A 54,706-nucleotide genomic window follows, 5' to 3' on the forward strand; every position below is an offset into this window, starting at 1 on the left:
TACGGGCGGGGCGTTCGGGTTTCAAGCGGCGCTACTGGCGGTAGCGCGACAGGAAGCGGGCGAAACGGTCCAGGGCATCCTCGAGCTGGTCGGCCCAGGGCAGGGTGACGATGCGCACGTGGTCGGGCTCCGGCCAGTTGAAGGCGGTGCCCTGCACCAGCAGGATCTTCTCCTGCAGCAGCAGGTCGAGCACCAGCTGCTGGTCGTCTTGGATGTTGAACACCTTGGGGTCGAGCCGCGGGAAGGCGTAGAGCGCCCCCTTCGGCTTGATGCAGCTGACGCCGGGGATGGCGTTGAGCTTGTCGAAGGTGATGTCGCGCTGGGCCAGCAGGCGCCCGCCGGGCAGGATCAGGTCGTTGATCGACTGGTAGCCGCCCAGGGCGGTCTGGATGGCGTGCTGGGCCGGTACGTTGGCGCACAGGCGCATCGAGGCGAGCATGGTCAGCCCCTGGATGAAGTCGGCGGCACGCTGCTTGGCGATATGCCCGGAGAGGATCATCCAGCCGGAGCGGAAGCCGGCGCAGCGGTAGCTCTTGGAGAGCCCGTTCATGGTCACCACCAGCTGGTCCTCGCCGGCCAGCGCCCCGGTGGAGACGTGCTCGACCCCGTCGTAGAGGATCTTGTCGTAGATCTCGTCGGAGAACACCACCAGGTCATGCTCCCGGGCGATCTCCAGCAGCTCGCGCACCACGGCCGGCGGATAGACGGCGCCGGTGGGGTTGTTGGGGTTGATGATCACGATGGCCCGGGTGTGGGCAGTCACCTTGGCGCGGATGTCGTCCAGGTCCGGCGCCCAGTCGGCCTGCTCGTCGCACAGGTAGTGGACGGCGTGGCCGCCGGAAAGGTTGGCGGCGGCGGTCCACAGCGGGTAGTCCGGCGCAGGGATCAGCACCTCGTCGCCGTCGTTGAGCAGCGCCTGCATGGCCATCACGATCAGCTCGGAGACGCCGTTGCCGATGTAGATGTCCTCGATGCCGACGCCGGGAATCTCCTTGCGCTGGCACTCCTGCATGATCGCCTTGCGCGCCGAGTAGAGCCCCTTGGAATCGCAGTAGCCCTGGGCGGTGGGCAGGTTGCGCATCACGTCCTGGAGGATCTCCTCCGGCGCCTCGAAGCCGAACGGAGCGGGGTTGCCGATGTTCAGCTTGAGGATGCGCTGGCCTTCCTCTTCCAGGCGCTTGGCGTGGTCGAGCACCGGGCCTCGGATGTCATAGCAGACGTTGTGCAGCTTGTGCGATTTCCGGATCGGGGTGGTGTCCATGTCGGTCGGTGTCCAGTGTCCAGGGCGGCGGGCGAAAACGGATTATGCGGTGTGGCCGGCGTCGGCGTCATCCTCGCCAGGGGCGGGGGCGTCCACGGGCTCGGGCGGGATGTCCGCCGGGGTCTCCAGGGTCAGGCGGCCGAGCTTGCCGTCGCGCAGCTCGTGCAGCAGCACCTCGGCACCGCGGTGCAGGTCGACCTCGCCGCCGGGTCGCAGGCCGCCGCGCCGGGCGGCGATCTCGGCCAGTATCGCATGACCGTCGAAGCCGGCCACGGCCAGCAGATCGATCCGCGCCGGACCATCGGCCTCGACCCGCGCCGCCTCGGGGTTGGGGGTGTAGGCTGGCAGCGCCTTGAGCTTGTAGCGTGCGGTGAGGGCCTCGGGATAGCGGCGCGCCAGCTCGGCGGCGGTGACCACCGCCACGTCGACATAGTCGATGGCGGTGTCGCGGATGGCGCCGCTGGCGGCCAGGCGGTAGGCGCTGGCCTGGTCCTCGATCTTCGGCCACAGCACCCCGGGGGTGTCGATCAGCGCCACTCGCCCGCCGATGCGCACCTTCTGCTGGCGCTTGGTCACCGCCGGCTCGTTGCCGGTCCTGGCGATCGCCTTGCCGGCCAGGCCGTTGATCAGCGTCGACTTGCCGACGTTGGGAATGCCCATGACCATCACCCGCACGTCGCGGTCCGCGCGTACCTGGCCGGCCAGCTCATGGCACAGCTTGGGGATGCGCTTGAGCTCCCGGGCGTTGGTGGTGGTCACCGCCAGGGCGCGCATGTCCGCCTGGGCGTCGAAGTGGGCCACCCACTCCCGGGTGCGCTCGGGGTCGGCCAGGTCGGCCCGGGAGAGGATCTTCAGCACCGGCTTGTGACGGGTCAGCTCGGCCAGCATCGGGTTGGCACTGGAGTAGGGGAGGCGGGCGTCGAGCACCTCGATCACCACGTCGATCTCCGGCAGAGCCTCGAGGATCTGGCGGCGCGCCTTGTTCATGTGTCCCGGGAACCAGCCGAGCATGGGGGCCTCTCTTGGTCAGCCAATGAAACGGCCGCCCATCTTAGCAGATGGGCGGCCGTGACAGGATGGCGGGCTCGGCTACTCGCCGGAGTGGAAGGTCAGGGCCACCGAGTTGATGCAGTAGCGCAGCCCGGTGGTGTCGGGCGGGCCGTCCGGGAACACATGGCCGAGGTGGGCATCGCAGCGGGCGCAGGTCACTTCGGTGCGCTGCATGCCGTGGGAACCGTCGGCGCGCTCCTCCACGCAGTGCTGGCCCAGCGGGCGATCGAAGCTCGGCCAGCCGCAGCCGGCTTCGAACTTGTGCTCGTTCTCGAACAGCGGCGCGTGGCAGCAGACGCAGTGGTAGATGCCATGCTCCTCATGCACCCGGTAGTGGCCGCTGAAGGGAGGCTCGGTGCCGCGCTCCCGGGTCACGCGGAACTGCTCGGGCGTCAGCTGCTCACGCCATTCGGCCTCGCTCTTCTCGATCTTGCTGCGCATGGCGTCTCTCCTCGTCGGGGTTTCGAAAGTCTCGCTTCATTTTGACACCGCGTGCGCGATGTTTTTCCATGACTTTCGCCCGGGCCGTCACGCGGGGTCAACGGGCCTCGGGGGGCGCTTGACAGCCTTCAGGGCGCTCAGTAACATACGCGCCACCTCGACGAGGCGAGACATTGCGTCCCATTCGTCTAGTGGTCCAGGACACCGCCCTTTCACGGCGGGAACAGGGGTTCGAACCCCCTATGGGACGCCACTCGACTCATCAAGGTGCCGGAGTGCAAGAAAGTGCGGGAATAGCTCAGTGGTAGAGCACAACCTTGCCAAGGTTGGGGTCGCGAGTTCGAATCTCGTTTCCCGCTCCATCTACCGTAGGGTAGGCGGAACAAGCTTCAAAGTTTATTGCGTCCCATTCGTCTAGTGGTCCAGGACACCGCCCTTTCACGGCGGGAACAGGGGTTCGAACCCCCTATGGGACGCCACTTTCCGGCACGATCGCCAGGCGATCGACAGCAGTGCGTGACCTGCGGGAATAGCTCAGTGGTAGAGCACAACCTTGCCAAGGTTGGGGTCGCGAGTTCGAATCTCGTTTCCCGCTCCATCTACCGTAGGGTAGGCGGAACAAGCTTCAAAGCTTATTGCGTCCCATTCGTCTAGTGGTCCAGGACACCGCCCTTTCACGGCGGGAACAGGGGTTCGAACCCCCTATGGGACGCCATTTCGCTCGCACCAGCGGTACTCGACAAGCGGGAATAGCTCAGTGGTAGAGCACAACCTTGCCAAGGTTGGGGTCGCGAGTTCGAATCTCGTTTCCCGCTCCATCGTCGAATCCTCATCTTTTTCTTCTGATGCTTGCCCCCGCGCGGGCGTTTTAGCGTGCCTGTCCGCCAGGAACGCGCTGCCGGCGGCTTGAAGTTGCCGGGTAGCGTCCCAATATCGATATGCCTTTGCGGCATGCCCGCTCTCGAACCTCGAACCGACCAAGGATTGCCAATGGCCGAACCGGCTCTGTCCATCCGTGGCCTGACCAAGGTCTACGGCAATGGCTTCCAGGCCCTCAAGGGCATCGACCTCGACGTCGCCGAGGGCGACTTCTTCGCCCTGCTGGGCCCCAACGGGGCCGGCAAGTCGACCACCCTGGGGGTGGTCTGTTCGCTGGTGCAGAAGAGCGCCGGCAAGGTATCGATCTTCGGCATCGACATCGACACCGACTTCGCCCGCGCCAAGTACCACCTGGGCGTGGTGCCCCAGGAGTTCAACTTCAACCAGTTCGAGAAGGTCATCGATATCGTGCTGGCCCAGGCCGGCTACTACGGCATGCCGCGGCGCGAGGCGCTGCCCCGGGCCGAGGAGCTGCTGCGCGATCTGGGCCTGTGGGACAAGCGCAACGGCAGCGCGCGGATGCTCTCCGGCGGCATGAAGCGCCGGCTGATGATCGCCCGGGCGCTGATGCACCGCCCCCGGCTGCTGATCCTCGACGAGCCCACCGCGGGCGTCGACATCGAGCTGCGCCGCAGCATGTGGGAGTACATGCGCCGCATCAACCGCGAGGAGGGCACCACCATCATCCTCACTACCCACTACCTGGAGGAGGCGGAGAGCCTCTGCCGCAACGTGGCGATCATCAACCACGGCGAGATCATCCGGAACACCAGCGTGCGCGACCTGCTCGCCGAACTGGATACCGAGACCTTCCTGCTCGACCTGGCCCACCCGGTCGAGGCCGCCCCCGACGTCGAGGGCTTCGAGGTCAGCCGGGTGGAGTCGGCCCAGCTGGCGCTGGTGGTGCATCGCGGCCAGCGCATCAACGACGCCTTCCGCTCCCTGAGCGAGCAGGGCATCGAGGTGGTCTCCATGCGCAACCGTGCCAATCGCCTCGAGGAGATGTTCGTCACCATGGTGGAGCAGGGCAATGATGCCCGCGACAAGGCCGCCGCCGACGCGGAGGCCCGCTCATGAACGCCATGCAGACGGCCATCGCCCTCTGGACCCTGGTGGTCAAGGAGATCAAGCGCTTCACCCGGATCTGGCCGCAGACCCTGCTGCCGCCGTCGATCACCATGACCATGTACTTCATCATCTTCGGCAGCCTGATCGGCTCGCGGATCGGCGAGATGGATGGCTTCAGCTACATGGACTTCATCGTCCCCGGGCTGATCATGATGGCGGTGATCACCAACAGCTACTCCAACGTGGCCTCCTCCTTCTTCTCCAACAAGTTCCAGCGCTCCATCGAGGAGATGATGGTCTCGCCGATGCCCAACTGGGTGATCCTGCTCGGCTTCGTGCTGGGCGGCATGGCCCGCGGCCTGGGGGTCGGCCTGATCGTCACCCTGGTCTCGCTGTTCTTCACCCGGATCAGCGTGGCCCATCCGCTGCTCACGGTCGGCGTGGTGGTCCTCACCTCGGCGCTGTTCTCCATCGGCGGCTTCATCAATGCCCTGCTGGGCAAGAAGTTCGATGACATCTCCATCGTGCCGACCTTCATCCTCACGCCGCTGACCTATCTGGGCGGGGTCTTCTACTCCATCTCGCTGCTGCCGGCGGTCTGGCAGGGCGTGTCGATGCTCAACCCCATCCTCTACATGGTCAACGTGTTCCGCTACGGCTTCCTCGGCGTCTCCGACATTCCGGTGGGCTGGGCGCTGGCCGCCATCGTCGCCTTCATCGCCGTGCTGTTCGGCGTCGCCCTCTGGATGCTGGAGCATGGCAAGGGGATCCGCTCATGAGCCACCCTCGTCCCGACACCCTCGAGCATGCGCCCCTGGGGCGCGAGTCCGCCTATCCGGAGCGCTACGACGCCACGCTGCTCTATCCCATCCCGCGTGCCGCCAACCGGGCGCCGCTGGGCATCGAAGAGGGCGCGTTGCCCTTCGTCGGCGAGGACGAGTGGCACGCCTTCGAGGCGAGCTGGCTCAATGCCCGGGGCAAGCCGATGGTGGCCGTGGCGCGCTTCCGCCTGCCGGCGGACTCGCCGAACCTGATCGAGTCCAAGTCCTGGAAGCTCTACCTCAACGGCTTCAACCAGACCCGCTTCGCGGGCCGCGAAGCGGTCATCGAGACCCTGGAGTGCGACCTGGCCGCGGCGGCCGGCGCGCCGGTCGCGGTCGAGCTCTTCGAGGTCGACGACGAGGTGCTGATGCCGCGACGGCTGCCCGGCGACTGCCTGGACGAGCTGGATATCGAGATCGACCGCTACACCCCCGGCGCCGAGCTGCTGGCAGTGGGGGAGGAGGTCGTCGAGGAGACGCTACACTCGCACCTGCTCAAGTCCAACTGCCCGGTCACCGGCCAGCCCGACTGGGGCAGCGTGCTGATCCGCTACCGGGGGCCGCGGATCGACCGCGAGGGCCTGCTGCGCTACCTGATCGGCTATCGCCAGCACCAGGATTTCCACGAGCACTGCGTGGAGCACATCTTCATGGACCTGATGGCTCGCTGCCGGCCCGAGCGGCTGCTGGTGCTGGCGCGCTACGTGCGCCGCGGCGGGCTGGACATCAGCCCCTGGCGTGCCACCCCGGGCGAGCGCCCGCCCGAGCCGCTTCGCCTGGCCAGGCAGTAGCGGCCGCCACGACAGGCGGGCGGCCAGCTGGTAAAGTGCCGAGAAGAATTCTCGTCTGACCGCCGCCAAGGGAGGCACTCAATGGACGCGCTGACGCTGCTGCATGAACGCAGCTCCATGGGCAAGCTGATGGGGCCGCCGCCCGGTCCCGAGCAGCTCGAGGCGATCTATCGGGCGGCGCTGCGGGCCCCGGACCACAAGGAGCTGCGGCCCTGGCGCTTCATCGAGTTCTCGGGCGAGGGGCTCTCCCGCCTCGGCGAGCTGTTCGCCGAGGCGGAGTACCGCGAGGACCCCCATGTCGGCGATGCCGCCCTGGATGCCGCCCGCAAGAAGCCGCTGCGCGCGCCCATGGTGATCGCCGTGATTGCCAGGGTGACGCCGGACGTGCCCAAGGTGCCCCGGATCGAGCAGGTGATCTCCGCCGGCTGCGCCGCCCACGGCATCCTGCTGGCGGCCCATGCGCTGGGGCTCGGCGCCATGTGGCGCAGCGGCAAGTACGCCTTCGACCCCACCGTTCGCAAGGGCCTGGGACTGGAGGACGACGACGAGGTGGTCGCCTTCATCTACCTGGGGCAGCTGGGCGGGCGCCACAAGCCGATCGCCGAGCATCGCCAGGAGGACTTCGTGGAACGCTGGGCCTGAACCGGCACCGGACCACCGAGATCATCGGGTCACCAAGGAGAACCGCCATGCGCGAGATCGGTATCCCCCATCCACGGCTTCCGCTGCCGGCGCCGGGCCAGGACGATGACCCGGCGCGCTTCCTGGCCTGGCTGGGCGAGGCCATACCCCTGGTCGAGCACCTGGGCATCCGTCGCATGACCCGCGACGACCGTGAACTGACCTGGGAGCTGGAGCTCACCCCTAGCCTCAACGACAAGGGCACCGGCTTCGGCGGCGCCCTGACGGCCCAGGCCACCCTGCTGGGCTGGTGCTGGACGACCCTCTGGCTGCGCCGCCACAGCCTGGCTCGCGACGTGGTCGTGGCCGAGGCCAGCCAGCGCTTCCTGGCGCCGGTCACCGGCGACTACCGCATGGTCTGCTTCCCCGAGCGGGAGGAGGGCCCGGTCAGCCTGGCGGAGCAGCTGGCCGCCCGCGGCCGCGGCCGCATCGCCCTGGTGCAGCAGCTCCGGTGCGGCGACACCCTGTGTCTCGAGGCGCGTGGCGACTACGCCGTGCTCGGCGGCAGCTGAGCGGAAAACGGCTTGCAATCGAAGACTTATGTCGATAACATACGCGCCGTTCTTGAGCGAAAGGCCACGTGCCTCGAGCCCATGAACCACAATGCGGAGGGGTGTCCGAGTGGTCGAAGGAGCACGCCTGGAAAGTGTGTAAGTCGAAAGGCTTCGAGGGTTCGAATCCCTCCCCCTCCGCCACGAATATCGAAGAAGCCGCTGATTTCAGCGGCTTCTTCTGTTTCTGGGCGATCAATTGCCGGTCGGCCCGGGGGCCTACTCCTCTTCCCGTCGCCGATCACCTCGCCCGCCGTCCGATGTAGTATGCTGTTAGTTAGTTCCTAACAGACTGTTTTGAAAAGATTGCCGAGCTTCGTTGTTGGGCGTGGCGCGGCGAGCTCGGCATCGGGGGAGAAGGCATCCGCAATGACGCTTTTTGTCGCAATGCTGGTCGGTGTTGTCCTCGGTGCCCTGGTCCTGATGCGGTTTCTGGACCGGCATGCGGACCGCGTGGAGTGGCGGAGGCTTGCGGCGCTCCAGCCCGGCGTGGCGAAGCGCTTCGAGCCCGAGATGATCGCCAACCTGCCCGAGCCGGCGCGCCGATATTTCGGCTATACGATTCGTCCGGGCACGCCGGTTCTGCCGGTGGCCGAGATCGACATGCGCGGCCAGTTCAGTCTCGGCACCAAGCAGCAACCTGACTACCGGCCGATGGAGGCGCGCCAGATCCTGGCCGCTCCGGATGGCTTCGTATGGGCCATGCGCACGCGTGGCGGGATGCCCTTATCGGGATCGGACTCCGGTGGATGGACACGATTCCGGATCTTCGGGCTGATCCCGGTCGCAAGGCTCGGCGGCGATCCCGATCACACCCGCTCGGCCTTCGGGCGCTACGTGGCAGAGTCGCTCTTCTGGACACCCGCAGCACTGTTGCCAGGGCCGGGCGTCACCTGGCAACCCGTGTCCGAGAATACGGCCCGCGTCACCGTCCGGCAGGGTGCGCTGGAACAGGCGGTGGATGTCACCGTCGATGCCGCGGGGCGGCCCGTCGAGGTCTCCTTCCAGCGCTGGAGCAACGCCAACCCCGACAAGGTGCATCGGCTGCAGCCCTTCGGCGGATACCTGTCCGATTTTCGCGAGGTGGGCGGCTACCGCCTGCCGTTCCGGGTCGAGGCGGGCAACATGTTCGGGAGCGAGGATTATTTTCCGTTCTTCCTCGTGGATGTCACCGATATCCGGTTTCCGAGGGTGCCGCCATGACGGCCCTGATCCTCGCCGATCGGTGCATCGAGATTCTCCCGACGTGCCTCGACCCGCTGTATCGCGGCCCGGGGGTGGCCTACTCCTCGTCGGGGGCGAGTTGGTCCGGCAGGTTCTCGTCGCTGCCTGCCAGGCTCATGGTGGCCTTGGGCGGGTCGAAGTCGTGGCACTCGCCGATTACCTCGCCCGTGGTCGAGATGACGATGCTTCGCTTCTCGGCAAAGCAGTAGTGGTAGCGCTGGATCTCGCCCCAGGTCACCAGGGTGCCGCCGCTCTCCTGCCTGTGCTCGCGGGCCTTCTGGCAGGCGGCTTCCAGGCGCTCCTCCCAGGGCAGGCGCCAGAAGTCGATGGGAAACGGCAGCCGGCGAAAGCGCTCGGTGAAGGCCATGGCGAAGATCGGTGTGCCTGGGGCGCGCACATAGTCGGTGTCGGCGAACAGCCAGTGGCGGAAGGCGGCGCGATCCTCGGCGAGGCGCTCGGCCACGGCGGTGATGCCGGGGCGGTAGTCGGCCTCGGCAATGCCCACGCAGCGACAGAGCGCCACGGCGAAGCCGAACTCGCCATGGAGCGGGTCGCGATGCTGGTGCTCCAGCCCCAGGTAGCGGCCATCGCGCGCTCGCCGATAGTGCTCCCGGGTATCGTCGTCGGGGGCGTCGTAGCCCAGGTCGCGGAGGACCTCGTCGGGGGTGAGGTGGGCGGTGCGCAGGCGCAGTTCCTGAATCAGGTTCATGGCGATCACCTCCCTGCCGGCGGGGTGGCAGATGCCGCCCTGTGCCGACGTGGAGCTTCGTGGCCGGGGAGAGCGGCCAGGATGGCGTCGTTGCGCAGCTCCGGGCGCACGATGTCGTCGCGGTCGAGCAGGGCGGTCGGGCCGGGATATCGTGACGCCGGGGCGTGGCTGCCGGCGTCGGCGGCCCGGGCGGGAGGGCGAGGGGTGTCGATCGGGTAGGTCATGGTCGTCTCCAATTCCCCTGATGAGGCTCGCGCCCATGGGCTCGCGAGCGTGGTTCGGCCAGCGCCGACCCAGGGGAGTGGAGTCGCACGCCGCTTTAGCTGCACTTCTATCCCGCCCGCAAGTTGGTGCTTAAATCGGCGGTGGCCCGAGGGCCGAACAGCATGAAGCCCGCTTTGCATGCGCTGAAGCGGGCCTCTGACGGTCGCTTTAGCGGCATTTGTAGAGCGCCCGCAAGCTGGAATTCAAATCGGCGCTGCATTGACGTTAGCCGCGCGACGCGGCGGTTGTCAATCCTGCCACCGGCATCGACCGGCCTGGGCGCGGCGAGCCGATCGGGGTAAGCTGCCTCCATGCCGAAGGAGAGGCATGCCATTCACAGACCGGGAGACACCCCATGCCGTTACGTTCCCTGCTGGCCGCCGCCGTGCTGGCCCTGCCGCTCACCGCCATGGCCGATACGCCCAACATCGTGCCGGGGATGTGGGAGTTCACCAGCACCACCTCGGTGACCGGCGAGGTGCCGATTCCCGACCAGACCGAGACCCACCAGGAGTGCATCGCCCAAGGCGACCTGGATGACGCCGACTTCCAGTTCCTCGAGGTCGAGGAGGGCTGCGAGCTGCTCGAGCACAACGTCTCCGCCGACGGCGTCGACTACCGCATGGTCTGCTACGCCGAGGGCGGCGAGGCGAACATCGATGGCCGCATGGACTTCCTCGGCGAGCGCGTCGAGGGCAACGTCGACGTCACGGTCCAGTCGCCCATGGGCGAGATGCTGATGAACACCGTGGTCGAGGGTGCGCGCATCGGCGACTGCTGAACCACGCCGGCATCGCGACACGAACAGGGCCACCCCATGGGGTGGCCCTGTTTGCGTGGGCATCGTGGTCACCGACCAGGCGTGCTGGCCTCCATCTCCTCCTCCAGGCGTCGCTTGACCTCGCCGGGCGAGCCGGTGTGGCGCGCCAGCAGGTCGTAGGCCACCGGCACCACGAACAGCGTGAACAGGGTGGCGGCGGCGACCCCGGAGAGGATCACCGTGCCGATCACCATGCGCGACTCGGCGCCGGCCCCGGTGGAGACGATCAGCGGGATGGAGCCGGCCATGGTGGTCACCGCGGTCATCAGGATCGGCCGCAGGCGGGTGACCGCGGCATCCACCAGGGCATCGCGGAAGGCCAGACCCTCGTCGCGCAGCTGGTTGGCGAACTCCACGATCAGGATGCCGTTCTTGGCCGCCAGGCCGATCAGCATGACGAGCCCCACCTGGCTGTAGATGTTCAGTGACTGGCCGGTGACGAACAGCCCCAGCATGGCCCCGCTCATGGCCAGCGGCACGGTGAGCATGATCACGAAGGGGTGCACGAAGCTCTCGAACTGCGCCGCCAGCACCAGGAACACCACCAGGGCGCCGAGGATCAGCAGGAAGGTGGTGGCGCCGCTCGCCTGCTGGAAGTCCCGGGAGGCGCCGCTGACGTCGGTCTGGGCCTGGGGGGGCAGCACCTCGGCGGCGGCGGCCTCCAGGTACTCCAGCGCCTCGCCCAGCGAGTAGCCGTCGGCCAGGTTGGCCTCGAGGGTGATCGAGCGGATGCGGTTGAAGCGGTTGAGGGTGCTGGCGCCGGCGAAGTCGGTGAGGGTCACCAGGCTGGCGAGGGGGATCAGCTCGCCGGTGCGCGCGGAGCGTACCTGGATGTTGTCCAGCGCGCGCGGGCTCGCCTGGCTGGCGCGGTCGCCCTCGACGATGACGTCGTACTCCTGGCCGTTGTCCAGGTAGCGGGTGACGTTGCGCCCGCCGAGCAGCACCTCCAGGGTGCGGCCGATCTCGGTGACGGTGACCCCGAGCGAGGCGGCCCGCTCGTAGTCGATGTCCACCCGCAGCTGGGGCTGGGTCTCCCGGTAGTTGCTGTCCAGGCCGATCAGCCGCGGGTTGTCCTCGCGGATGTGGGCCATCAGGGTGTCGCGCCACTCGGCGAGCTCCTCGTAGGTGCCGCCGCCCAGCACGAACTCCACCGGCTTGCTGATGCGCTGGCCGAAGCCCTGGCGCATCACCGGGAAGGCCTGCACCCCGGGCAGGCCGGCCAGCTCGCGGCGCACGTCATCCATGATCGCCCAGGCGTCGCGGCGCTGCCCCCAGTCGGCCAGGCCGATGATCCCGAAGCCGTTGTTGAAGTTCTCGATGTTGCCGAAGCCGCGGGGCGCGCGGATCACCACCCGCTCCATGTCGCCGCTCTCCACCATGGGCTGCAGGCGCGCCTCGATCTCGTCCATGTAGTCCATGATGTAGTCGAAGGTGGCCCCCTCCGGGCCGTTGACCAGGATGATGAAGCTGCCGCGGTCCTCCTGGGGGGTGTACTCGCTGGGCAGCAGGTCGGCCAGCCATACGGTGGCGGCGATCAGCGCCACGAACACCGCCAGCACCGCCAGCCGCGCCTTGAGCACCCAGCCCAGCAGGGTGCGGTAGATGTGCTGGGAGAGCTCCAGCAGCCACTGCACGGCCCGGGCGACACGGCTGTCATCCTGGGCCGGCTTGAGGATCTTGGACGCCATCATCGGCGTCAGCGACAGGGCCAGCACGCTGGAGATGGCCACCGCGGCGGCCATGGTCAGGGCGAACTCCGAGAACAGCCGGCCGACGTTGCCCTGCAGGAAGGCCAGCGGCACGAACACCGCCACCAGTACCAGGGTGGTGGCGATCACCGCGAAGGCGATCTGGCGGGTGCCGCGGAAGGCCGCCACCAGCGGCGTCTCGCCGTAGTCATGCATGCGCCGGTGGATGTTCTCCAGCACCACGATGGCGTCATCGACGATCAGCCCGATGGCCAGCACCAGCGCCAGCAGGGTCAGCAGGTTGATCGAGAAGCCCATCAGGGCCAGGGCCATGAAGGCGCCGATGATCGCCACCGGCACCGTGACCGCCGGGATCAGGGTGGTGCGCACGTTGCCGAGGAACATGAAGATCACCACCACCACCAGGCCCATGGCGATGAACAGCGTCAGCACCACCTGCTGGATGGCGCCGGAGACGAACACCGAGGCGTCGTAGTTGAGGCGCAGCTCCATGCCCTCCGGCAGGCTGCCCTGGACACGCTCGAGCTCCGCCTGGACGCCCCGGGAGACCTCCAGCACGTTGGCGGTGGACTGCTTGAGGATCCCCAGGCCCACCATGGGCACGCCGTTGGCGCGAAACACCGAGCGGTCCTCCACCGAGCCGATCTCGACCCGGGCCACGTCGCCCAGCCGCACCAGGTAACCGTCGCTGCCCTGGGTGAGGGCCAGGCGCGAGAAGTCGTCGGGTTCGTTGAAGCTGCGCGGCAGGCGCACGATGAACTGCCGGTCGCGGGACTGGAGCGATCCGGCCGGCAGTTCGACGTTCTCGGCGCGCAGGGCGCCCTCCACGTCGCTCACGGTGAGGTTGCGTGCGGCCAGGGCGTTGCGGTCGATCCACACCCGCATGGCGTACTCGCGCCCGCCGCCGATGCGCACTCGGGCCACCCCGGGCTGCACCGAGAAGCCGTCGACCAGGAAGCGGTCGGCGTAGTCGGTGAGCTCCGGGATGGTGTAGCCGTCGCCGGTCAGCGAGAGCCACAGGATGACCTCCTCGCTGGAGTCGGCCTTCTGCACCTCGGGCGGGTCGGCCTCGTCGGGCAGGTTGCGCAACGCCCCGGAGATGCGGTCGCGGATGTCATTGGCGGCGGCATCGATGTCCATGTCCAGGCGGAACTCGATGTTGATCCGCGAGCGGCCGTCCTCGCTGGAGGAGGTGATCAGCTCGATGCCCTCGACCCCGGCGATGCGATCCTCCAGGGTCTGGGTGATGCGGGTCTCCACCACGCTGGCCGAGGCGCCGGGATAGCGGGTGTCGATGCTCACTACCGGCGGGTCGATGGCGGGATACTCCTGCAGCGGCAGCCGCTGCAGGGCCAGCAGGCCGAAGGCGACGATCAGCAGCGCCAGCACCGTGGCCAGGACCGGCCGCTGGACGGAGAGGTCGGAGAGACGCATCAGCCTCGCTCCTCGCGGCCGGCGGCGAGGATCTCGCTCACCGAGGTGGTCTCATCGGCGATGCCCAGCAGCTGCACCTGGTCACCCTCGCGAACGCGCTGTACGCCGTGGGCCACCAGCAGCTCGCCGGCCGCGAGCCCCTCGACGATCTCCGCCTGGCCGGTGCGGCGCTCGCCGACCTTGACCTCGCGGCGCTCCACGCGGTTGTCATCGCCCTCGTCGATCACCAGCACGTACTGGCGGTCGCCGCTGGGGATCAGCACGCTCTCCGGCACCACCACGGCCTCCCGGGGGCTGCGCTGGACGACGACCTCCATGAGCATGCCGGGGCGCAGGCGCAGTTCGGGGTTCTCGAGCTCGGCCCGCACCGTCACGCTGCGGCTGACCGGGTCGACGCGACTGCCGACACTCTCCACCACCCCGTCGAAACGCTCGTCGGGAAAGGCCACGCTGTGTGCCGTGAGCGGCAGGCCGGGAGCGAGGATCGCCAGGAACACCTCCGGCACGCTGAAGTCGAGCTTCATCACGTCGACCTTGTCCAGGGTCACCAGCTCGGTGCCGGGAGTGACCAGGCTGCCCACGCTGATGTTGCGGAAGCCCACCACGCCATCGAAGGGGGCGCGCACCCGGTAGTTGGTGAGCCGTGCCTCGAGCCCCTGGATCTCCGCCTCCACCTGGCGCAGCCGCGCCCGGGCATCCTCCACGTCGGCGCGCGGTGCCAGGTTGCGGCTCTGCAGCTGGGCGAGGCGCTCGACGGTGGCGCGCCGCTCGTCACGCAGTGCCTGGGCCACGCGCAGCTGGGCCTGCTGCTCGGCATCCTGCAGGCGCACCAGCAGCTCGCCGGCCTCCACCACCTGGCCGTCACGGAAGTTCACCTCGACCACGGTGTCGGTGACGGTGGCGGAGAGGGTGACGCTCTCGTCGGCGCGCAGGGTCCCCAGCGCCTCCAGCGGATCGGACCAGGGCTCCTGCAGCACCCGGGCGCCGATCACCGGGTTGGATTCCTGGGCGGCGAGCGGCAGGGGCAGCAGCAAGGCCAGCACAAGCAGCGCCGGCAGCAGCCGGCTCGGCAGGAAGCGATGGAGGGACGATGAGGGGGTCATGGGGGCTCTTTGTTGGATGGCATGAGGCGGGTCGCGAGCGTCGGGGCCCATCAGCCGCAAGGGCATCCTGCCGGCAGCGGATCATTAACAGGCTAGCCATGATCGTCGCACAAACTGTGACAACAATTCACAAACGCTCGGATCAACCCTTTATAGTGTACAAGGTTTGTACATTGGTTCAATTCGCGTCCAGCTAATGGCGGCCTCAAGGTCGGGCCCATCAACAGGGCATCGTCGGCCTGATAGAATGCGCGTCCTTCGAGACGGCGGGCAGGAGAGCGGGCATGACCTTCGATACGGTGATCATCGGCGCGGGTGCCGCCGGCCTGATGTGCGCGCTGACGGCGGGCTACGCCGGGCGTCGCGTGCTGGTGATCGACCATGCCAACAAGCCCGGGAAGAAGATCCTGATGTCCGGTGGCGGACGCTGCAACTTCACCAACCTGGCCTCGACGCCGGCCAACTTCTACAGCGCCAATCCGCACTTCTGCATCTCGGCGCTGAAGCGCTACCGCCCGGAGCACTTCGTCGAGCTGGTGGAGCGTCACGGGGTCGACTACGTGGAGAAGGCGCCGGGCCAGCTGTTCTGCGCCGACTCCGCCAGGGAGATCGTCCGGGTACTGCTCACCGAGTGCGAGTGGGCCGGGGTGGAGCTGCGCCTCAGGACCGCCGTGGAGAGCATCGAGCGCCACGGCGAGGGCATGCGGCTTATGACCTCGGCGGGCAGCATCGACTGCGGCGCGGTGGTGGTGGCCACCGGCGGGCTCTCCATTCCCACCATGGGCGCCACCGGCTTCGGCTACGATATTGCCCGTCAGTTCGGGCTCGCCGTCACCGAGACCCGCCCGGCACTGGTGCCCTTCACCCTGACCTCGCAGTGGAAGGCGCGGGCCGAGTCGCTCGCCGGGGTATCCTGCGAGGTGGCCGTTCACTCCCTGGGGGCCGGTGAGCCCCGGGGCCACTACCGCGAGCCGCTGCTCTTCACCCACCGCGGCCTCTCGGGCCCGGCGATGCTGCAGATCTCCAGCTACTGGGAGCCCGGCGACGAGCTGGCCATCGACCTGCTGCCGGGCGTGGACGCCTTCGAGGCGCTGTGCACCGCGCGACGGGAGACGCCCAGGCGCCAGCTCTCCAGCTGGCTGGCCGAGCGGCTGCCCCGGCGCCTGGCCCAGGCGCTGGTGGAGTGGCACGGCGCCGACGGCGTGCTGGCCGAGCGCAGCAATGCCGAGCTGGCCGCCTGGGCGGCCCATCTCGGCGACTGGCGGATCAAGCCGGCCGGCACCGAGGGGTGGCGCACCGCCGAGGTGACCCTGGGCGGCGTCGATACCCGGGCGGTGTCGTCGAAGACCTTCGCGGTGGAGGGGCTGCCCCAGCTGCGCTTCATCGGCGAGGTGCTTGACGTCACCGGCGAGCTGGGCGGGCATAACTTCCAGTGGGCCTGGGCCAGCGGGGTGGCCTGCGGCAACGCCCTCTGAGGCCCTCGCCGGGCCCCAGGTCAAGTGCTATGCCAGGCGCTGGGCGATCTCCTCCCACAGCGCCCGGTAGGCTCGGGCCGCGGGGGTGGCGGGGGCGAAGTGGCGCAGCGGGGCGCGCTCCAGGCCCATGCGCTCCACCACGCTGGCGCCGGGGATGGCCGTGGAGAGGCGCAGCGGCCAGCGCTCCGGCAGCGCGGCGATGGTCTCGCGGTGCAGGGTGCGGCGGCGGTCGGCCAGGGTCACGAAGGGCCATACCTGGCAGGGGATGTCGCGTTCGTCGAGGAAGTCGCGCAGCTGCTCCAGGGTGCGTACCGAGAGCACCGTGGGGACGATGGGCACCAGCAGGGCATCGACGCTGGCGAAGACGCTCTCGGAGAGGGTCGAGAGGCTGGGCGGGCAGTCGAGGAGGACCAGGTCGTAGTCGTCGCGGACCGGCTTGAGGATGCGGCGCAGCTGGTTGTCACGCCGGTCCGCCAGCAGGTGGTCGAGCTCCCGGGAGGCCAGCGCGGCGGGCAGCAGGTCGAGGCCCTCGATCTCGGTGGCCCGGATCACCTTGTCGAAGGCGGCCTTGCCCTTCACCAGCCGGGCGACGCCGCCACGCACCTTGGGCTTGGCGCGCAGGTAGAAGGTGGTGGCGGCCTGGGGGTCGAGATCCCAGAGCAGTACCCGCCACCCCGCGGCGGCCGCCTCGGCCGCCAGGTTCACCGCCGAGGCGGTCTTGCCGACCCCGCCCTTGATGCTGTAGAGCGCCAGCATGCGCATGGCGTGCCTCCCTTCTCCCCGGTGTGCGCCTTGCCGTGTCGCATCGCGCCGTCAATGCGTCGCCCTGCGGCGACGCCGTACCATACCAGTTCGGCCCGCTCACTCGATGACAGTTTCATGACGGTCGCGGCGTTGCTGTTCCGGGGTCTATTCTCCTGGCAGGGAGTGCTCGCTCGCCCAGCCTGCTCCGGAGATGCCCATGACCCTGATCGCCGTTCACCACGATCCCGGCGCCGACGAGACGGCGCTGCGCGACCGCGTCGTCGACGAGGCCCTGCGCCAGGCCAAGATCCACGGCTGGGAGGCGGTGCGCCTCACCGAGGTGGCCGCCCGCCTGGCGCTGCCCATGTCGCCGGTGCTGGCCGAGTTCCGCGACCTCGACGCGGTGGCCAACGCCTGGTTCGCCCGGGGCCTGGAGGCGATGCTCGCCGACAAGCCCGACGGCTTCGCCCACTGGCCCGAGGCGCAGCGCCTCGAGCACTGCCTGCTGGCCTGGTGTGATGCCCTGGCGGTCCATCGTCGCGTCACGGTCGAGATGCTGCATACCAAGGCCCATCTGCCCCACCTGCACACCTGGGTGCCGATGGTGTTCGACCTGTCGCGGATCGTGCAGTGGTGGCGCGAGGCGGCGCGTCTGCCGGCGCCCTACGGCACCCGGCGCGCCCAGGTCGAGGAGCTGGCGCTGACCGGTCTCTTCCTGGCGACCCTGGCGGTCTGGGCCCGAGACACGAGCGAGGGCCAGGGGCGTACCCGACGCTTCCTCGAGAAGCGCCTGGCCCACGGCGCCCGCTGGATGAACCGGGTGCCCGGCGGGCCGGGCGGTGACCGGGGCCACGAGGCGTCGCTTCAGAGATAGCGGCCGCCCGAGGCGATGGCGACGGTCAAAAGCCCCAGGATCAGGTTCAGGCCGATCAGCCGGCGGATCTGGCCGAGTTGGCGGCCGCCCTCGGGCCAGTCGGCCTCGCCCACGGCGCGCCTCAGGCGGCGATAGGGGGCAAACCAGACGTGCAGGTAGATCGCCATCATCGCAAGGCCCAGCAGCAGCATCAGATGGATGTGCCAGCGGGCACCGGCCATGCCGCCGAAGACCGCGAAGAGCATCCACAGCCCGGTGACCAGCAGCACCGCGACGGACGCCCACACCCACGGGAAGAAACGTTCGAAGACACCGCTCCACAGCGTCAGCCGCTGCGGGGGTTCCAGCAGCCCGGCGGCCACCGGCCGCAGGATCATCCAGGCGAAGAACATGCCGCCGACCCAGAGGACGGAAGCGATCACGTGCAGGGTGATGGCGAGGGACATGGGAGGTTCCTTGCGAGGGTGGGGGAGGGCGTCAGCGCAGCAGGCGCCTTGCACGGCGCAGCAGCAGGCCGCCGGCCACCAGCCGCCTGGCTACCCGCAGCAGCGAGTTCGGGTGGCGGGCACTCCTCAGCAGCAGCACCCCGCCCAGCGCGTAGAGCGGCGCCTTGAAGCGCCTGAGAGTGTGCCAGCCGTCGTCGATGGGGCGGCCGGCCTCCCGGAAGCGGCTGGCCTCGACCAGGATATCCACGCGCTGCTGCTCGATCCGGGCCTCCAGGCGGGCCTTCTGCACGGCACGGGGCCGCAGGGCCTCGTCGCGGCGGGCGGGCAGTCGGGCGCTCATGGCCGCTCTCCGCGGCGCGTCGCCTCGCGGTCGTGCTCCACCAGGTCCCGGTCGGTGGCCAGGTGCTTGAGGGTACTGGCGAGCAGGGTGCGCCGGCGGGCCAGCTGCATCACCCGCAGGGCGAGCCCCGCCCCGCCGCCCAGCAGCAGTGCGGCGCTGACCGCGATGGCGGTGAGGCGGTAGCTGTCCCAGAAGGCGACGATGATCAGGGTGGTGAGGACGCCGATCCCCAGCAGCAGCAGGATCAGGCTGAGCCCGGCCAGCAGCAGCAGCCCGATCAGCCGGGCGCGTTCCTCCTCGAGCTCGAGCACGGCGAGACGCAGGCGCGTCTCGCCGGTGGCGAGCAGGCTGGCGAGCAGGCGTTTGGCCGCCTCGAACAGCCGTTGTGCCGGTCCCTGGCCTTCCGACATCAGCGACGCCCGATCAGCATGCCGACGACGACCCCCACGGCGGCACCGATGCCGATGCTGGTCCAGGGGTTGTCGTGGACGTAGCGGTCGCAGGCATCGACCTGGTGTTCGACGGAGTCGCGGGCCTCGCCATAGAGGCGCTCGCCGCGGGATTCCAGGCGGTCGCGGGTCTCCTTGAGGCGCTTCTCGGCGCGGTCGCGCAGCTCCTTGATGTTGCTGCGGGAATCGTCCGCGGTGGCGTTGACCAGCTCCTCGATGGTCTGGGTCAGGTGGTGCAGGTCTTCCTTGAGCTGCTGGGTGGATTCGTGGGTATGCGGGGCACGGTTTGCCATCGGGGTCTTCCTCTGACGGTGAATGACAGCCTCAGCATAGCAGCCGGGGCCACCCTTGGCAGCGGGGACACCGACCCGCTGCCGGGGAGGTGATCGCGGACAGGGGTCAGCGGGTCATGCTGCCGCTGGAGAACAGCGGGTTGAGGCTGAAGCCGAGGCTCAGGCGGTGGTTGCGGTGGTCGTAGTCGACCATGCTCTCGCCGTATCCGTAGTAGTACTGCACGTGGGCGCGGATATTGCTGTCGAAGATCGGCCAGGAGTAGTCGAGCTGGGTGCCCATGTTGCCGGCGCTGGGGTTGCCGCGCCACAGCAGGCTCAGCTCGTTGTCGCCGAAGCGCCGGGCCAGGGTGACGTCGCCGTAGCCCATGTAGCGCTCGATGTCGGGGTTGTCGTCCTCGCTCTCCGACTCCGGGATCCGCCAGTGGGGCGCCAGGCTGAAGGCCCAGTCGCCGCGCTGGAAGATGCTCTCCAGGTAGACACGGTTCCAGCTGCGCGACAGCGGGGCCGAGCGGCCGTTGGAGAGGTGGTTGACCGCCAGGCGGTTGCGGATGTTGGTCCAGCCGAGCACGCGCCAGGCGTTGTCGAAGTTGAGGAAGATCTCCGGTTCGTAGTTGGTCTCGCGGAAGGGCGAGGAGGAGTCGCTGTTGTAGGCCTGCCACCAGCTGCGCTGGGTGTAGGCGAAGTAGAGGTCGCCGGTATCGCCGAACAGCCCCTCGGCCAGGTTGACCTTGGCGCTGAACTGGAACTTCACCTCGACGTCGTCGGGTCCGTATTCCGTGGAGATGTCCCGGAAGGCCTCCCGGTTGGGCGTGCTCGTGTAGCTGGCCGGGAAGAGATAGTTGCGCCGGTAGGTGGTGATGGCGAAGGGGTTGCGGTCGGACTCCCGCTCCAGCTGGCGGCGCTCCACGGCCTCGAGGGCGGCGACCTCGTCCGGGGGAATCTCGGCCGAGCCGGCCTGTGCCTGCTCCTCGGGCAGGGTGTCGAGCTGGCGCTGCAGCGATTCGAGCTCCGCGTTGAGGGCCTGCATGCGCGCCTCCAGGGCCGCTCGCTCGGCCGAGGCCGACTCGTCGGCCAGCGCCGTGGCGCCGTGGCTCAGCAGGGCCAGGGCGGCCCCGGCGAGGGCGAAGGTTCGAATCGACGAGGTCATGGCGGTGTCCCGGGGAATGCATGGATGGAGACCGCCGTTCTACCACGCCGGTGGGGCAAGTCAACTCCCGTTGACGATACTGCCATGCCGCAATTGCCTTGCCGGCGCGGGACGCCGAGAATCGGCAGAGTGGACAAGGGTTCCCAGGAGATCGAGGACGCCAGTGAAGAGCATGTCGAAGGCGATGGCGGCGGAACGTCGGGCGGCGGGCGCGGTGAGGGTGAGGGTGGCCCCGGGGCTGCTGGTTATGCTGATGCTGATGGTGGTGCTGGTCGGCACCGCCTGGGCTCAGGCGGAGCTGCCCGAGCGTTCGGCGGCGGAGGAGCGGCTCGCCGACCTCCAGCCGGAGGAGGGTGAGAGCCCCGGGCGTGACCAGCAGCGCGACATCGAGGCCCTGGAAGCCACCCTGGCGGGCCTGGACGAGCTGGACCGGGTCGAGGAACGCCTGGAGGCGCTGGAGGCACGCGTCGAGCAGGCGCCTGCGGAGCTGCTGCGCCTGGAGCGGGAACTGCTGGCCGAGGAGGAGGCGGCCATGGAGCTGTCGGCCACCGACCTGGATGACCTGCCGCTGGACGAGCTCGAGCAGCGCCAGCAGGAGTCGGTGATCGAGCTGCAGCGCCTCCAGGATCGCCTGGCCGAGGTCAATGCCCAGCTGCTCTCCGCCCAGACCCTGCCCGAGCGGGCCCAGCAGTCCATCGCCGACGCGATGCAGGCCGTGGAGCGCTCCCGTCGCCAGCTGGACGAGCTGGACGGCAGCGGGCTCGCCGAGGATGCCCCGCGGCTCTGGCAGCGTCGCGTCGAGCGGCGCCTGGCCGAGGTGACCCTGCTGTTTCACCAGCGGGAGCTGGGCACCAACACCCGCCTGCGCGAGCTGGACCAGCAGCGTCGCGACCTGATGACCCAGCAGATCGCCCGCCAGGAGTCGGAGCTCTCGCTGCTGCAGAACGTCATCGAGCGCAAGCGCCGCGTGGCCTCGGAGCAGGCCATCGCCGATGCCGCCCGGGACGACCCGCTGCTCGAGGCGGGCCACCCGGTCCTCGAGCGCGCCCAGCAGATCAACCGCGACCTCAGCCTGGAGCTGCTGCGGACCAACGACCGCAGCAACGCCCTGGTGCGCGAAAGCCTCACGGTGCGCAGCCAGCTCGACCATGTCCGCCAGCTGCAACGCAGCCTCAACGAGCAGATCGAAGCGATCCGCGGCAGCATCCTGCTGTCGCGGATCCTGCGCGAGCAGCGTCGCTCGCTGCCCCAGGTGGCCCCACGTCGGGACCTTCAGGACGAGATCGCCGACCTGCGCCTGCGCCAGTTCGACCTGGTGCGCCAGCGCGACCAGCTGCGCCAGGGCGAACGCCTGGCCAACCAACGCCTGGAGGAGGCCGGCGTCGAGGTGAGCGAGGCGCTGGTCGACTCCCTGCAGCGCCTCTACCAGTCCCGCCGCGAGCTGGTGGACCGCCTGGAGCAGACCTACGGCAACCTGCTTAGCTCGGCTATCGAACTGCAGCTCAACCAGCAGCAGCTGCTCGAGACCTCGCGGGAGCTGCGCGCCACCATCGACGAGCAGCTCTTCTGGGTCGCCAACACCCGCCCGCTGGACCTGGCCTGGATGCGCCAGCTGCCCGCCAACCTGGTGCTCGAGTGGCAGGAGGGCGAGTGGCGGCAGGTGCTGCCGGTGCACTGGCGCCCGCCCACGGCCGGTGCCCTGGTCGGGGTGCCCCTGCTGCTGGCGGCGGCCGCGCTGGTATGGTCCCGGCGACGCATCAAGGCGCGCCTGGCGGAGCTGCATGAGCAGATCGGCCGGCTGCGCAGCGATACCCAGCTGCACACGCCGAAGGCGGTGCTGTTCAACGCCCTGCTGGCGCTGCCCGGGCCCCTGGCCCTGGCGGCCATCGGCAGCGCCCTGCTGGCCGGCGGCGAGGGCATCGCCCATGGTCTGGGGCTGGCCGCCCTGCAGCTCTCGCTGGCCTGGGCGGTGGTCGCCTGGGGGCGTCGCCTGCTGGTGTCGGACGGCGTGGCCACCAAGCACTTCTACTGGCCGGCGGGCTACGCCGCCCGGCTGCGCTGGCTGCTCGGCTGGCTGGGGCTGGCCCTGGTGCCGGTGCTGCTGATCGCCACCCTGGCACGGGACACCGACTTCGGCCTCAACCACCGTCCGGTCGCCCTGGGGCTGCTGGTGTCGGGGCTGCTGACCATGAGCTTCCTGCTCGCCCGGCTGATCCTGGCCCATGCCCCCTTCTTCGGGGTGAAGCTGTTGCGGCTGGTGCTGGGGCTGGCCATGGCCGCGGTGCCGCTGGTGCTGATCGGCCTGATCGTCGCCGGCTACGAGTACACGGCGCTGAGCCTGGTGGGGCGCTTCGCGATCACCCTCTACCTGCTGGGGCTGTGGATCCTGGTGGAGGCCGCCGTGGTGCGGGGCCTGGCGGTGGCGGCACGCCGCCTGGCCTTCAAGCGGGCACTGGCGCGGCGCCGGGCCCACGCCCAGGAGGGGGCCGACGGGGGGCTGGAAGTGGTCGAGGAGCCGCCGCTGGACATGGAGAAGATCAACCAGCAGTCGCTGCGCCTCTCCAAGCTGATCCTGCTGATCGGCTTCGTGTTCCTGCTCTACCTGGTGTGGGCCGACCTGCTGACGGTGCTGGGCTACCTGGAGCAGGTGGCGATCTGGGAGACCGACGAGGTGGAGGGCGCCGACCTGGTGGGTGGCACCCTGTCGGTGGCCGACATCTTCACCGCGCTGCTGATCGTCGGGCTGACGCTGATGATGGCGCGCAACCTGCCGGGCCTGCTGGAGGTGATGGTGCTGTCGCGCCTGGAGCTGAAGCAGGGCAGTGCCTACGCCATCACCTCGCTGCTCTCCTACACCATCGTCGGTACCGGCCTGGTCGCCTCGCTGGGCACCCTCGGCGTCTCCTGGGACAAGCTGCAGTGGCTGGTGGCCGCGCTGGGCGTGGGCCTGGGCTTCGGCCTGCAGGCGATCTTCGCCAACTTCGTCTCGGGGCTGATCATCCTCTTCGAGCGGCCGGTGCGCATCGGCGATACGGTGACGCTGGGCAACCTCACCGGCACGGTAAGCAAGATCCGCATCCGCGCCACCACGGTGACCGACTTCGATCGCAAGGAGATCATCATCCCCAACCAGACCTTCATCACCGACCAGCTGATCAACTGGTCGCTGTCGGACACCGTCACCCGGGTGGTTCTCAGCTATCGCGTCGCCTACGGCTCCGACCAGGTTCTGGTCCACCGGCTGCTCTACCAGGCTGCTAACGAGAACGAGCGGGTGCTGGCCGACCCCGAGCCCCAGGTGTTCTTCATGGCCTATGGCGAGAGCACGCTCGACTTCGAGCTGAGGGTTTTCGTCAACTCGCTGGGGGATCGCCTCTTTGCCACCGACGAACTCAACTGTCGGGTCGGCGAGCTTTTCGCCGAACATGGCATCAGTATCGCCTTCAACCAGTTGGAGGTCTGGCTCAAGCGTCCGGGCGAGTCCCGCAAGGTGTTGGAGACCGGTGATCCGGGCAGGGTGCGCCATCATCCGCCACCGGGCAGTCACGGTGACCCTGGCGACTTCGATCTGGATGGCGATGCGGGGGACGCCGGCGACGGACGCTGAGTCCCGTCAGGCGGGTGACGGCTCGCGCACGGCATGGAGCAGGAACTCGCGGTTGCCGTCGCCGCCGAGCAGCGGGCTCTCCTGCCAGTGGCGGATGGCGAGGCCCACCGCGGCGCAGCCGTCGCGGACCCTCGCTTCCACTTCCCGGTAGCGCGCGGGGTCGGTTACCAGGCCGCGGTCGTTGACGCCGCCCGGGCCCACCTCGAACTGCGGCTTCACCAGGCTGGCAAGCTCGCCGCCGGGGGGCAGCAGGGCGGCGATCTCCGGCAGGATCAGCGTCTGGGAGATGAAGGAGACGTCCATCACCGCCAGGTCGGGGCCCGAGGCGCCCTGGGTGGCCAGGGCATCCCGCAGGCGGGGATCGGCCGCCATGGCCCGGGCGTTGAGCCCCTCCAGGCAGGTCACCCGGGGATCGTCGCGAAGCCCCGTGTCCAGCTGGTCGTGGCCCACCTCCACGCCGATCACGTGGCGCGCCCCGTGGGCCAGGGCACAGTCGGTGAAGCCGCCGGTGGACTGGCCCACGTCGAGCACCAGTCGGCCCGTCAGGTCGAGCCCCAGGGCCGCGATCAGCGCCTCCAGCTTCAGCCCCGCGCGGGAGACATAGCGCTCCTCGGGGTCCTCCTCGACGATCAGCCGCGTATCGTCGGCGAGCTTCTCGCCGGGCTTGGTCAGAAGCCGGCCGCCCTCGGCGAGGGAGACCCGCCCATGACGAATCAGCCGCTGGGCGCGGGTACGCGAACGGGCCAGGCCCTGGATGACGAGAAGCTGGTCGAGACGCTGCATGGTGGCTCCGGGCGGGGAAGGGCGCCCCATTATAGACGTCGTCGCGCTGGCGACGCAGCGCTGGCGTCCGGGCACCGTCATGAGATACTGACATATCATTAGCCGGATAACAGAAGGAGCGACGGTGGACAGGAGTGCCGGAGTGGCGCTGGCGCGGTCGCTGGCCATCGGGGCGCTGGGCGGGGCGGTCTTCCAGCTGCTGGGGCTGCCCCTGGCCTGGATGCTGGGTCCCCTGGTGGCCAATCTGGTGGCCTCGGCCCGGGGCCTGAACGTGCGGGTTCCCGAGGGGCTGCGCGAGGCGTTGCTGGGGGTGCTGGGCCTGGTGCTGGGCAGCCAGGTCACCCCGGAGCTGGCCGCTCGGGTGGTCGACTGGCCGCTCTCCATGGCGCTGCTGCTGGCCGGAGTGGCGGCCTCTACCGCCGTGGCGGCGGCCTGGTATCGGCGCTGCGGCTTCGATTCGGTGAGCGCCTGGTTCGCCTCGGCGCCGGGGGCCATGACGGCGATGATCCTGATGGGGGAGAAGTGCGGCGGCGACCCCCAGCGCATCGCCATCGCCCAGTCGCTGCGGATCCTGCTGGTGGTGCTGTGGCTGCCGCCGCTGTTCTGGCTATGGGAGGGGGCGCCCAGCCCCGCGGCCGAGGCGGCTGCGCCGGTTGCCCATCTGTGGATGCTGCTGGCGCTGCCGCTGCTGATGCCCCTGGGGCGCCGGCTGCGGCTGCCGACGCCGTCGCTGCTGGCGCCGCTGCTGTTCGCCGCGCTGCTCTCCGGCTTCGACATCGCCAGCCTGGAACTCTCCGAGTGGGGTATGAACCTGATGCTGTGGGGGCTTGGCTCCGCCATCGGCTCGCGCTTCCGGGGGCTCTCCCGGGCCCGCTTCGGGCGCTACCTGGCAGAGGCCGCGGTGGCGACCCTGCTGGCCCTGGTGGTACTTGCGCTCTTCGCCGAGCTGATCCACCGCCTGTTAGGGGTGCCCCGAGACGTAGCGCTGCTGGCGCTGGCGCCGGGGGGCATCGGCGAGATGGCGATCCTCGCCGTGGCCCTGGAGATCGACCCGGTGTTCGTCGCCTTCCACCATCTGCTGCGCATGATCGCGCTGATGCTGGTTGCCCCCTTCTGGGCGCGCTGGCTTCAGCGGAGAGTGGCCGATGGCTGATATCCTGTTGGGTAGGGACATTTACCCGGATGTGACATGAAACGCCCGCCGGGCCCAGAAGGGAAACTGAGAAGGGAAAACGGGGATGCTGGAGCAGGCACTGGTACAGATGCTGTTGTTGTTGGGCGCCACGGTGGCCGTCGTACTGGTCTTCCAGCGCTTCAGGGTTCCACCGAGCCTGGGCTATCTGCTGGTGGGGGTGCTGCTGGGCTCCCATACCGCCGGGCCGGTGGTGGCCGACGAGAATATCCGGGTGATCGCCGAGTTCGGCATCGTCTTTCTGCTCTTCACCATCGGGCTCAGTTTCTCGATGCCCCAGATCTATGCGCTGCGCCACACCATCCTCGGCCTGGGCACGTCCCAGGTGGCGCTGACCACGGCGGTGGTGGGGGGGCTGGCCTGGGCCCTGGGCCTGCCCGGCCCGGCGGCCTTCGTGGTGGGGGCGGTGTTCGCCCAGTCCTCCACCACCATCATCACCAAGCAGCTGATGGAGCAGGGGGAGAGCCAGACCCGCCACGGGCGGTTGGGCACCACCATGTCGGTGTTTCAGGACATCACCGCGGTTCCCTTCGTGGTGGTGATCCCGGTGCTGGGAGTGGCGGCGGCCCAGGAGGTGGCTGGGGCGCTTGGATTGGCGCTGGCCAAGGCGCTGCTTGCCTTCGTGATCGTGCTGGTCTCGGGGCGGTTGCTGCTGCGCCCGCTCTTCCATCTGGTGGCGGAGCGCCGCTCCGCCGAGCTGTTCACCCTGACGGTGCTCTTCGTGTCGCTGGTGGCGGCCTGGACCACCAAGACGTTGGGGCTCTCCATGGCCTTCGGCGCCTTCCTGGCCGGCATGGTACTGGGCGACACCGAGTTTCGCCATCAGGTGGAGTCGACCATTCGCCCCTTCAGGGATGTGCTGCTGGGGCTCTTCTTCGTCAGCATCGGCATGCTGGTGGAGCCAGCGCTGCTGCCCGAGATCTGGTGGGAGGCACTGCTGGGCGCCGCGGCGCTGCTGGGCATCAAGCTGGCCCTGGTGACCCTGGTCGTGCGCATCTCCGGCGTGGAGCTGCAGACGGCGTTCCGTACCGGCCTGCTGCTGGCGGTTGGCGGCGAGTTCGGCTTCGCCCTGCTGGCCATCGGCCTGGAGGGCGGCGTGATCGGCAGCTATCCCGCCCAGGTCGTGCTCACCTCGGTGCTCTTCTCGATGATCCTGGCGCCCTTCCTGATCCGCTACAACCAGCCGCTGGCGGCCTGGCTGTTCGGGCGGATCAAGCGGCTGCCGGACCAGACGGCCCCGACCCCCCAGGGACTCGAGGAGCAGGGCCATGTGGTGATCTGCGGCTTCGGGCGCACCGGCCAGACGGTGGCACGCTTCCTGGAGAGCGAGGGGGTGGACTATGTGGCCCTGGATATGGACCCCTCGATCGTGCGTGAGGCCCGCCTGGCGGGGCAGCCGGTCTACTTCGGCGACTCCTCGGATGCCTCCATGCTGGAGAACGTGGGGCTGGAAAGAGCCAGGCTGCTGATCATCAGCCACGACGATCGCCCGGCCGCGCTCAAGACCCTGCGCCATGCGGTTCAGCTGAAGCCGGGCATCCCCGCCGTGGTCCGCAGCCGGGACGAGGGTTCCGTGGCCGAGCTGGTTGCCGCCGGGGCCAGCGAGGTGATCCCCGAGACCCTGGAGGCGAGCATGATTCTGACGTCCCATGCGCTGCAGGCGCTGGGGGTGCCGCTGTATCGAGTGACCCGGCACTTGCAGGAGCAGCGCACCGGTCATTACCAGATGTTGCGCGAGCTGTTTCGGGGTAGCCTGGACAGCATTCAGGATCCGCGCCCGACAGGGGAGCAGGAGCGGCTGCACTCGGTGGTGCTGAGCGAGGGAAGTCCGGTCATCGGCCAGCGCCTGGCGCAGCTGAACACGGAGGGCGACCAGGTGTCGGTGACGGCGCTGGTGCGCGACGAGCAGCGCCAGCGCTACCCAGCGGCGGATACCGAGGTGCAGGCCGATGATGTCCTGGTGCTGCTCGGCACCCAGGATAATCTCGAAAGGGTGGAGCGCCGGCTCACGGGAGCCGGGCGTCCCACCACCGAGGACTAGTCTGTCAGCGGGTGCTCGCGGCTGAGCGCCTTGATGTGCTCGCTGAGCCCCACTGCCTGGGTCACGTCGAGCTCCAGGGCGATACCGGTGTTGAGGCTCTCGTCCAGCTCGCCGGCGTCGCTGACGGCCTGGAGTACCTCGCTGGAGCGGCGCGCCTCCACCAGGATCAGGATCACGCTGCGCGCGGCCATGAACTCCAGGCCGAAGAAGGTCAGGTGGGGCTTGAGCCCCTGGCCCTGGGCGTTGTTGATGATGGTGGCGCCGGTGGCACCGGCATCACGGGCAGCGTCCAGTACCCTTTCCGTCTTGTCCTGGTCCACGAAGACCATCAGCAGCTTGAAGTCCATGACCATCTCCCTGTGGGGCAGGCGTCGTGTCTGGCTCTCGGCCCGCTGGTTCGCTTTCCGTCCATTCTGACAGAGTACAACCGGCAAGTCCTGACCGCCGTCAAGTCGTGACGCCAGGTCCCTCGTCGGCCTGCAGGTCGGTGGGCGGGACGCGGTCGGCGCCCCAGCTGCGGTGGACATGGCCGATCACCCGGTCGAGCTCCGCCTGGGTGATCTCGGCCAGCTCGCCACGCTCCAGCGGGTCGTAGTGGAAGATGTAGAGGCGTGAGGCGAACTGCTCGAAGGGCAGCGAGGCCTCGCCGAAGCGCTCGCCGTGGCCGGCGGTGCTCACCTTGATCCCGTCGCCCCAGTCCTGGCCGCTGTCGTTGTTGGGGTTGAAGAAGTAGACCCGCATGACGTCGGAGGGGTCCAGGGAGACCCGCAGCACGGTGATGGCGTGCCAGCCGATGAAGCGCGCGGCGCTGTCGGTGACGGCGATGCCCGCCGGCTGGGGGTGGATCAGCGGCTGGTTGCCATTGTAGTAGGGGTGGTAGCTGGCGTAGAAGTGGCGCAGGAAGGTATCCAGCTCATGGAGCTGGCCGCTGGCCACGTCGACGTTGATGCGAAAGCCGCGCCCCGACCACCAGCCGTGGAACTCCGGGTTGACCCAGCGGTGGGGGTCCCCCTCGCGGCCGATGCAGCGCCGCCCCATCTCGGCGTAGATGCGGTCCAGGTGGGGCACCACGATCAGCGACACCGGGTCGAGGTCCATGGGCAGGGTCTGGGCCACCCCCGAGAGGCTGGCCATGGAGGAGATCGGCTGGCCCTCGAAGTGCATGATGATCTCGTCGTCACGGGCCGCCCAGGCCACCATCTGCAGCAGATAGTCCGGGTCGTTGTAGGCCCACATGGAGAGCGCCCGGGCCGACTGGCAGGTGGGGTTGTTGCCCTGGCCCACGCCCAGCGGCTGGCCGAGCATGCACAGCACTCCCTCCAGCAGCCGGGCGCGCGGCGAGACCGCCTCGCCGAAGGCCAGGTTCAGCCGCGCCTGGGACCACTCGGAGAGCGTCAGCCCCAGCTGGCGCCACATGGCCGGCGCCACCGGGGGCTGGTAGAGGATGCCGCGCTCGAGCATCAGCGCCAGGCCGTAGACGGCCTGGGGGGTGGCCGGATGCACCCCGCCGCGGATCAGCGCCGAGACCAGCTCGCGGTAGCAGAGCAGGCAGTCGCGGCCGGTGGAGGAGAGGCCCAGCGCCTCGGCCAGCAGGTGGTCGCCGTGGTCGAGCAGGTGGCGCAGCAGCACCGGGTGATAGGGCGAGACCAGGCCGGTGTCGTGCATCGCCCGGGCGAAGCCGGTCGCCTCGCCCTGCAGGGCGGCGGCGTCCATGCTGGAGAGCCGCTCGCGGTAGGGCTCGATGCCGGGGTCCTCGCGACAGGCCCGGGTCGGGCCGAACAGCGAACTGACCAGGCGGTCGGCCCCCTGGCCGCTGGCCCCCAGGTCGATCTCCGGGTTGGCCTGGCAGATGGCGATCTGGGTGATCATCGCCTTGACCGGCTCCACCTGGATGGGACGCTGCTGAAGGATGCGCCAGATCTCGTCGATCAGGCGGTCGATGATGTGCTCGTAGCCGATGCGCTCGGCCAGGTGGCGGAACAGGTGACGGGGGATCTGCGCCAGGCGCCCCTGGGTCTCCCTCTCGGCCTCGCTGGGCGCGCCGAACAGCAGCCACAGGTTGATCGCCATCACCTGGGTCAGGTAGTGGTGCGACTGCTCGGCGGAGACCATGGGGTGCAGGTACTCCCCCTTGGCCACGGCCAGCAGCCGCAGTTCGCTCAGTGCCTCGATCACTACGGTATTGGGGTCGGGGCTCTTGAGCGCATGGGTGGTCAGCGAGGGCACCAGGTACTGGGGGGTCTCCCAGTCTGAGCCGAGGAACACCCCGGCCTCCTCGAAGGCCCGGGCACGTTCCTCGACGGCGGCGGCGCCGCCCTCCTGAAGGAGCACCCGGCGGGCGGTGTCCAGGACGCGGGGGAGCTTGCCGGGCTTGGCGAACTCCCGCGCGCTCGCCAGCAGGGCGATCGCCTCGTCCAGTTTCTGGCAGAGGCCGGCGAGCTTGTCGCTGGCCTCGGGCGTTGCACGGGTGTCTTGCGTCTGTCGGTGCGTGGTCACGCCGACTCCTTGTCGTCAGGCTGTCATTTTTCCATGACGCCTGTATCAGACATAGAAATCAAGCTCTTCCATATGCTTGAGCAGTTCCTTCATGCGCGCCGCCTCGTCGCCCTTGAAGTAGACCAGGCCCCAGTGGGTACCGAAGGCGGTACGCTTGGTGACGGTCTCCTCCATCGGCGGGGTCAGCTCGTGGGACTCGAAGTAGGGGTCGTCCTCGACCTCCTCGGGAATCTCCAGCTTGCTGACCACGCGGCGGCGCGGATAGACCCCGAAGCAGCCGGCGAAGCCGTCGGCATCGACGATTTCCTTGGGGAAGAAGGCGGCGACCTCCTCCGGGGTGCTCTTGGGGTCGAAGACCAGCATGGAGGCCTGGTAGGCGTTGAAGCCGTAGACCCGCTCCAGCAGCTCGAACACCTTGAAGCCCGGCGGCCGATAGGCCACCTCGCCGAAGTACATCTCGCCGTCGCTGGTGACGAAGTACTCGGGGTGGATCAGGCCGAACTCGATGTCGAAGGCCTTGATCAGCTTCTCGATCTGGGCGGTGATCTGCGGGCGGTAACTCTCGAGTTCCGGCGAGGCCGGCACGAACACCGAGTAGCCCAGCGTCACGTACTCGGAGATATTGAGGAAGGCGATCTTGCCGTTGTGGATCCAGGCCTCCACGGCAAACTCCCATCCGTCCAGGTGCGACTCCATCAGCACCGGGAACTCCTCGTCGGGAATGGTATCGACCTCGTCCGGCGTGCGGATCACCCGGTGGCCCAGGCAGCCGGCCTTGTCGAAGGCCTTGAGGTGGATCGGGTCGTTGGGGTCGCCGTCGAGCTTGAGCAGGGTCTGGTTGACCCGCTTGAGGAAGCGCACGACGTCCTCCTTGTCGTGGGCCTCCTCGAAGATGCCCACGCGGATGCCGCCCAACTGGGCGCGGCGCTTCATCAGCGCCTTGTCGCGCAGCAGCAGCGACTGGCCGTAGATTCGTGGACTGTCGAGCAGCACCGAGTTGATGGCCCCGGCCCACTCCACGGTCTCCTCGAACAGCGGGATGGCCACGTCGACGCCCATCTCCTGCAGGGTGTGGGCGATCTCCATCGAGCGGTCGTTCAAGCGTTCGAAGTTCCAGGGTACGTAGGGGATGTCGTGCTTCTGGCAGTACTCTTCCGCCCAGTCCGGGGCGACCACCACGTAGCGTCGGTCGAAGTTCTCGGCGGCTTCGATGGCGTTCAGGCTCCAGCCCAGCAGGGCGATGTAGCCCTTGTTCGGATCCTTCTTCATGGGGCGCCTCCAGATGTCGGCAATGGGTGAAGCCTCCCGGATATGGAGTCGGCTCGAGAGGCGGGGGATGCCCTTCACCATACAGCACTGGAAGGCGACTCACATCCTTGCAGCGCAGCGCGCCATCGCGACTCCCCTTGCCCTTGCCGCCCGGCAGGCGCGCTGGTATAGTGCCGTCGCACTCGGCAAGTCATTGATCGCTCGCCGGGTTTGACACCCAGCGTGTCATGTCGTGGTGGCCCCGTCGGTCCTCCCGCAACGCTAGACCGCAAACCCCGCCAGGCCCGGAAGGGAGCAACGGTAGTGGTGGACGCGTGTGCCGGGATGTGGCTGTCGGGGCCGCCTCCATTTGTGGCCTGTCCATGGCCATGAATGAGCTTTCCATCTTCACTTCTTCCGTCTTTCCGAGACCTCCCCGTTTCTGCCGTGGGGCTCAGCGTCGTGGGCTGGCTGCCGAAGCCTGCCTAGGCCGGCGTCTGGGACTGGCTGCCCAGGTGCTTGCGCAGGAAGTGGCGGGTGCGCTCCTGGTCCGGGTTCGAGAAGAGCTTGTCGGGCGTGTCGGCCTCCACCACCACGCCGCCATCCATGAACATCGCCCAGTCGGAGACGTCGCGGGCGAAGGCCATCTCGTGGGTGACGATCAGCATGGTCATGTGCTCCTCGGCCAGGCCCTTCATCACCCGGTTCACCTCCTCCACCAGCTCCGGGTCCAGCGCCGAGGTGGCCTCGTCGAACAGCATTACCTTGGGCTGCATGGCCAGCGCGCGGGCGATGGCCACCCGCTGCTTCTGGCCCCCGGAGAGGGAGCTCGGGTAGGCCCGCGCCTTGTCCGCCAGGCCCACGCGCTCGAGCAGCTCCATGCCCAGCTCCCGGGCGGCCCCGGCATTCATGCCCTTGAGCTTCCTGGGCGCCAGCGTCACGTTCTCCAGCGTCGAGAGGTGGGGAAACAGGTTGAAGTGCTGGAACACCATGCCCATGTTCTGGCGGATATGGTTGATGTGCCGCTCGAAGGCGAGCCCCTTGAGGTCGGGCCGGTTCACCTGCACGCCATCCAGCAGGATCTGCCCCTCGTCGATCACCTCCAGGTTGTTGATGGAGCGCAGCAGCGTGCTCTTGCCCGACCCGGAGGGGCCGATGATGGAGATGATCCTGCCGCGGTCGACCCTCAGGTCGATGCCCTTCAGCACCTCCAGGTCACCGAAGCGTTTCTTGATCCCCTTGAGCTCGACCATCGGGGTGTCTGTCGTCTGTGTCATGCGAGAACCTCTGGAACGGGGCGGGTTAGCGGCGATAGGCGGCACGGCGCTCGATCCACGTCTGGCCGGCTTCCATCATCAGGTTGATCAGGTAGTAGATGACCGCGATGGTGATGTAGAACTCGAAGGGCCGGAAGGTGATGCTGATGGCGTACTGGGAGACATAGACCATCTCGCCGATCCCGATGGCCGACAGCACCGAGATGTCCTTCACCATGATGATCATGTTGTTGCTGAGCTGGGGCAGGGCGCGATAGAAGGCCTGGGGCAGGATGATGTAGAGCAACGTCCTCAGATGGCCGAAGCCCAGTGACCGCGACGCCTCGTACTGGCCGCTCGAGACCGAGCGGATGGTGGCGATGAAGATGTCGGCGTTGTAGGCCATGTAGTGGAAGCCCAGGCCCAGGATCCCCACCACGATGGCCGGTATCAGGATCAGCTCGCCGAGGCCGAAGTAGAGGAAGTAGAGCTGCAGCAGTAGCGGGGTGGTCATGAACAGCCAGATGAAGAAGCGCAGCGGCCAGCTGACGACCTTGCGGGTATACAGCGAGATGACCGCCACGATCTGGCCGCCGAGGATCGACATGGCGGCCACGGCCAGGCCGATCAGCAGGGTGACGCCCACGCCCTTGAGCAGCGTGGGGAAGTAGGCGATGACGGGACTGAAGTCGAATTCCATGGGGCTGTCCTGGTGGTTGTGGCCCGGCAGGCGTTACAGGAAGGTGTAGCGCGTGGCTCGGCGGTAGAGGAACTCCACGAGGCCCATGACCGCATAGATGATGACGATGTACATCAGCGCACTGAGGGTGAAGACCTCCAGGGGCTTGTAGGTCGAACCGATCAGCCGCTGGGCCTGATAGGTCAGTTCGACCACCGAGATGATCGAGACCAGCGAGGAGTTCTTGACCAGGATGATCGCCAGCACCCCGACCGAGCGGATCATCAGCCCGGCCGCCTGGGGCAGGATGATGTGCTGCAGCGTGGCCAGGCGACCGAAGCCCAGCGAGCGAGACGCCTCGTTCTGGCCGCTGTCCACCGATTCGATGGCGCCGCGCATGGCCTCGCTCATGTAGGCCCCGATGTTGAAGGCACCCACCACCACCCCACAGGTGAAGGGGTCGAGGCGCAGGCCGATCGCCGGGCCGCCGTAGAAGACCAGCAGCAGCTGCACGAAGTAGGGGGTGCCACGCACCACGCTGATATAGGCGCGGGCCAGCCAGCGCAGCGGCGGCAGGCGCGCGGTCCTGAGGGCCACCAGCGCCGAGGCGATGAAGAAGCCGAAGAACAGGGCGCGGGCCGAGATGTCCAGGGTGACCCAGGCCGCCTTCACCAGCAGCGGCGTGATGTCGATCATCAGGTTGATGTCCATGGTCGTCGTGACCCTGTCGTTGTGATTGTCATGATGAGGTCAGGCGGGCAGGCGCCGGCAGGGCTTTCGCCCTGCCGTGCCGAGGCGAGGCGTCAGTTGAAGTCGACGCCTTCGCCGATCCAGGTGTCGACGATGGCCTGGTAGGTGCCGTCCTCCCGGATCTCGGCCAGCGCCGCGTTGAGCGCCTCGCGGAGTTCCGGGGAACCCTTCTGCACGGCAATGGCGGCCGGGAAGCGCGGCAGCTCCCCCACGTCGACCTGCCTGATGGGGAGGTCATTCTCGTTGAGCGCGACATAGACGGGGATGTCGTCGGCGACCATCACGTCGATGCGCCCGGTGGTCAGGGCGTTGAGCATGTCTGGCAGCCCCTGGAAGGTCTGGTTGCGCCACCTGCCCTCGGCCTGCTCGGTGGCCCACTGGTTGCCCGTCTCGCCGAGGGTCGAGCCGACCCGCTTGCCTTCGAAGTCATCGATGCTGGCGACGTCGTCGGTCTCCTCCCGCACCCAGATCGAGAGGCCTGAGCTGTAGTAGGAATCGGTGAAGTCGACGGCCTTCTGACGCTCCTCGGTGGCGCTCATGCTGCAGATGCAGGCGTCGAAGCGTCCCCCGGCCAGGGCCGCGACGATGCCGTTCCAGGGTGAGGTCTGGATGTTCACCTCGACGTCCATCCGCTCGGCCAGGGCCTCGGCGATGTCCACGTCGAAGCCGACGAGGTTGCCGGCCGTGTCCACGAAGCTGAAGGGCGGATAGGCGCCGGAGTTGGCGACCTGGAAGACGTCCTCCCGGATCTCGGGAAGGTCCCGGGCCTGGGCCGGCAGGATGGCCAGGGTGGTGGCGCCCAGCAGCGCCAGGGTGCCGATCACGGGGCGAAGAAGGGACTTGTTGTGCTTTGTCATGTCGATACCTGATTGTTGTCGTTGGTGAAAAGCGGCTCGAGGAGCCATCTGGCGTCCATGACGCCGGTGCATTCCGGAGCGAATCGCTGACGGTTGGTGGGACCCTCCTTTCCCGCCCGCGAGGCGGGATATTCAAAAGTGGCAGGTGTCGTCGACACCCGTCATGCGCGCTCGAGGATCATGGCGATACCCTGGCCGCCGCCGATGCAGGCGGCCGCGCAGCCGTAGCGCTTGCCCTCGGCTTGCAGGATGCGGGCCAGGGTGCCGGCCAGGCGTACGCCGGTGGCACCGAGGGGATGGCCGAGCGCCAGGGCGCCGCCCCAGACGTTGACCCGCTCGGGGTCCAGCCCCAGCTCGCCCATGGCGTGCAGCGGCACCGCGGCGAAGGCCTCGTTGATCTCCCAGGCGTCGATATCGGCCACGGCGAGGCCCGTCTGGGCCAGCACGCGGCGGATGGCCGCGGCCGCCCCGGCGCCCATCCGCTCGGGTTCGACCCCGCAGTCGGCGACGTCCACCACCCGGGCCAGGGGCTTGGCACCATGGCGCGCCAGCGCCTCCTCGGACATCAGCAGGGCAGCGGCGGCCCCGGAGGTCAGGGGCGAGCTGTTACCGGCGGTCACCCGGCCGCCGTCCAGGAACACCGGGTCGAGGCCGGCCAGCCGCTCGGCGCTGGTGTCGGCGCGGATAGTGGCGTCCCGCTCGACCGGCTCGCCCTCGGCGTTGGCCAGGGCCAGGCGCTCGCCCTCGAAGCGCCCCGCGGCCTCGGCCGCGGCGGCCCTCTGGTGTGAGGCCAGGGCGAAGGCGTCCATGGCCTCGCGCCCGATGCCGGCGGCCTCGGCCAGGCGCTCGGCGGTCAGGCCCATGTTCAGGGCCACGTCGAGCTCCAGCCATGGGGCCTGGCGCAGCACGGCCGGGCGGGTCAGCACCCCCTCCTTGAAGAGCGTCGGACCCATGGGGACCCGGGTCATGTTCTCGACGCCGCCGGCGAGGCCGACCTTGACGGCGCCGGCCTGGATCTCCCGGGCGGTGCTGCGCAGGGCGGCGAGCCCCGAGCCGCACTGCTGGTCGATCTGGCGGCTGGCGCAGGCGCGGCCCCGCTCGCCCAGGCGCCCGGCGAGCCACAGCGGGTAGCGGCCGCCGAAGCTCCACTGCTCCTTGACCGGCAGGGCGCAGCCAACGCTCAGCTCCTCCACGGCGGCGCCGTCGAGGTCGCGGCGCTCCAGCAGGGCGTCGATCACGGCGGCCAGCAGGGCATCGCTGCGGGTATCGGCCCAGGCGTCCACCTCCGGCTTGCGGGGGTGGGCGCGGGTGAAGGCGCTGCGGGCGTAGTCGACGAGATAGGCGTCTCTCATGCGCTCGGCTCCTGTTGGGTGGCCTGCTGTCCCCAGCGGTGGAGGAACAGCGCGTAGGTGGTCAGCACGTGGCGGATGGAGTCGATCTCCACGCACTCGTCCACGCCGTGGATGCGCTCGGCCACCGGGCCGTAGCAGGTGCCGTTGATCCCGCCCGAGACGTGGAAGGCGCGCAGGTCGGTGGTGCAGGTGGCGAGGTAGTGGGCCGGCGGTTCCCCCAGCAGCGCCTCGTGGCAGGCCGAGAGCATCCGGATGCCGGGGGTGTCCAGGTCGACCAGGTGCCCCTCGGAGCGGAAGCCGTGGAAGCTGACTCGGGGCGGAGGCGTGGCGTCGTCGAGCTCGGCATGGCGGGCCATGATGGCCTCGCGCACCCGGCGCATGGTCGCGTCGGGCGTCATGCCCGGCGGGAAGCCGACGCGCCCCTCGAGGATGGCGTGGGCCGGCACGCTGGAGGCCCAGTTGCCGCCCTCCACCCGGCCAACGCTCAGGTTGAAGGGGTGGGGGTGGTCCGCGTAGGGCGCCGGGCGGGGCAGGGCGTTGATCTCCGCTTCCAGGGCCTTGAGGGACGGCAGGTACTGCTGCAGGGTCTCGATGGCATTGCGGCCGGCGGCGGTGTCCAGCACGTGGGCGGGCACCCCGTCGAGGCGCATGCGGAACCACAGCACGCCCACCTGGCCGCTCAGTATCCGGGCGCCGAAGGGCTCGGGGATCAGCACGAAGTCGCCGCCGTAGCCCTGGTGGAGGCAGGCCAGGGCGCCGTTGCCGGTGCACTCCTCCTCGATCACCGTCTGCAGGGTCAGCGGGAAGTCGATCGCCACCCCGGCCCGGCGCACCGCCGCCACCGCCATCACCATGGCGGCGATGCCGGCCTTCATGTCGCCGGCACCGCGGCCGTAGAGCCAGCCGTCACGCTCCCAGGGCTCCCAGGGCGGGCGGGTCCACATGTCGGTGGGTTCGGCGGGCACCACGTCCAGGTGGCCGTTGAACACCAGGTGGGGCTTGTCGCTCTGGGGATTGAGCCGGCTGACCAGATTGTAGCGCCCCTCGCTCGACCATTCGGTGGGCGCCCGGTGGGGGTGGTCGGCAAGGCCCGGGGCGTCCAGGGGCACCCGGGTCGCCGGCAGGTCCAGCCGCTCGAGCCAGGCCTCCATGGTATCCAGCGCGCCCTGCTCCTGGCCCAGCACGCTGTAGCCGCGCACCAGGTCGCGGGTCAGCGCCAGGGTGTCATCCATCAGCGCCTCGCAGGCGGCGACGATGCACTTCTCGTTGGCATCCAGCATCAGAACCTCCCCAGCCGTGATTCATCGATGAGCAGCGGTGCCTCGGTGGCCGCCCTCAGCTCCGCAGGATCGAGCCCCTCGGCGATATCCACCACGGCGAGCCCCGCCGGGGTCACGTCCATCACCGCCTTGTCGGTGATGATGCGCGACACGCAGCCGCTGGCGGTGAGCGGCAGGCGGCAGCGCGCCAGTATCTTGGGGCTGCCGTGCTTGTCGTTGTGGGAGCAGAGCACCACCAGCCGCCTGACCTTCTGGGCCAGCTCCATGGCGCCGCCGATCCCCGGGGAGAACCTGCCGGGGATCTTCCAGTTGGCCAGGTTGCCGGCCGCGTCGACCTCGAAGGCGCCCATGAAGGTGAGGTCGACGCGGCTGCGCCGGATCATGGCGAAGGAGGTGGCGCTGTCGAAGACGCTGGCTCCGGGGCGGGTGGTGATGTAGGCCCCGCCGGAGTCGATCATGTCGTGGTCCGGCGCCTCGCCGTCGCGGCGCGGGCGGCAGCCCAGCACGCCGTTCTCCGAGTGCACCAGCACCTCCATCTCGTCGGGGAGGTAGTGGAAGAGGCGGGTCGGCAGGCCGATGCCGAGGTTGACGATCTGGCCGGGGATCACCTCCCGGGCGGCTCGGGCCAGGATGCGCTGGGTGTCAGAGGCCATGGGGGCGCACTCCCTGTTCGCTGGTGACACGGTCGACCTGCACCACCTGGCTGACGAAGGCGCAGGGGGTGTGGATGGCATCGATGGGCAGCTCGCCCGGTGCGTCGAGGCGGTAGGCCTGGGCGATCACCTGCTCGGCGGCCATGGCCATCAGCGGGTTGAAGTTGCTGGCGGTGGCGCGGTAGATCAGGTTGCCGTAGCGGTCGGCCCGCTCGGCGTGCACCAGGGCAAAATCGGCGTGCAGGGCGGGCTCGATGCCCCAGCAGCGGCCGTCGAGCTCGATCTCCCGGCGGCCCTCGGCGATCTCGGTGCCCTGGCCGATGTCGGTGAGAAAGCCCCCGTGGCCGGCGCCGGCGCAGCGGATCTTCTCGGCGAGCAGGCCCTGGGGGTGGAAGCTCACCTCGAGTCGCCCGGCATTCATCGCCTCGATGGCGGTGCGGTTGAGCCCCAGGTGGGAGGTGATCAGCCGCCTGACGCGGCCGGCCTCGATCAGCCTGCCGATGCCGATGCCGGGCTCGTTGGCGTCGTTCTTGATCAGGGTGAGCCCGCCCTGGCCGGATTCGAGCAGGGCGTCGAGCAGTGCGAAGGGGGTGCCGGGCGAGCCGAACCCGCCGACCATGATCGTCGCCCCCTCGGGGATGGCGGCTACGACCGCCTGGATGTCGCGGACCTTCTCGGTGAGCAGCGTCATGACGGGCGGACCTCCGTCGGCCGGGCATTGGGGGCAGCGGCCTCGTCGGCCAGCGCCCGGTCGAAGCGCGCCATGGCACGCGCCAGGCGCTCGAGCAGGGTCTCCACCTCCGCGGCGGTGATGGTCAGCGGCGGGGTGACCAGGAAGTGGTCGCCGGCCACGCCGTCCAGGGTGCGGCGGGGGTAGATCAAGAGCCCCGCTTCCCGGGCCAGGGCGGTGATCTGGGCGAAGCGGTTCTGCGCGGCGGGGAAGGGCTCACGGGTCACCGGGTCGGCCACCAGCTCCACGCCCCACAGCAGGCCGAGGCCGCGCACCTGGCCGACCCAGGGATAGCGCCCGGCCAGCGCCCGCAGGCCGGCCCCGAGCTGCTCGCCGCGCGCCCGGGTGTTGGCCAACAGCCCCTCGCGGCGGATCGCCTCGATGACGGCGAGGCCGGTGGCGCAGGCCAGCGGGTTGCCGGCGTAGGTGTGCCCGTGCTGGAAGCCGCCGGCGGCCATCACCGCCGCGACGATGTCGTCACGCGCCAGCAGCGCCCCCACCGGGTAGTAGCCCGCCCCCAGCCCCTTGGCGGTGGCCAGCAGGTCGGGGACGACGTCGTAGTGCTGCCAGGCGAACCAGGCGCCGGTGCGGCCCACACCGGTGAGCACCTCGTCGAGGATCAGCAGGCAGCCTGCCTCGTCGCACAGCGCGCGGATGCCCTTGAGGTAGCGCTCGCCCAGCTGCCGGGCGCCCGTGCTGGCGCCGCCCACCGGCTCCAGCACGAAAGCGATGATCGACTCGGGGCCGGCGGCCTCCATGGCCGCGCGGGTCTCGGCCAGCACCCGGTCCACATGGGCGTCGTCGTCGGCGTCCCGGTGGCGGTAGAAGTCCGGTCCCGGCACCTTGAGCGAGGCGTGGGTGAGGTCGGTGAAGGGGGCCTCCAGGGGCCGGTAGCCGGTGACGCCCAGCGCGCCCAGGGTGCTGCCGTGGTAGGAGGGGCGCAGCGAGACGAAGCGCCGCCGCCGGGGCTCGCCGATGGCGACGAAGTACTGCCGGGCCAGCTTGAGGGCGGACTCCACTGCTTCCGAGCCGCTGGAGACGAAGAACACCTTCTCCAGGGCGCCGCCGGTGAGTTCCACCAGGGCATGGCCCAGGGCCAGGGCGGGGGCGCTCTCGAACTGGGTGCGGTAGGTGAAGGCGACGCGGTCGAGCTGGGCCAGCATGGCGTCGCGGATGTCCTGGCGACCGTGGCCGAGGTTGCAGGAGATGGCGCCGGAGCAGCCGTCCAGGTATTCCTTGCCATGGGTGTCCCAGAGGGTGACACCTTCGGCGTGGCTGACTTCCGGCAGGGCGGGGCCGGCCTGGTAGAACAGCGGAGAGTCGGTCATCGAGGCTTCCGTTTGTCGTTATGGTGATGTGAGAAGGCTCGATGCAGTCTAGGTAGTCGCGTCAGAATATTTCAATATATGATGTTTTTACCGAATTCGATGAGTTTGAATCATGGCTGACGTGACCATCCACTCCCTCAAGGCGCTGGCGGTCTTCAAGACGCTCTACGAGGCGGGCAGCGCCTCCCAGGCGGCACGGACCCTGGGCATCACCCAGTCCGGGGTCAGCCGCTCGCTGGCCCAGCTCGAGGAGAACCTCGGGATCCAGCTGTTCCTGCGCGAGAAGAACCGCCTGGTGGCCACTCCCGAGGCCGGCGAGCTCTACGACGAGATCCTGCGGCTGATGGGCAACATCGAGGAGCTGCGCCACAGCGTGCTGGCGCTCAAGGAGTTCGGCACCTCGCGGCTGCGGATCGCCTCGATTCCCGGCCTCTCCTTCGGTTTCGTGCCGAGCCTGGTGGCGGCGCTGCTGGAGGAGAATCGCCGCTTCAGCGTCAGCCTCGACATGATGTCCAGCCATGAGGTGCAGCTGGCCGTGGAGTCGAGCCATGCCGATATCGGCTTCGTCACCCTGCCGGTGGCCTCGCGGGTGCTGGAGGTGGAGCCCTGGTTCACCACCGAGGCGGTCTGCCTGCTGCCGGCGGCCCACCCCCTGGCGGACCAGGCGCGGATCGGCATCGAGGACCTGCGCGACCAGCACCTGGTGATCAGCAACCAGCCGAGCATCAGCACCAACCCGCTGCTCGAGCTGGTCGCCCGTCACGGCATCCGCATCGCCGGCAAGACCGAGGCCAATATCGGCACCATCACGGCGCTGGTGGCCAACGGCGTGGGGGTCACGGTGATGAACCCGGTGACCGCCCGGGACCAGCTTTCGTCCGGGGACTCGGTGGTGGTCCGGCCGTTCCATCCGGCCATGACGTTCGGCTTCGGCCTGGTCTATCGCGGGGAGTGGAAGCGTGCCCGGGCCCTGGACTTCCTTCGCGAGCGGGGTCGGGGACTGGTGGCGCGCTACACCGCCTCCCCGGGGTAGGCCGCCGGGCCTGGCAGGGGACCGCCGCGGCCCGGCGGGGATGGCGCGCCCGCGCGGTGCATGGCATGGTCACGAGACAACCCTTCAGGATGGCAGGATGATCACCTTTCACAGCGAGACCACCAAGGCGCGCCGGGCGCGCACCGAACTGGATGGCGGGCGACTGGTGGCGCCCTACGAGTGCCCCGAGCGGGTCGACCTGGTGCTGGCGCGGATCCAGGCATCGGGCCTGGGCGAGGTGCGTGCCCCCGGCGACTACGGCCTGGCGCCGGTACTGGCGATCCACGACCGTGACTACGTCGACTTCCTGGCCGGCTGCTGGGAGGCCTGGCAGGCGGCCGGCCGCCAGGGCGAGGCCATTGCCTGGGTCTGGCCGACCCGGACCATGCCCGGACGACGCATCCCGGCGCACATCGACGGCCGGCTGGGCCATTACGCCCTGGGCGCCGACACCTCCATCTGTGAGGGCACCTTCGAGGCCGCCATGGCCAGCAAGGACGTGGCGCTGGCCGCGGTGGACCACCTGCTGGCCACCGGCGAGCCGGCCTTCGGGCTGTGCCGTCCGCCGGGACACCATGCCGCCACCGATCAGTTCGGCGGCTACTGCTTCTTCAACAATGCGGCCATCGCCGCCCAGCGAGCCCTGGATGCCGGCCACGCCCGGGTGGCGGTGCTGGATATCGACTTCCACCACGGCAACGGCACCCAGCAGATCTTCTACGCCCGCGACGACGTGCTGTTCCTGTCGCTGCACGGCGATCCGCTGCACTGCTTCCCCCACTTCCTGGGCCATGCCGAGGAGGGCGGCGAGGGCGCAGGCGAGGGCTTCAACGTCAACTACCCGCTGCCGCCGGGCACCGGCTTCTCGGCCTGGGCTGAGGCCCTGGAGGATGCGCTGGTCCGCATCCGCGAGGCGGGCTGCGAGCTGCTGGTAGTGTCGCTGGGAGTGGATACCTTCGAGGGCGACCCGATCAGCGCCTTCCGGCTGGCCAGCGACGACTTCCTCGAGGTGGGGCGGCGCCTGGCGCGGCTCGGGCTGCCGACGGTGTTCCTGCTCGAGGGCGGCTACGCGGTGGAGGAGATCGGGGTGAACGTGGTCAACGTGCTGGCGGGGTTCGAGGGCCGCGGCTGAGGCGCGGCCCTCGGGGCCTGGCGGTGAGCGAGGGGCTCAGCCCTTCTGGCCGCGCTGGCGCTGCTGCACCTGCAGGGCATCCATGCGACTCTTCAGGGCGGCCTGGGTGGCCTGCAGCGCTTCGGCGCGGATCTCCGCCTTGGTGGCGCGCTGGCCGGCCTCCTGCGCCTGCTTCAGGGCGTCCTGGCGGGCGCGCTCCACGGCATCGAGCCGCTCCTTGTGCTCGGCGCGCAGCTCGGCCACCTCCTGGCGGTGGCGGGTGCGCTCGGCCTGGAGCTCCTTCTGCACGACGGCCAGCTGTTCGGTCTTCTCGCCGGCCTGAGACAGGGCGGCGTCGCGCTGGGTCTCGGCCACCGCCTGGCTGCGCTCGGCCTGGACGCGCTCCCCCTCGGCGCCGCGCACGCGGCGCTCGGCGGCCAGCCGCTCCTGCTGGGCGGCCTCGAGCTGCTCCTTGAGCATCGCCACCTGCTGGCGCGACTGGATCAGGGACTCCTGTGCCTCCCGTGACTCACGCCGCTCGCTTTCCAGCTCGCCGCTGAGGCGCTCCGCTTCGGCCTTCAGCGCCTCCCGGCGCTCCCGGGCCTCGTCGCGCTCCGCCTCCGAGCGCTGCAGGCGGCCTTCCAGCTCGGCCACGCGCCGCTCCAGGGCCTCGCCGCTCTCGGCCAGGGTGGCGGCATCGGCGCGCGCCTCTTCCGCCGCCTGCTCGCCCTCGGCCCTGGCGGCCGCGACCTGACGCTCGATCTCCTGGGCGAGGGCGTCGATCAGGGTCTCGGGCGGCACCGGCGTCGGCCGCGGCGGGGCCGGTCGCGTGTCGCGCCAGGTCGTCAGGTGGCGCTGGATGCGGTGGGGGGAACCGCCACCCAGGTGCTCATAGACCCGCTGGAGGGTCGGCTCCGCGCCGCGGTTGATCAGGTTCTCGGCGGCGGCGGCCACCTGCTCCTGGGTGATGCCGGCCGTGGTGCCGGTGTCGGGATGCTCTCGGCTCATGTCTTCCCTGCGTGATGGCGTGCCGTCTTGGAGGCGTTGCGGCACCAGACTAGCACAGCCCGCCGGCGGCGAACCCTCCGCCGGTGACTCGGGGCCGGGTGCGTTGGTGGCCGGCGACGAACGGGCTTGGAGGAATCCGGGGATCGGACCACAATGGTCGCAACAGGGACCGGTCACCGGGAAGCGAGGCGCATGGCAACGAGGCGGAAGTTCGAGCATGGCCGGTAGCTACCCGTGCCAGGCAGGCCGGGCGGGGCGATGGCCATGAAGCGGTCGCAGCGGCGCATCGTGCTGCTGGCGATGCTGGGCATCCTGGTCACCGGGAGCCTGGTAGCGCTGGCCACTGCCTGGCCGCTCTTCCAGGCTCATCGGCAGAGCCTGGAGGCCACTACGGTGGTGAGCGCCACGGCCCATGCCGAGTCCCTCGAGCACCTGCTGGCCCGCTATCGCGACGTCTCCCGCCAGCTGGCCAGCCGCACCGAGATCCGCCGGCGGCTGGCCCGCTATGCCGGCGGCGAGCTTGAGGACGAGGCGCTGGCCGAGTACACCCGCCCCCGGCTGGAGGATGCCATGCGCCAGTCTGGGGAGATGGTCGGCCTGCTCCGGCTGGGGCCCGGCGACGAGCCGCTGCTGGCCATCGGCCAGGCGCCGGACGCGGCGGGCGACGTGTCGGCGCTGTCGGTCACCGAGCGGCTGGTCATGCGGGACGACGAGCCGCTGCTGGAGGTGGTATCGCCCATCTACGCCGCCGGCGGCCAGCGCATCGGCACCGACCGGGTCTTCTTCCGCCTGGACGGGATGGCGATGCTGCTCGACGAGGATGGGCGCTTCGGCGGCGATGCCCGCCAGTGGCTGCTGGGGCCGCCCGGCGAGACGCTGCTGACCCACGGGGCCGCCGGACGGCTGGTCCGCGACGGCGAGCGTGCCCCGCCGCCGGCGAAGCAGCTGGATGATCTGGCGGCGGGGCATGCGGGCCTGCTGCGAGAGGGGGGCTGGCGAGACGGACGGCTGTTGGTGCATGCCCCCCTGGCGACCCCCGGCTGGGGGCTGCTGGTGGAGATTCCCGCCGCGGGCTTCTACGGCTCGGTGCTGCGCGAGCTGACCTGGCCGGCGGTCACGGTGCTGCTGCTGATGGCGATCGGGGCGCTGGCCACGCTGCGCACCATCTCCCCGCTGATGTCGCGGATCAGCGAGCAGGCCGGCCGCCTGCGCCTCTCGGCCGACTACGACGCGCTCACCGGCCTGCCCAACCGCCCCCACCTGAGCCGGCGCCTCGACCGGGCGCTGGCGCGCGCCCGGGAGGAGCGAGGCCAGCTGGCGGTGCTGTTCCTCGACCTGGACCACTTCAAGGGCATCAACGACAGCCTGGGGCACGCCCTGGGCGACCGGCTGCTGCAGTCGGTGGCCCGCCGCCTGGCCGGCGTGCTGCGCGACGAGGATGCCCTCGGCCGCCTGGGCGGCGACGAGTTCCTGCTGGTGCTGGAGGAGTTGCACGATCCGACGGATGCCAGCCGGGTAGCCGGCAAGCTGATCGATGCCCTGCTGCAGCCCTTCGACCTGGAGGGCCACGAGATCTTCATCGGCGCCTCGGTGGGCATCAGCCTCTATCCTCAGGACGGCCGCAGCGCCGAGACGCTGATCCAGCGCGCCGACACCGCCATGTACGGCGCCAAGGCCCTCAAGCGCAATACCTGGCAGTTCTTCACCCCGGCGCTGGGCGAGGCGAGCCGCGAGCGTTTCGCCATGGACGTGGGGCTGCGCCGCGCCCTGGAGCATGACGAGCTGGTGCTCCACTACCAGCCCCAGGCGGAGGTCGAGAGCGGCCGGCTGCTCGGCGCCGAGGCGCTGGTGCGCTGGACGACCCCCCAGGGCGAGGTGGTGGGGCCGGGGCGCTTCATCGCCCTGGCCGAGGAGGCCGGGCTGATCCACGCCATCGGCCGCTGGGTGCTCGGCGAGGCGTGTCGCCAGGCCCGCGAGTGGGAGCGGAGGGGCCTGCCGTTGCGGGTGGCGGTCAACCTCTCGGGGCTGCAGGTGGTACAGGGGGATATCGTCGCCGACGTGCGCGCCGCCCTGCACGAGAGCGGCCTGTCGCCGTCGCGGCTGGAGCTGGAGCTCACCGAGGGGTTCATGATCGGCCACGCCGATGCGGGGCTGGCCCGGCTGCATGACCTGCGCCGGCTGGGCGTGGCGCTGGCGGTGGACGACTTCGGCACCGGCTACTCCTCACTGGCCTACCTCAAGCGGTTGCCGGTGCAGACCCTGAAGATCGACCGCTCCTTCCTGGCCGACGTGCCTGGCGGCCCGGCGGACGAGACCCTGGTGGCGGCGATTCTCTCCCTGGCCGACAAGCTGGAGCTCGAGGTGGTCGCCGAGGGGGTGGAGCGGGCCGAGCAACTCGCCTTCCTGCAGCGCCTCGGCTGTCGCTACTACCAGGGAGAGCTGCTGGGGGAGCCGCTGGCGGCCGAGGCCTTCGCGCAGCGATGGACGCGCGGGCAGACCTTGCTTTCCGCGGCCGGCCCCAGTCGCTAGAATGAACGTCTCCTGCCGGGCGTCGGGAGCCGGGCGTCGATCCCCGGCCACCGTCTCACCCCGTTGCCGTTCGCTTTACCGCAAGGATTCCGCGCTGCATGAGCTATCAGGTTCTGGCCCGCAAGTGGCGACCGCGTACCTTCCATGAACTGGTCGGCCAGGAGCATGTCCAGCGTGCGCTGGTGAATGCCCTGGACCAGGGCCGGCTGCATCACGCCTACCTGTTCACCGGTACCCGCGGGGTGGGCAAGACCACCCTGGCGCGAATCCTCGCCAAGTGCCTGAACTGCACGGCAAAGGGGTATGGCGACGAGGGCATCACCTCGACGCCCTGCGGCGAATGCGACAGCTGCCGGGCCATCGACGAGGGGCGCTTCGTCGACCTGATCGAGGTGGACGCCGCCTCGCGCACCAAGGTCGAGGACACCCGCGAGCTGCTCGACAACGTGCAGTACGCCCCGACCCAGGGGCGCTACAAGGTGTACCTGATCGACGAGGTGCACATGCTCTCCACCAGCAGCTTCAATGCGCTGCTCAAGACCCTGGAGGAGCCGCCGCCCCACGTGAAGTTCCTGCTGGCCACCACCGACCCGCAGAAGCTGCCCGCCACGGTGCTGTCGCGCTGCCTGCAGTTCACCCTCAAGCACATGCCCCCCGAGCGCATCGTCGACCACCTGGCCAGGGTGCTCGAGGCCGAGGCCGTACCCTTCGAGGAGAGCGCCCTGTGGCTGTTGGGCCGCGCCGCCGAGGGCTCCATGCGCGATGCCATGAGCCTCACCGACCAGGCCATCGCCTTCGGGCAGGGGCGGGTCGAGCATGCCGACGTGGCAGCCATGCTCGGCACCCTCGACCAGCGCCACGTGCTGGCGCTGGTCGAGGCCCTGGCCGAGGTGGACGCCGCCCGCCTGCTGGCCGAGGTGGCGGCGCTGGCGGAGCGCGCGCCCGACTTCGCCTCGGTGCTCGACGAGGTCACCGCCGTGCTCCACCGCCTGGCCATCGCCCAGATGGTGCCGGAGGCGCTGGACAACGGCCACGGCGACCGCGACGCCCTGCTGGCGCTCGCCGCACGCTTCACCGCCGAGGACGTGCAGCTCTACTACCAGATCGGCATCCAGGGGCGGGGCGACATGGAGCACGCCCCGGACCTGCGCAGCGCGCTGGAGATGACCCTGCTGCGCATGTTGGCCTTCCGCCCCCAGGGCGTGCCCCGGCCGGCGAAGACACCGCTGCCGCTGCGTGGCGACCCCGGGCGCCAGGGCGACCCAGGTGCCGATGCCGGCGCGGCAGCGGCGCCACCCGCCCGGGGCCCTGCCGCCGCGCCGGAGGTCCCTGCGCGAGATCCCGGCGCGGCGGCACCGGTTGCCTCTGCGCCGGCCCGGGCGGAACCCGAGCAGCCGGCGCCGGCCGCACCGGAGCCCGCCGAGCCGCCCGCGGCGATGGGGCCCGCCGCCGATGACGAGCCGCCGCCCTGGGTCGCGCAGGCGCCGGAACCGGAGCCGGAACCCCCGATGGCACCGCCCGTCGACGCTTCGGCATCCGTGGCCGGCCCCGCGGCGGGATCACCGGCGGGCACAGCCGAGGCTGAGTCCGAACCCGAGCAGGCGTCGGCGCCCGCCACGGCGGTCCCGTCACCGGCCGAGGCCGGCCCGCCCTCGGTGGCCCCCACCGAGGCGGCCGGGGCAAGGCCCCGGGAGGGCGTCTTCGGCCACGCCGACTGGCTGGCCGGCTTCGAGGCGCTGGGCCTCGGCGGGCTGACCCGTAACCTGGCCGCCAACTGCGTGGTCGAGGATGACGACGGCACGCGCCTGCAGCTGCGCCTCGACCCTTCGCTCTCGGCGATGAAGGCCGATATCCATATCGAGCGCATGCAGCAGGCCCTGGCCGAGCACGGCGTGGTCCGCCGGCTGGTCGTCGAGGAGGGGCCGCTTCCCGAGGCGGTCGAGACGCCCCGCCAGCAGGCCGAGCGCCTCGCCGCCCAGCGTCATGCCGAGGCGGTGGCGGCGCTGCACCGCGACCCCCACATCCAGAAGCTCCAGCAGGCCTTCGGGGCCCGGTTGATCGAATCCACGGTGAAGCCCGCCGCCGCGCGTCACTGACCGTGCGTCACTGAACGGCGGGTCACCGACGACGTCACAGACATCACACCATCACGACCACAGCAGAGAGAGGACTTCCCATGATGAAGGGTGGAATGGGCAACCTGATGAAGCAGGCCCAGGAGATGCAGGAGAAGATGCAGCGCATCCAGGAGGAGGTCGCCAAGGCCGAGGTCCAGGGCGCGGCCGGTGCCGGCATGGTCAAGGTCACCATGAACGGCCGCCACGACGTCAGCAAGGTCGACATCGACCCCAGCGTCATGGAAGAGGACAAGGAGCTGCTCGAGGACCTGCTCGCCGCCGCGGTGAACGACGCCGTGCGCAAGGTCGAGGCCAGCTCCAAGGCCAAGATGGAAGAGGCGACCGCCGGGCTGAACCTGCCGCCGGGCTTCAAGATGCCTTTCTGACGATGAGTTTTTCCCCCCTCGTCGAGAAACTGATGGAGTCGCTGCGGGTGCTGCCCGGCGTCGGGCCCAAGACGGCCCAGCGCATGGCCATGCACCTGCTCGAGCGCGACCGCGATGGCGGCCGCCGCCTGGCGAAGGTGCTGGACGAGGCGCTGGAGCGGGTCGGCTACTGCCGGCGCTGTCGGACCCTCACCGAGGAGGAGGTCTGCGCGCTGTGCGCCAGTGCCCGCCGCGACGACCGCCTGCTCTGCGTGGTGGAGTCGCCCGCCGACCAGCTGGCCATCGAGGACGCCGGCGGCTATCGCGGACGCTACTTCGTGCTCCACGGCCATCTCTCCCCGCTCGACGGCATCGGCCCCGAGGACATCGGGCTCGAGCAGCTCGAGGCCCTGGTCGCCGGGGGGGAGGCGGCCGCGGGCGGCGTGGAGGAGGTGATCCTCGCCACCAACCCCACGGTAGAGGGCGAGGCCACCGCCCACTACATCGCCGCCCAGCTCGCGCCCCACGGGGTGCGGCTCTCGCGGCTGGCCTATGGCGTCCCCATGGGTGGCGAACTCGAGTACGTGGACGGCGGCACCCTGAGCCGCGCCTTCAACGGCCGCCTGCCGTTCCTGGGCGAATGAGCCCCCTGACGATTCCCGACCTGCCGGAACCCCCATGCCCCTGACCCCCGATATTCGCTGGATCGATACCCCCGCCGCCCTGGATGACGCCTGTGCCGAGGTGGCCGGCGCCGAGGTGATCGCGCTGGACACCGAGTTCTTTCGCGAGAACACCTTCCATCCGGTGCCGGCGCTGATCCAGTTCTCCGCCGGCGGGCCGGCCTGGCTGGTCGACCCCCTGGAGGTGCCCTGCACCGAGGCCTTCCGGCGCCTGCTCGCCGAGGGGCCGCTCAAGCTGCTGCATGCGTCCAGCGAGGACCTCGAGGTCTTCGCCCACTGGGCGGGCGTGCCCCCCGCACCGCTGGTGGATACCCAGCTGGCCCAGGGACTGCTCGGCGAGACCCCCTCCATGGGCTACCAGAAGCTCGTCGAGCACTGGATCGGCGAGACCCTGCCCAAGGACGAGACGCGCTCCGACTGGCTGAAGCGGCCGCTCAGCGAGACCCAGAAGCAGTATGCGGCGCTGGACGTGGTCTACCTGGTGCAGGTCTGGGCGCGCCAGCGCGAGGCGCTGGAGCGCCTGGGTCGCATGGCCTGGCTGGAGGCGGACGGCGCCGAGCTGGTGGCCCAGGCGGCGCGAAGCGAGGCGGCGGACGGCCAGTGGTACCTGCGCCAGCGCCAGCTGTGGCGCCTGGCGCCGCGCCAGATCGAGGCCTACCGTCGGTTGACCACCTGGCGGGAGGGGGAGGCGCGGCGCCGCGACCTGCCGCGGGGCTGGCTGGTCCACGACCGGGTGCTCTACGCCATCGCCGAGGCGATGCCCGAGAACCGCTTCGAGCTGGCCAGCGTCGAGGGGGTCAAGCCGACCCTGATCAAGCGCGACGGCGACGACCTGTTGAGGCTGGTGGGCGAGGCGCGCCACGTGGACGAGGCCGAGCTGCCGCCGGCAATGCCGTCGCCCATGGCGCCGGCGTTCAAGCAGCGCTTCAAGGCGCTGAAGCGGGTGGTTGCCGCCGAGGCCGAGGCCCTGGGGCTGGCACCCGAGGTGCTGCTGCGCCGCCGCGACCTGGAGGCCCTGGTCACCGCCCACCTGGAATCCCAGCCGCTGCCGCTGCCCTCGGGCTGGCGCGGCGAGCGACTCAATGCGGGCCTGGTGAAGGCTCTGGAGGAACTGCCCCGATGAGTGACGACCGGATGCGCGGCGACAAGCTGCTCTGCCAGGTGTTCAAGAGCCCGCGCAAGGAGGAGATGTACCTCTACGTGGACAAGCGCGATGGCCTCTCCCGGGTGCCCGAGCCGCTGCTTGAGCGCTTCGGCAAGCCGCTGCCGGCGATGACTCTGATCCTGACCGGCGACAAGCGCCTGGGCCGGGCGAAGGCCGCCGACGTGATGGCAGCGATCCGCGACAAGGGTTTCTACCTGCAGATGCCCCCCGCCAAGGAGGAGTACCTGCTGGATCTCTATCGCACCCCCACCGAGGCGCGTTATTGATCCATCGCGCCCGACGCCGCGCGCTATTGATCCATCGCGCCCGACGCCGCGCGAAACCCGTTAATCGCGCCTGACGCCGCGGAGGAGACATCATGCGAGAACGGTTCTGGGAGCAGTACCCCCTGGAGGAGCTCACCGCCGAGGAGTGGGAGGCGCTCTGCGACGGCTGCGGCCAGTGCTGCCTGCTCAAGTTCCAGGACGAGGAGACCGGCGAGCTGGCGGTGCTCAACGTGGCCTGCGAGCTGCTGGATATCTCCAGCTGCCGCTGCAGCGACTACGCGAACCGCCTCGAGCGGGTGCCGGATTGCACGCAGCTGACGCCGGCGCGCATCGAGGAGTTTCGCTGGCTGCCGAAGTCCTGCGCCTATCGCCGGGTGGCGGAGGGGCGCAAGCTGGCCCGCTGGCACCCGCTGCTCTCGGGTGACCCCGAGCGGGTCCACCGCAAGGGCATCAGCGTGCGCAGCTTCGCCGTGTCTCGTCGCGAGGTCCCCGAGGAGGAGTACGAGGACCATATCATCGCGGTGATTCCCATCGATTGACGGGGCTTTCGCAAGAAGGGCTAGGCCTCGTGCCTTTCCACCCCCAGCGCCCACAGGATGAAGGCATCCTGGCGGGCGTTGTCGTGCCACGCCTTGAAGCGCCCCGAGGCGCCGCCGTGGCCGGCGGCCATGTCGGTACGCAGCAGCACCGGCCCCCTTGCGGTGCCCATCTCGGTGAGCCGGGCATAGAGCTTGGCGGGCTCCCAGTAGGGCACCCGGGTGTCGTGCCAGCTGCCCTGCAGGAACACCGTGGGCCAGGGCTGGGCGGCCAGGTTGTCCAGCGGCGAGTAGGCGTGGATGCGCCGGCGGGCGTCGGGCTCGTCGGGGTTGCCCCACTCGGTGTACTCGGCGGTGGTCAGCGGCAGGTCGGGATTCTCCATGGTGCGCAGCACGTCGACGAAGGGCACGTCGAGCACCGCGGCGCAGAAGCCTTCGGGCGCCAGGTTGAGGCTGGCGCCCACCAGCAGGCCCCCGGCGCTGGCGCCGTAGGCCGCGATGCGCTCGCCGTCGCTGATGCCCTGGTCGACCAGGGCGTCCCGGGCGGCCAGGAAGTCCCGGAAGCTGTTCTCCTTGTGCTCCAGCTTGCCGGCCAGGTACCAGGGCTCGCCGCGGTCGCCGCCCCCCCGCACGTGGGCCACCGCGAAGGCCACCCCCCGCGCCAGCAGCTCCAGCCGGGCCACCGAGAACCAGGGGTCCAGCACCTCGCCATAGGCGCCGTAGCCGTAGAGCAGGGTGGGCAGCGGGTGGCCCGCCAGGTCGGCGCGCATCACCACCGAGACGGGGATGCGCTCGCCGTCGTGGGAGATGGCCCAGAGCCGCTCGCAGGCGAGGGCCTCCGGCAGCAGGTCGCCGTGGATCGGCTGCTGCTTGAGCAGGGTCCGCTCGCCACTGTCCAGGTCGTGCTCGATCCAGCTCACCGGCAGCACGAAGGACTCCTCGCGCAGCCGCAGGCGCCGGGTGTCGAAGTGCGGGGCGTCGCCCAGCGCCAGGCTGCAGGGGGTCTCCGGCAGCGGCAGGCGCTCGTCGCGGACGATGGCGTGGTCGGCGTCCAGCTCGAGGACCCGCAGCCGCACCTGGGCCTCGTGATGGTCGCGCTCGGTCACCACCAGGCCCCAGTCGAAGGCGTCGACCCCCTCCAGGGTGTCGTCCTCGCGGTGGGCGATCAGCGGCTGCCAGCGGTCGGCGTCGGCGGCCTCCTCAAGGCGTGACTCCTCGAGGGTGTCGAGCCGGAAGTGGGTCGCCTGGCGGTTGTGCAGCACGTAGAAGCGGCCGGGGCGGTGGTCCAGGGCGAGCTCGACGCCGCTCTCGCGGGGGCGGAAGCAGCGGGGCGGGGTGGCCGGCGCCCGGGCGGGAATCAGGTGGCATTCGCTGGTGTCCTTGGAGGCACTCTCCAGCACCAGCCACTCCCGTGAGCGGGTCTTGCCGAGCCCGAGCCAGAACTCCGGGTCCTCCTCGCGCAGCACCAGCGATGGCGCCTCGGCCCTCGGCGTGCCGCCGGGCTGTACCACCAGCGGCAGGCGCCAGACGCTTTCGGGTCGCTGGGTGGCATCGTAGCGGGTGAAGAGCAGGGTGGCGTTGTCCTCGGCCCAGCTGAGCTCGGGGCCGATCTCCTCGAGCAGGCGGACCGGCTCGCCGTCGGGCAGCGCCTTGAGGAACAGTTCGAAGGTCTCGTCGCCGCGGGTGTCCTCCGTCCAGGCCAGCCAGCGCTCGTCCGGCGAGAGCGCCATGTCGCCCAGCTCCAGGAACTCGTGGGGCTCGGCGCGGGCCTGAAGGTCGAGGAAGCGCACTGCGCGGTCGGGCTTGCCGTTGGGGTGCCGCCACCACACCGGATAGTCGGCGTCGGCGGCCGTTTCGCTCCAGTAGGTGTAGTGGTCCAGGGGCGTGCGCAGGCCGTGGATGGCCAGCTCCCGGCGGGCCAGGTGGCCGTGGTAGAGGCGCTCGACCAGGTCATCCAGGGGAGCGAACCAGCGGGCGCAGGCGGCGTTGGCCTCCTCCAGGAAGGCGCCGACCTCGGGGTCGTCACGGTTCTCCAGCCAGTGCCATTCGGGGTCGTCGGGGCGACGGAAGCGGGGAGTCGGGGAGTCGGTAGCGGACGGGACGGAAGAACGGGGCGGCTGTGCTTTCATGGCGCGGGATGTACCATACTCCAACTGAACATGTGCGAGGTGGCGATGCCGATTACAGATTCGATGACCCTACTATGGCTGAGCTACGGGTTTTTGTCGCTGGTGGTGCTGCTCACCGGCTACCTGGGGTTAGCCTTCCTGCCGCGGCTGCTGCGGATTGTCATCACCTGGCTGGTGGCCGGGGTGATGTGGATGCCGGCGCGCTTCCGGCTGCCGCTGATCGAGGAGGGCGAATTCTACACGGGCTTCGCCCCGGCGGTGGTGGTGGCCCTGGTGGCCTTCCTGGAGCGCAACGCGGCGGTGATGCTGCCGGCCCTGCTGCTGGTGGCGGTGGGGGCCCTGGCCGGCACCGCCTTCGGGCTGCTGCTGTGGTGGCGGGGTCGCCACCGCGGCGACTATGTCGACATGGACGAGGATGACGCTCCTGCCCCCCGCCACCCGCGGGGTGGCGAAGGCGAGCGTCGGGAGCCGGTGATCGGCTAAGGAGCCGGGGATGGCCTGGTGTGGGAAGTGCCGTCGGGGACGCGGCGGCATCGCGCGACTGCTGCTGCTGGGCCTGCTGTCGCTGGTCGCCGCGACGGGGCTGGCTCAGCCCGTTGAGGAGCGCCCCGAGGTGCGGGTGATCATCGACGTCTCCGGCAGCATGCGCGCCAACGATCCCAACCAGCTCGCCGCCAGCGCCCTGGAGCTGCTGGCATCGCTGCTGCCCGCCGGTACCACCGCCGGGGTCTGGACCTTCGGCGAGCGGGTCGACAACCCGCTGCCGCCGGGCGAGGTGGACGCGGCCTGGCGCGAGCAGGCCGCGGCGTTGCGCCCGCGGCTGGTCGAGTATCAGCAGTACACCGACATCGAGGGGGCGGTGCAGGTGGCCTCCGAGGCCCCGGCCAACGGCTGGCGCCACCTGGTGCTGCTCACCGACGGCATGATCGACCTGCCGC

At 69.7% G+C, this 54,706-nt stretch carries 51 protein-coding genes, 7 tRNA genes, 1 other RNA gene and 1 riboswitch (1 of these 60 running past the window's edge); of the genes, 31 read left to right on the forward strand and 28 right to left on the reverse strand.

The window, feature by feature from the left end; genetic code table 11:
• Positions 1-31 precede the first annotated feature (31 nt).
• From NFC98_RS05565 to msrB, 3 genes are all read right to left on the reverse strand, one after another.
• Positions 32-1,261, reverse strand: a complete 1,230-nt coding sequence (locus NFC98_RS05565; protein ID WP_254277132.1) for a pyridoxal phosphate-dependent aminotransferase — start codon at positions 1,259-1,261, stop codon at positions 32-34.
• A 42-nt stretch (positions 1,262-1,303) separates the two neighbouring features.
• Positions 1,304-2,272: a ribosome biogenesis GTPase YlqF gene (ylqF, locus tag NFC98_RS05570; RefSeq protein ID WP_254277133.1), complete on the reverse strand. Its 969-nt coding sequence runs from the start codon at positions 2,270-2,272 to the stop codon at positions 1,304-1,306.
• 78 nt (positions 2,273-2,350) lie between these two features.
• Positions 2,351-2,752: a peptide-methionine (R)-S-oxide reductase MsrB gene (gene msrB, locus NFC98_RS05575; protein WP_254277134.1), complete on the reverse strand. Its 402-nt coding sequence runs from the start codon at positions 2,750-2,752 to the stop codon at positions 2,351-2,353.
• A gap of 177 nt (positions 2,753-2,929) precedes the next feature.
• Between msrB and NFC98_RS05580 the strand changes: the two genes are divergently transcribed.
• The 13 genes from NFC98_RS05580 to NFC98_RS05640 all read left to right on the forward strand — a co-directional run bounded on the left by NFC98_RS05580 (position 2,930) and on the right by NFC98_RS05640 (position 8,746).
• Positions 2,930-3,005 (forward strand) — tRNA-Glu (locus NFC98_RS05580).
• Between the two features lie 34 nt (positions 3,006-3,039).
• Positions 3,040-3,114 (forward strand) — tRNA-Gly (locus NFC98_RS05585).
• A gap of 41 nt (positions 3,115-3,155) precedes the next feature.
• Positions 3,156-3,231, forward strand: a tRNA-Glu gene (locus NFC98_RS05590).
• Between the two features lie 44 nt (positions 3,232-3,275).
• Positions 3,276-3,350: transfer RNA gene (locus NFC98_RS05595), tRNA-Gly, on the forward strand.
• A 41-nt stretch (positions 3,351-3,391) separates the two neighbouring features.
• A tRNA-Glu gene (locus tag NFC98_RS05600) sits at positions 3,392-3,467 on the forward strand.
• A gap of 28 nt (positions 3,468-3,495) precedes the next feature.
• Positions 3,496-3,570: transfer RNA gene (locus NFC98_RS05605), tRNA-Gly, on the forward strand.
• 172 nt (positions 3,571-3,742) lie between these two features.
• Complete coding sequence (locus NFC98_RS05610; protein WP_254277135.1) at positions 3,743-4,708, forward strand: ABC transporter ATP-binding protein; 966 nt, start codon at positions 3,743-3,745, stop codon at positions 4,706-4,708.
• Complete coding sequence (locus NFC98_RS05615) at positions 4,705-5,478, forward strand: ABC transporter permease (protein WP_254277136.1); 774 nt, start codon at positions 4,705-4,707, stop codon at positions 5,476-5,478. Before NFC98_RS05610 ends, NFC98_RS05615 begins: the two co-directional genes overlap by 4 nt.
• Complete coding sequence (gene queF, locus NFC98_RS05620; RefSeq protein ID WP_254277137.1) at positions 5,475-6,311, forward strand: NADPH-dependent 7-cyano-7-deazaguanine reductase QueF; 837 nt, start codon at positions 5,475-5,477, stop codon at positions 6,309-6,311. The genes NFC98_RS05615 and queF overlap by 4 nt, the downstream gene beginning before the upstream one ends.
• An 81-nt stretch (positions 6,312-6,392) precedes the next feature.
• Entirely contained in the window at positions 6,393-6,953 is a 561-nt protein-coding gene (locus NFC98_RS05625) for a nitroreductase (RefSeq protein WP_254277138.1), read from the forward strand.
• A gap of 47 nt (positions 6,954-7,000) precedes the next feature.
• Positions 7,001-7,504, forward strand: a complete 504-nt coding sequence (locus NFC98_RS05630; protein WP_254277139.1) for a YiiD C-terminal domain-containing protein — start codon at positions 7,001-7,003, stop codon at positions 7,502-7,504.
• A gap of 95 nt (positions 7,505-7,599) precedes the next feature.
• Positions 7,600-7,687 (forward strand) — tRNA-Ser (locus NFC98_RS05635).
• A 225-nt stretch (positions 7,688-7,912) separates the two neighbouring features.
• Complete coding sequence (locus tag NFC98_RS05640) at positions 7,913-8,746, forward strand: DUF6544 family protein (protein WP_254277140.1); 834 nt, start codon at positions 7,913-7,915, stop codon at positions 8,744-8,746.
• Positions 8,747-8,825: 79 nt separating this feature from the next.
• Here the strand turns inward: NFC98_RS05640 and NFC98_RS05645 are convergent, their stop codons facing one another.
• Positions 8,826-9,476, reverse strand: coding sequence for a hypothetical protein (locus tag NFC98_RS05645; RefSeq protein ID WP_254277141.1), 651 nt, complete (start codon positions 9,474-9,476; stop codon positions 8,826-8,828).
• A gap of 5 nt (positions 9,477-9,481) precedes the next feature.
• Entirely contained in the window at positions 9,482-9,700 is a 219-nt protein-coding gene (locus NFC98_RS05650; protein WP_254277142.1) for a hypothetical protein, read from the reverse strand.
• A 187-nt stretch (positions 9,701-9,887) separates the two neighbouring features.
• A riboswitch (SAM riboswitch) is annotated at positions 9,888-9,965 on the reverse strand.
• A 130-nt stretch (positions 9,966-10,095) separates the two neighbouring features.
• On the opposite strand from NFC98_RS05650, the gene NFC98_RS05655 reads away from it, so the two are divergent.
• Positions 10,096-10,521, forward strand: a complete 426-nt coding sequence (locus NFC98_RS05655; protein WP_254277143.1) for a DUF3617 family protein — start codon at positions 10,096-10,098, stop codon at positions 10,519-10,521.
• A gap of 68 nt (positions 10,522-10,589) precedes the next feature.
• Here the strand turns inward: NFC98_RS05655 and NFC98_RS05660 are convergent, their stop codons facing one another.
• Positions 10,590-13,703 (reverse strand): efflux RND transporter permease subunit, encoded by a 3,114-nt coding sequence (locus NFC98_RS05660; RefSeq protein WP_254277144.1) that lies wholly within the window; start codon positions 13,701-13,703, stop codon positions 10,590-10,592.
• Entirely contained in the window at positions 13,703-14,806 is a 1,104-nt protein-coding gene (locus NFC98_RS05665; protein ID WP_254277145.1) for an efflux RND transporter periplasmic adaptor subunit, read from the reverse strand. The genes NFC98_RS05660 and NFC98_RS05665 overlap by 1 nt, the downstream gene beginning before the upstream one ends.
• A gap of 284 nt (positions 14,807-15,090) precedes the next feature.
• Between NFC98_RS05665 and NFC98_RS05670 the strand changes: the two genes are divergently transcribed.
• The gene (locus NFC98_RS05670; protein ID WP_254277146.1) at positions 15,091-16,281 is read left to right on the forward strand and encodes an NAD(P)/FAD-dependent oxidoreductase; all 1,191 of its coding nucleotides are present in this window, start codon (positions 15,091-15,093) and stop codon (positions 16,279-16,281) included.
• Positions 16,282-16,308: 27 nt separating this feature from the next.
• On the opposite strand, the gene NFC98_RS05675 is transcribed toward NFC98_RS05670, so the two are convergent.
• On the reverse strand, positions 16,309-17,043 hold the full coding sequence (locus NFC98_RS05675; RefSeq protein ID WP_254277147.1) for a ParA family protein: 735 nt from the start codon (positions 17,041-17,043) through the stop codon (positions 16,309-16,311).
• 199 nt (positions 17,044-17,242) lie between these two features.
• Here NFC98_RS05675 and NFC98_RS05680 point away from each other — a divergent pair, with 199 nt between their 5' ends.
• Positions 17,243-17,899, forward strand: a complete 657-nt coding sequence (locus NFC98_RS05680; protein WP_254277148.1) for a hypothetical protein — start codon at positions 17,243-17,245, stop codon at positions 17,897-17,899.
• On the opposite strand, the gene NFC98_RS05685 is transcribed toward NFC98_RS05680, so the two are convergent.
• The 5 genes from NFC98_RS05685 to NFC98_RS05705 all read right to left on the reverse strand — a co-directional run bounded on the left by NFC98_RS05685 (position 17,890) and on the right by NFC98_RS05705 (position 20,574).
• Positions 17,890-18,345 (reverse strand): DUF4149 domain-containing protein, encoded by a 456-nt coding sequence (locus NFC98_RS05685; protein WP_254277149.1) that lies wholly within the window; start codon positions 18,343-18,345, stop codon positions 17,890-17,892. The genes NFC98_RS05680 and NFC98_RS05685 overlap by 10 nt on opposite strands.
• Positions 18,346-18,376: 31 nt before the next feature.
• A complete protein-coding gene (locus NFC98_RS05690; RefSeq protein WP_254277150.1) occupies positions 18,377-18,685 on the reverse strand; it encodes a YqjK-like family protein in 309 nt (102 codons plus the stop codon).
• Positions 18,682-19,095 carry a phage holin family protein gene (locus NFC98_RS05695; RefSeq protein ID WP_254277151.1) on the reverse strand — a complete coding sequence of 138 codons (414 nt, stop codon included), beginning with the start codon at positions 19,093-19,095 and terminating at the stop codon, positions 18,682-18,684. Before NFC98_RS05695 ends, NFC98_RS05690 begins: the two co-directional genes overlap by 4 nt.
• Positions 19,095-19,427: a YqjD family protein gene (locus NFC98_RS05700; protein WP_183332375.1), complete on the reverse strand. Its 333-nt coding sequence runs from the start codon at positions 19,425-19,427 to the stop codon at positions 19,095-19,097. Before NFC98_RS05700 ends, NFC98_RS05695 begins: the two co-directional genes overlap by 1 nt.
• 106 nt (positions 19,428-19,533) lie before the next feature.
• Positions 19,534-20,574, reverse strand: a complete 1,041-nt coding sequence (locus tag NFC98_RS05705; RefSeq protein WP_254277152.1) for a phospholipase A — start codon at positions 20,572-20,574, stop codon at positions 19,534-19,536.
• Between the two features lie 259 nt (positions 20,575-20,833).
• On the opposite strand from NFC98_RS05705, the gene mscK reads away from it, so the two are divergent.
• Positions 20,834-24,181, forward strand: coding sequence for a mechanosensitive channel MscK (gene mscK, locus NFC98_RS05710; protein WP_254277787.1), 3,348 nt, complete (start codon positions 20,834-20,836; stop codon positions 24,179-24,181).
• Positions 24,182-24,187: 6 nt separating this feature from the next.
• Here the strand turns inward: mscK and NFC98_RS05715 are convergent, their stop codons facing one another.
• Positions 24,188-24,964, reverse strand: coding sequence for a TlyA family RNA methyltransferase (locus NFC98_RS05715; protein WP_254277153.1), 777 nt, complete (start codon positions 24,962-24,964; stop codon positions 24,188-24,190).
• A gap of 124 nt (positions 24,965-25,088) precedes the next feature.
• Between NFC98_RS05715 and NFC98_RS05720 the strand changes: the two genes are divergently transcribed.
• Together NFC98_RS05720 and NFC98_RS05725 are read left to right on the forward strand one after the other, a co-directional pair.
• Positions 25,089-26,117: an AbrB family transcriptional regulator gene (locus NFC98_RS05720; protein ID WP_254277154.1), complete on the forward strand. Its 1,029-nt coding sequence runs from the start codon at positions 25,089-25,091 to the stop codon at positions 26,115-26,117.
• 85 nt (positions 26,118-26,202) lie between these two features.
• Complete coding sequence (locus NFC98_RS05725) at positions 26,203-28,197, forward strand: cation:proton antiporter (protein ID WP_254277155.1); 1,995 nt, start codon at positions 26,203-26,205, stop codon at positions 28,195-28,197.
• Here the strand turns inward: NFC98_RS05725 and NFC98_RS05730 are convergent.
• The 3 genes from NFC98_RS05730 to NFC98_RS05740 form a co-directional block, all read right to left on the reverse strand.
• Complete coding sequence (locus tag NFC98_RS05730; RefSeq protein WP_254277156.1) at positions 28,194-28,544, reverse strand: P-II family nitrogen regulator; 351 nt, start codon at positions 28,542-28,544, stop codon at positions 28,194-28,196. The genes NFC98_RS05725 and NFC98_RS05730 overlap by 4 nt on opposite strands.
• A 100-nt stretch (positions 28,545-28,644) precedes the next feature.
• Positions 28,645-30,693, reverse strand: a complete 2,049-nt coding sequence (locus NFC98_RS05735; protein ID WP_254277157.1) for a hypothetical protein — start codon at positions 30,691-30,693, stop codon at positions 28,645-28,647.
• Positions 30,694-30,738: 45 nt separating this feature from the next.
• Entirely contained in the window at positions 30,739-31,962 is a 1,224-nt protein-coding gene (locus NFC98_RS05740) for an acetyl-CoA carboxylase biotin carboxylase subunit family protein (RefSeq protein ID WP_254277158.1), read from the reverse strand.
• A 242-nt stretch (positions 31,963-32,204) separates the two neighbouring features.
• Here NFC98_RS05740 and ffs point away from each other — a divergent pair.
• Positions 32,205-32,301, forward strand: an RNA gene (gene ffs, locus NFC98_RS05745) — signal recognition particle sRNA small type.
• 125 nt (positions 32,302-32,426) lie between these two features.
• Here the strand turns inward: ffs and NFC98_RS05750 are convergent.
• The 9 genes from NFC98_RS05750 to NFC98_RS05790 all read right to left on the reverse strand — a co-directional run bounded on the left by NFC98_RS05750 (position 32,427) and on the right by NFC98_RS05790 (position 40,826).
• On the reverse strand, positions 32,427-33,194 hold the full coding sequence (locus tag NFC98_RS05750) for an amino acid ABC transporter ATP-binding protein (protein ID WP_254277788.1): 768 nt from the start codon (positions 33,192-33,194) through the stop codon (positions 32,427-32,429).
• 49 nt (positions 33,195-33,243) lie between these two features.
• Complete coding sequence (locus tag NFC98_RS05755) at positions 33,244-33,897, reverse strand: amino acid ABC transporter permease (protein WP_254277159.1); 654 nt, start codon at positions 33,895-33,897, stop codon at positions 33,244-33,246.
• Positions 33,898-33,930: 33 nt separating this feature from the next.
• Complete coding sequence (locus NFC98_RS05760) at positions 33,931-34,587, reverse strand: amino acid ABC transporter permease (RefSeq protein ID WP_254277160.1); 657 nt, start codon at positions 34,585-34,587, stop codon at positions 33,931-33,933.
• Between the two features lie 92 nt (positions 34,588-34,679).
• Positions 34,680-35,483: a transporter substrate-binding domain-containing protein gene (locus tag NFC98_RS05765; RefSeq protein ID WP_254277161.1), complete on the reverse strand. Its 804-nt coding sequence runs from the start codon at positions 35,481-35,483 to the stop codon at positions 34,680-34,682.
• A gap of 161 nt (positions 35,484-35,644) precedes the next feature.
• Positions 35,645-36,835 carry an acetyl-CoA C-acyltransferase gene (locus NFC98_RS05770; RefSeq protein WP_254277162.1) on the reverse strand — a complete coding sequence of 397 codons (1,191 nt, stop codon included), beginning with the start codon at positions 36,833-36,835 and terminating at the stop codon, positions 35,645-35,647.
• On the reverse strand, positions 36,832-38,115 hold the full coding sequence (locus NFC98_RS05775) for an ArgE/DapE family deacylase (RefSeq protein ID WP_254277163.1): 1,284 nt from the start codon (positions 38,113-38,115) through the stop codon (positions 36,832-36,834). The genes NFC98_RS05770 and NFC98_RS05775 overlap by 4 nt, the downstream gene beginning before the upstream one ends.
• A complete protein-coding gene (locus NFC98_RS05780) occupies positions 38,115-38,768 on the reverse strand; it encodes a 3-oxoacid CoA-transferase subunit B (RefSeq protein ID WP_254277164.1) in 654 nt (217 codons plus the stop codon). The genes NFC98_RS05775 and NFC98_RS05780 overlap by 1 nt, the downstream gene beginning before the upstream one ends.
• Positions 38,758-39,459, reverse strand: a complete 702-nt coding sequence (locus NFC98_RS05785; protein WP_254277165.1) for a CoA transferase subunit A — start codon at positions 39,457-39,459, stop codon at positions 38,758-38,760. Before NFC98_RS05785 ends, NFC98_RS05780 begins: the two co-directional genes overlap by 11 nt.
• Positions 39,456-40,826 (reverse strand): aspartate aminotransferase family protein, encoded by a 1,371-nt coding sequence (locus NFC98_RS05790; RefSeq protein WP_254277166.1) that lies wholly within the window; start codon positions 40,824-40,826, stop codon positions 39,456-39,458. The genes NFC98_RS05785 and NFC98_RS05790 overlap by 4 nt, the downstream gene beginning before the upstream one ends.
• 112 nt (positions 40,827-40,938) lie before the next feature.
• Here NFC98_RS05790 and NFC98_RS05795 point away from each other — a divergent pair, with 112 nt between their 5' ends.
• Positions 40,939-41,859: a LysR family transcriptional regulator gene (locus tag NFC98_RS05795; protein ID WP_254277167.1), complete on the forward strand. Its 921-nt coding sequence runs from the start codon at positions 40,939-40,941 to the stop codon at positions 41,857-41,859.
• Between the two features lie 97 nt (positions 41,860-41,956).
• Positions 41,957-42,991, forward strand: coding sequence for a histone deacetylase family protein (locus NFC98_RS05800; protein ID WP_254277168.1), 1,035 nt, complete (start codon positions 41,957-41,959; stop codon positions 42,989-42,991).
• Between the two features lie 36 nt (positions 42,992-43,027).
• Here the strand turns inward: NFC98_RS05800 and NFC98_RS05805 are convergent, their stop codons facing one another.
• Positions 43,028-43,978 carry a DNA-binding protein gene (locus NFC98_RS05805; RefSeq protein ID WP_254277169.1) on the reverse strand — a complete coding sequence of 317 codons (951 nt, stop codon included), beginning with the start codon at positions 43,976-43,978 and terminating at the stop codon, positions 43,028-43,030.
• 264 nt (positions 43,979-44,242) lie between these two features.
• Here NFC98_RS05805 and NFC98_RS05810 point away from each other — a divergent pair, with 264 nt between their 5' ends.
• The 7 genes from NFC98_RS05810 (at position 44,243) to NFC98_RS05840 (ending at position 51,642) form a co-directional block, all read left to right on the forward strand.
• A complete protein-coding gene (locus tag NFC98_RS05810; protein WP_254277170.1) occupies positions 44,243-46,507 on the forward strand; it encodes a bifunctional diguanylate cyclase/phosphodiesterase in 2,265 nt (754 codons plus the stop codon).
• Between the two features lie 98 nt (positions 46,508-46,605).
• Positions 46,606-48,603 (forward strand): DNA polymerase III subunit gamma/tau, encoded by a 1,998-nt coding sequence (gene dnaX, locus NFC98_RS05815; RefSeq protein ID WP_254277171.1) that lies wholly within the window; start codon positions 46,606-46,608, stop codon positions 48,601-48,603.
• Positions 48,604-48,683: 80 nt separating this feature from the next.
• Entirely contained in the window at positions 48,684-49,010 is a 327-nt protein-coding gene (locus NFC98_RS05820; protein WP_254277172.1) for a YbaB/EbfC family nucleoid-associated protein, read from the forward strand.
• Positions 49,011-49,012: 2 nt separating this feature from the next.
• Positions 49,013-49,633 (forward strand): recombination mediator RecR, encoded by a 621-nt coding sequence (recR, locus tag NFC98_RS05825; protein ID WP_254277173.1) that lies wholly within the window; start codon positions 49,013-49,015, stop codon positions 49,631-49,633.
• Positions 49,634-49,667: 34 nt separating this feature from the next.
• Positions 49,668-50,795, forward strand: a complete 1,128-nt coding sequence (gene rnd, locus NFC98_RS05830; protein ID WP_254277174.1) for a ribonuclease D — start codon at positions 49,668-49,670, stop codon at positions 50,793-50,795.
• Positions 50,792-51,103: a YcgL domain-containing protein gene (locus NFC98_RS05835; protein WP_254277175.1), complete on the forward strand. Its 312-nt coding sequence runs from the start codon at positions 50,792-50,794 to the stop codon at positions 51,101-51,103. The genes rnd and NFC98_RS05835 overlap by 4 nt, the downstream gene beginning before the upstream one ends.
• Before the next feature lie 92 nt (positions 51,104-51,195).
• A complete protein-coding gene (locus NFC98_RS05840) occupies positions 51,196-51,642 on the forward strand; it encodes a YcgN family cysteine cluster protein (RefSeq protein ID WP_254277176.1) in 447 nt (148 codons plus the stop codon).
• 20 nt (positions 51,643-51,662) lie between these two features.
• Here NFC98_RS05840 and NFC98_RS05845 read toward each other — a convergent pair whose 3' ends face one another.
• Positions 51,663-53,768, reverse strand: coding sequence for a S9 family peptidase (locus tag NFC98_RS05845; RefSeq protein ID WP_254277177.1), 2,106 nt, complete (start codon positions 53,766-53,768; stop codon positions 51,663-51,665).
• A 63-nt stretch (positions 53,769-53,831) separates the two neighbouring features.
• On the opposite strand from NFC98_RS05845, the gene NFC98_RS05850 reads away from it, so the two are divergent.
• Both NFC98_RS05850 and NFC98_RS05855 read left to right on the forward strand, forming a co-directional pair.
• A complete protein-coding gene (locus NFC98_RS05850; RefSeq protein WP_254277178.1) occupies positions 53,832-54,251 on the forward strand; it encodes a hypothetical protein in 420 nt (139 codons plus the stop codon).
• Positions 54,252-54,261: 10 nt separating this feature from the next.
• Positions 54,262-54,706, forward strand: the 5' portion of a protein-coding gene (locus tag NFC98_RS05855) for a vWA domain-containing protein (protein ID WP_254277179.1). The gene runs 1,403 nt beyond the window's last position; the window shows 445 of its 1,848 coding nt (coding positions 1-445); the start codon lies at positions 54,262-54,264; its stop codon lies beyond the right edge, outside the window.

This window comes from Halomonas sp. 3H (assembly GCF_024206005.1).
GTDB lineage: Bacteria > Pseudomonadota > Gammaproteobacteria > Pseudomonadales > Halomonadaceae > Halomonas > Halomonas campaniensis.

Excerpts from the sequence above, each read along its gene's own strand:
- NFC98_RS05565 (WP_254277132.1), bottom strand. The coding sequence starts at position 1,261 with ATGGACACCACCCCGATCCGGAAATCGCACAAGCTGCACAACGTCTGC.
- ylqF (WP_254277133.1), bottom strand. The coding sequence starts at position 2,272 with ATGCTCGGCTGGTTCCCGGGACACATGAACAAGGCGCGCCGCCAGATC.
- msrB (WP_254277134.1), bottom strand. The coding sequence starts at position 2,752 with ATGCGCAGCAAGATCGAGAAGAGCGAGGCCGAATGGCGTGAGCAGCTG.
- NFC98_RS05610 (WP_254277135.1), top strand. The coding sequence starts at position 3,743 with ATGGCCGAACCGGCTCTGTCCATCCGTGGCCTGACCAAGGTCTACGGC.
- NFC98_RS05615 (WP_254277136.1), top strand. The coding sequence starts at position 4,705 with ATGAACGCCATGCAGACGGCCATCGCCCTCTGGACCCTGGTGGTCAAG.
- queF (WP_254277137.1), top strand. The coding sequence starts at position 5,475 with ATGAGCCACCCTCGTCCCGACACCCTCGAGCATGCGCCCCTGGGGCGC.
- NFC98_RS05625 (WP_254277138.1), top strand. The coding sequence starts at position 6,393 with ATGGACGCGCTGACGCTGCTGCATGAACGCAGCTCCATGGGCAAGCTG.
- NFC98_RS05630 (WP_254277139.1), top strand. The coding sequence starts at position 7,001 with ATGCGCGAGATCGGTATCCCCCATCCACGGCTTCCGCTGCCGGCGCCG.
- NFC98_RS05640 (WP_254277140.1), top strand. The coding sequence starts at position 7,913 with ATGACGCTTTTTGTCGCAATGCTGGTCGGTGTTGTCCTCGGTGCCCTG.
- NFC98_RS05645 (WP_254277141.1), bottom strand. The coding sequence starts at position 9,476 with ATGAACCTGATTCAGGAACTGCGCCTGCGCACCGCCCACCTCACCCCC.
- NFC98_RS05650 (WP_254277142.1), bottom strand. The coding sequence starts at position 9,700 with ATGACCTACCCGATCGACACCCCTCGCCCTCCCGCCCGGGCCGCCGAC.
- NFC98_RS05655 (WP_254277143.1), top strand. The coding sequence starts at position 10,096 with ATGCCGTTACGTTCCCTGCTGGCCGCCGCCGTGCTGGCCCTGCCGCTC.
- NFC98_RS05660 (WP_254277144.1), bottom strand. The coding sequence starts at position 13,703 with ATGCGTCTCTCCGACCTCTCCGTCCAGCGGCCGGTCCTGGCCACGGTG.
- NFC98_RS05665 (WP_254277145.1), bottom strand. The coding sequence starts at position 14,806 with ATGACCCCCTCATCGTCCCTCCATCGCTTCCTGCCGAGCCGGCTGCTG.
- NFC98_RS05670 (WP_254277146.1), top strand. The coding sequence starts at position 15,091 with ATGACCTTCGATACGGTGATCATCGGCGCGGGTGCCGCCGGCCTGATG.
- NFC98_RS05675 (WP_254277147.1), bottom strand. The coding sequence starts at position 17,043 with ATGCGCATGCTGGCGCTCTACAGCATCAAGGGCGGGGTCGGCAAGACC.
- NFC98_RS05680 (WP_254277148.1), top strand. The coding sequence starts at position 17,243 with ATGACCCTGATCGCCGTTCACCACGATCCCGGCGCCGACGAGACGGCG.
- NFC98_RS05685 (WP_254277149.1), bottom strand. The coding sequence starts at position 18,345 with ATGTCCCTCGCCATCACCCTGCACGTGATCGCTTCCGTCCTCTGGGTC.
- NFC98_RS05690 (WP_254277150.1), bottom strand. The coding sequence starts at position 18,685 with ATGAGCGCCCGACTGCCCGCCCGCCGCGACGAGGCCCTGCGGCCCCGT.
- NFC98_RS05695 (WP_254277151.1), bottom strand. The coding sequence starts at position 19,095 with ATGTCGGAAGGCCAGGGACCGGCACAACGGCTGTTCGAGGCGGCCAAA.
- NFC98_RS05700 (WP_183332375.1), bottom strand. The coding sequence starts at position 19,427 with ATGGCAAACCGTGCCCCGCATACCCACGAATCCACCCAGCAGCTCAAG.
- NFC98_RS05705 (WP_254277152.1), bottom strand. The coding sequence starts at position 20,574 with ATGACCTCGTCGATTCGAACCTTCGCCCTCGCCGGGGCCGCCCTGGCC.
- mscK (WP_254277787.1), top strand. The coding sequence starts at position 20,834 with ATGGTGGTGCTGGTCGGCACCGCCTGGGCTCAGGCGGAGCTGCCCGAG.
- NFC98_RS05715 (WP_254277153.1), bottom strand. The coding sequence starts at position 24,964 with ATGCAGCGTCTCGACCAGCTTCTCGTCATCCAGGGCCTGGCCCGTTCG.
- NFC98_RS05725 (WP_254277155.1), top strand. The coding sequence starts at position 26,203 with ATGCTGGAGCAGGCACTGGTACAGATGCTGTTGTTGTTGGGCGCCACG.
- NFC98_RS05730 (WP_254277156.1), bottom strand. The coding sequence starts at position 28,544 with ATGGACTTCAAGCTGCTGATGGTCTTCGTGGACCAGGACAAGACGGAA.
- NFC98_RS05740 (WP_254277158.1), bottom strand. The coding sequence starts at position 31,962 with ATGAAGAAGGATCCGAACAAGGGCTACATCGCCCTGCTGGGCTGGAGC.
- NFC98_RS05750 (WP_254277788.1), bottom strand. The coding sequence starts at position 33,194 with ATGGTCGAGCTCAAGGGGATCAAGAAACGCTTCGGTGACCTGGAGGTG.
- NFC98_RS05755 (WP_254277159.1), bottom strand. The coding sequence starts at position 33,897 with ATGGAATTCGACTTCAGTCCCGTCATCGCCTACTTCCCCACGCTGCTC.
- NFC98_RS05760 (WP_254277160.1), bottom strand. The coding sequence starts at position 34,587 with ATGGACATCAACCTGATGATCGACATCACGCCGCTGCTGGTGAAGGCG.
- NFC98_RS05765 (WP_254277161.1), bottom strand. The coding sequence starts at position 35,483 with ATGACAAAGCACAACAAGTCCCTTCTTCGCCCCGTGATCGGCACCCTG.
- NFC98_RS05770 (WP_254277162.1), bottom strand. The coding sequence starts at position 36,835 with ATGAGAGACGCCTATCTCGTCGACTACGCCCGCAGCGCCTTCACCCGC.
- NFC98_RS05775 (WP_254277163.1), bottom strand. The coding sequence starts at position 38,115 with ATGCTGGATGCCAACGAGAAGTGCATCGTCGCCGCCTGCGAGGCGCTG.
- NFC98_RS05780 (WP_254277164.1), bottom strand. The coding sequence starts at position 38,768 with ATGGCCTCTGACACCCAGCGCATCCTGGCCCGAGCCGCCCGGGAGGTG.
- NFC98_RS05785 (WP_254277165.1), bottom strand. The coding sequence starts at position 39,459 with ATGACGCTGCTCACCGAGAAGGTCCGCGACATCCAGGCGGTCGTAGCC.
- NFC98_RS05790 (WP_254277166.1), bottom strand. The coding sequence starts at position 40,826 with ATGACCGACTCTCCGCTGTTCTACCAGGCCGGCCCCGCCCTGCCGGAA.
- NFC98_RS05795 (WP_254277167.1), top strand. The coding sequence starts at position 40,939 with ATGGCTGACGTGACCATCCACTCCCTCAAGGCGCTGGCGGTCTTCAAG.
- NFC98_RS05800 (WP_254277168.1), top strand. The coding sequence starts at position 41,957 with ATGATCACCTTTCACAGCGAGACCACCAAGGCGCGCCGGGCGCGCACC.
- NFC98_RS05805 (WP_254277169.1), bottom strand. The coding sequence starts at position 43,978 with ATGAGCCGAGAGCATCCCGACACCGGCACCACGGCCGGCATCACCCAG.
- NFC98_RS05810 (WP_254277170.1), top strand. The coding sequence starts at position 44,243 with ATGAAGCGGTCGCAGCGGCGCATCGTGCTGCTGGCGATGCTGGGCATC.
- dnaX (WP_254277171.1), top strand. The coding sequence starts at position 46,606 with ATGAGCTATCAGGTTCTGGCCCGCAAGTGGCGACCGCGTACCTTCCAT.
- NFC98_RS05820 (WP_254277172.1), top strand. The coding sequence starts at position 48,684 with ATGATGAAGGGTGGAATGGGCAACCTGATGAAGCAGGCCCAGGAGATG.
- recR (WP_254277173.1), top strand. The coding sequence starts at position 49,013 with ATGAGTTTTTCCCCCCTCGTCGAGAAACTGATGGAGTCGCTGCGGGTG.
- rnd (WP_254277174.1), top strand. The coding sequence starts at position 49,668 with ATGCCCCTGACCCCCGATATTCGCTGGATCGATACCCCCGCCGCCCTG.
- NFC98_RS05835 (WP_254277175.1), top strand. The coding sequence starts at position 50,792 with ATGAGTGACGACCGGATGCGCGGCGACAAGCTGCTCTGCCAGGTGTTC.
- NFC98_RS05840 (WP_254277176.1), top strand. The coding sequence starts at position 51,196 with ATGCGAGAACGGTTCTGGGAGCAGTACCCCCTGGAGGAGCTCACCGCC.
- NFC98_RS05845 (WP_254277177.1), bottom strand. The coding sequence starts at position 53,768 with ATGAAAGCACAGCCGCCCCGTTCTTCCGTCCCGTCCGCTACCGACTCC.
- NFC98_RS05850 (WP_254277178.1), top strand. The coding sequence starts at position 53,832 with ATGACCCTACTATGGCTGAGCTACGGGTTTTTGTCGCTGGTGGTGCTG.